This is a genomic window from Kitasatospora sp. NPDC093679 (assembly GCF_040683455.1).
GTDB classification, from domain to species: domain Bacteria; phylum Actinomycetota; class Actinomycetes; order Streptomycetales; family Streptomycetaceae; genus Kitasatospora; species Kitasatospora arboriphila.
The window spans coordinates 396,648-452,068 of the sequence record NZ_JBFBDW010000001.1 but is presented as its reverse complement, the minus strand read 5'-3'; the positions used below and the strand labels follow the sequence as shown (position 1 = coordinate 452,068).

The 55,421-nt window shown below is 72.6% G+C and carries 55 protein-coding genes and 1 pseudogene (2 of these 56 cut by a window edge); 24 read left to right on the top strand and 32 right to left on the bottom strand.

Annotated elements, in window-relative coordinates:
- The 4 genes from kdpA to AB0O09_RS01995 all read right to left on the bottom strand — a co-directional run.
- Nucleotides 1-483, bottom strand: partial view of a potassium-transporting ATPase subunit KdpA gene (gene kdpA / locus AB0O09_RS02010; RefSeq protein WP_363539221.1) — the start only. It extends 1,179 nt beyond the left edge of the window; 483 of the gene's 1,662 nt are visible here — the first part of the coding sequence; its start codon is at nt 481-483; its stop codon lies off the left edge, out of view.
- A gap of 2 nt (nt 484-485) precedes the next feature.
- Entirely contained in the window at nt 486-575 is a 90-nt protein-coding gene (kdpF, locus tag AB0O09_RS02005) for a K(+)-transporting ATPase subunit F (protein ID WP_363539219.1), read from the bottom strand.
- A 410-nt stretch (nt 576-985) separates the two neighbouring features.
- Nucleotides 986-2,971 carry an APC family permease gene (locus tag AB0O09_RS02000; protein WP_363539271.1) on the bottom strand — a complete coding sequence of 662 codons (1,986 nt, stop codon included), beginning with the start codon at nt 2,969-2,971 and terminating at the stop codon, nt 986-988.
- Nucleotides 2,972-3,215: 244 nt separating this feature from the next.
- Entirely contained in the window at nt 3,216-3,347 is a 132-nt protein-coding gene (locus AB0O09_RS01995) for a hypothetical protein (RefSeq protein ID WP_363539217.1), read from the bottom strand.
- Nucleotides 3,348-3,636: 289 nt separating this feature from the next.
- Here AB0O09_RS01995 and AB0O09_RS01990 point away from each other — a divergent pair, with 289 nt between their 5' ends.
- The 4 genes from AB0O09_RS01990 (at nt 3,637) to AB0O09_RS01975 (ending at nt 7,348) form a co-directional block, all read left to right on the top strand.
- Nucleotides 3,637-4,392, top strand: coding sequence for a DUF4118 domain-containing protein (locus tag AB0O09_RS01990; protein WP_363539215.1), 756 nt, complete (start codon nt 3,637-3,639; stop codon nt 4,390-4,392).
- 329 nt (nt 4,393-4,721) lie between these two features.
- Nucleotides 4,722-6,266: a Na+/H+ antiporter gene (locus AB0O09_RS01985; protein WP_363539213.1), complete on the top strand. Its 1,545-nt coding sequence runs from the start codon at nt 4,722-4,724 to the stop codon at nt 6,264-6,266.
- Between the two features lie 51 nt (nt 6,267-6,317).
- Nucleotides 6,318-6,890, top strand: coding sequence for a KUP/HAK/KT family potassium transporter (locus AB0O09_RS01980; RefSeq protein ID WP_363539211.1), 573 nt, complete (start codon nt 6,318-6,320; stop codon nt 6,888-6,890).
- A gap of 368 nt (nt 6,891-7,258) precedes the next feature.
- Nucleotides 7,259-7,348, top strand: coding sequence for a K(+)-transporting ATPase subunit F (locus AB0O09_RS01975; RefSeq protein WP_363539209.1), 90 nt, complete (start codon nt 7,259-7,261; stop codon nt 7,346-7,348).
- Here the strand turns inward: AB0O09_RS01975 and AB0O09_RS01970 are convergent.
- Entirely contained in the window at nt 7,309-7,971 is a 663-nt protein-coding gene (locus AB0O09_RS01970) for a hypothetical protein (protein ID WP_363539207.1), read from the bottom strand. The two genes, AB0O09_RS01975 and AB0O09_RS01970, sit on opposite strands and share 40 nt — an antisense overlap.
- A 675-nt stretch (nt 7,972-8,646) precedes the next feature.
- Here AB0O09_RS01970 and AB0O09_RS01965 point away from each other — a divergent pair.
- The 3 genes from AB0O09_RS01965 to AB0O09_RS01955 are packed head-to-tail and all read left to right on the top strand — an operon-like array spanning nt 8,647 to nt 10,766.
- Entirely contained in the window at nt 8,647-9,009 is a 363-nt protein-coding gene (locus tag AB0O09_RS01965) for a MarR family transcriptional regulator (protein WP_363539269.1), read from the top strand.
- The gene (locus tag AB0O09_RS01960; protein ID WP_363539205.1) at nt 9,006-10,439 is read left to right on the top strand and encodes an MFS transporter; all 1,434 of its coding nucleotides are present in this window, start codon (nt 9,006-9,008) and stop codon (nt 10,437-10,439) included. The genes AB0O09_RS01965 and AB0O09_RS01960 overlap by 4 nt, the downstream gene beginning before the upstream one ends.
- Nucleotides 10,440-10,472: 33 nt before the next feature.
- Nucleotides 10,473-10,766: a DUF1330 domain-containing protein gene (locus AB0O09_RS01955; protein WP_363539203.1), complete on the top strand. Its 294-nt coding sequence runs from the start codon at nt 10,473-10,475 to the stop codon at nt 10,764-10,766.
- A gap of 412 nt (nt 10,767-11,178) precedes the next feature.
- Here AB0O09_RS01955 and AB0O09_RS01950 read toward each other — a convergent pair whose 3' ends face one another.
- Entirely contained in the window at nt 11,179-12,108 is a 930-nt protein-coding gene (locus tag AB0O09_RS01950; protein WP_363539201.1) for an alpha/beta hydrolase, read from the bottom strand.
- A gap of 108 nt (nt 12,109-12,216) precedes the next feature.
- On the opposite strand from AB0O09_RS01950, the gene AB0O09_RS01945 reads away from it, so the two are divergent.
- The 4 genes from AB0O09_RS01945 (at nt 12,217) to AB0O09_RS01930 (ending at nt 17,325) form a co-directional block, all read left to right on the top strand.
- A complete protein-coding gene (locus AB0O09_RS01945) occupies nt 12,217-12,675 on the top strand; it encodes a MarR family winged helix-turn-helix transcriptional regulator (protein WP_363539199.1) in 459 nt (152 codons plus the stop codon).
- Between the two features lie 850 nt (nt 12,676-13,525).
- Entirely contained in the window at nt 13,526-14,107 is a 582-nt protein-coding gene (locus AB0O09_RS01940) for a TetR/AcrR family transcriptional regulator (protein WP_363539197.1), read from the top strand.
- Nucleotides 14,108-14,186: 79 nt separating this feature from the next.
- The gene (locus tag AB0O09_RS01935; RefSeq protein ID WP_363539195.1) at nt 14,187-15,278 is read left to right on the top strand and encodes an SDR family oxidoreductase; all 1,092 of its coding nucleotides are present in this window, start codon (nt 14,187-14,189) and stop codon (nt 15,276-15,278) included.
- 1,000 nt (nt 15,279-16,278) lie between these two features.
- Nucleotides 16,279-17,325, top strand: a complete 1,047-nt coding sequence (locus tag AB0O09_RS01930; RefSeq protein WP_363539193.1) for a Ku protein — start codon at nt 16,279-16,281, stop codon at nt 17,323-17,325.
- A gap of 497 nt (nt 17,326-17,822) precedes the next feature.
- Here AB0O09_RS01930 and AB0O09_RS01925 read toward each other — a convergent pair whose 3' ends face one another.
- Nucleotides 17,823-18,008, bottom strand: a complete 186-nt coding sequence (locus tag AB0O09_RS01925) for a hypothetical protein (RefSeq protein ID WP_363539191.1) — start codon at nt 18,006-18,008, stop codon at nt 17,823-17,825.
- A 765-nt stretch (nt 18,009-18,773) separates the two neighbouring features.
- Between AB0O09_RS01925 and AB0O09_RS01920 the strand changes: the two genes are divergently transcribed.
- A complete protein-coding gene (locus AB0O09_RS01920; RefSeq protein WP_363539189.1) occupies nt 18,774-19,895 on the top strand; it encodes a hypothetical protein in 1,122 nt (373 codons plus the stop codon).
- Nucleotides 19,896-20,523: 628 nt separating this feature from the next.
- Here AB0O09_RS01920 and AB0O09_RS01915 read toward each other — a convergent pair.
- Together AB0O09_RS01915 and AB0O09_RS01910 are read right to left on the bottom strand one after the other, a co-directional pair.
- Nucleotides 20,524-21,264 carry an alpha/beta hydrolase gene (locus tag AB0O09_RS01915; protein ID WP_363539187.1) on the bottom strand — a complete coding sequence of 247 codons (741 nt, stop codon included), beginning with the start codon at nt 21,262-21,264 and terminating at the stop codon, nt 20,524-20,526.
- Nucleotides 21,265-21,700: 436 nt separating this feature from the next.
- A complete protein-coding gene (locus AB0O09_RS01910) occupies nt 21,701-22,429 on the bottom strand; it encodes a TetR/AcrR family transcriptional regulator (RefSeq protein WP_363539185.1) in 729 nt (242 codons plus the stop codon).
- 91 nt (nt 22,430-22,520) lie between these two features.
- Between AB0O09_RS01910 and AB0O09_RS01905 the strand changes: the two genes are divergently transcribed.
- Nucleotides 22,521-23,381, top strand: a complete 861-nt coding sequence (locus tag AB0O09_RS01905; protein WP_363539183.1) for an SDR family oxidoreductase — start codon at nt 22,521-22,523, stop codon at nt 23,379-23,381.
- A 579-nt stretch (nt 23,382-23,960) separates the two neighbouring features.
- Here the strand turns inward: AB0O09_RS01905 and AB0O09_RS01900 are convergent.
- The 10 genes from AB0O09_RS01900 to AB0O09_RS01855 all read right to left on the bottom strand — a co-directional run bounded on the left by AB0O09_RS01900 (nt 23,961) and on the right by AB0O09_RS01855 (nt 32,711).
- Nucleotides 23,961-24,173: a hypothetical protein gene (locus AB0O09_RS01900; protein WP_363539181.1), complete on the bottom strand. Its 213-nt coding sequence runs from the start codon at nt 24,171-24,173 to the stop codon at nt 23,961-23,963.
- A 594-nt stretch (nt 24,174-24,767) separates the two neighbouring features.
- Nucleotides 24,768-25,211, bottom strand: coding sequence for a CBS domain-containing protein (locus AB0O09_RS01895; RefSeq protein WP_363539179.1), 444 nt, complete (start codon nt 25,209-25,211; stop codon nt 24,768-24,770).
- A 254-nt stretch (nt 25,212-25,465) separates the two neighbouring features.
- Nucleotides 25,466-26,206 (bottom strand): GvpL/GvpF family gas vesicle protein, encoded by a 741-nt coding sequence (locus AB0O09_RS01890; protein ID WP_363539177.1) that lies wholly within the window; start codon nt 26,204-26,206, stop codon nt 25,466-25,468.
- A 3-nt stretch (nt 26,207-26,209) separates the two neighbouring features.
- Nucleotides 26,210-26,629, bottom strand: a complete 420-nt coding sequence (gene gvpJ, locus AB0O09_RS01885; RefSeq protein WP_363539175.1) for a gas vesicle protein GvpJ — start codon at nt 26,627-26,629, stop codon at nt 26,210-26,212.
- Between the two features lie 390 nt (nt 26,630-27,019).
- Nucleotides 27,020-27,472, bottom strand: coding sequence for a gas vesicle protein GvpJ (gene gvpJ, locus AB0O09_RS01880; RefSeq protein ID WP_363539173.1), 453 nt, complete (start codon nt 27,470-27,472; stop codon nt 27,020-27,022).
- An 876-nt stretch (nt 27,473-28,348) separates the two neighbouring features.
- Nucleotides 28,349-28,687, bottom strand: a complete 339-nt coding sequence (locus tag AB0O09_RS01875) for an RNA polymerase-binding protein RbpA (RefSeq protein ID WP_363539171.1) — start codon at nt 28,685-28,687, stop codon at nt 28,349-28,351.
- A gap of 217 nt (nt 28,688-28,904) precedes the next feature.
- A complete protein-coding gene (locus AB0O09_RS01870; protein WP_363539169.1) occupies nt 28,905-29,174 on the bottom strand; it encodes a helix-turn-helix transcriptional regulator in 270 nt (89 codons plus the stop codon).
- Nucleotides 29,175-29,447: 273 nt separating this feature from the next.
- The gene (locus AB0O09_RS01865) at nt 29,448-30,992 is read right to left on the bottom strand and encodes an FMN-binding glutamate synthase family protein (RefSeq protein ID WP_363539167.1); all 1,545 of its coding nucleotides are present in this window, start codon (nt 30,990-30,992) and stop codon (nt 29,448-29,450) included.
- A gap of 215 nt (nt 30,993-31,207) precedes the next feature.
- Entirely contained in the window at nt 31,208-31,852 is a 645-nt protein-coding gene (locus AB0O09_RS01860; protein ID WP_363539165.1) for an NAD(P)-binding domain-containing protein, read from the bottom strand.
- A 46-nt stretch (nt 31,853-31,898) separates the two neighbouring features.
- Nucleotides 31,899-32,711 (bottom strand): inositol monophosphatase family protein, encoded by an 813-nt coding sequence (locus AB0O09_RS01855; protein WP_363539163.1) that lies wholly within the window; start codon nt 32,709-32,711, stop codon nt 31,899-31,901.
- Between the two features lie 115 nt (nt 32,712-32,826).
- Between AB0O09_RS01855 and AB0O09_RS01850 the strand changes: the two genes are divergently transcribed.
- Entirely contained in the window at nt 32,827-33,771 is a 945-nt protein-coding gene (locus AB0O09_RS01850) for a LysR family transcriptional regulator (protein ID WP_363539161.1), read from the top strand.
- A 114-nt stretch (nt 33,772-33,885) separates the two neighbouring features.
- Here AB0O09_RS01850 and AB0O09_RS01845 read toward each other — a convergent pair whose 3' ends face one another.
- A complete protein-coding gene (locus tag AB0O09_RS01845) occupies nt 33,886-34,845 on the bottom strand; it encodes a transcriptional regulator (RefSeq protein ID WP_363539159.1) in 960 nt (319 codons plus the stop codon).
- A gap of 104 nt (nt 34,846-34,949) precedes the next feature.
- On the opposite strand from AB0O09_RS01845, the gene AB0O09_RS01840 reads away from it, so the two are divergent.
- The 3 genes from AB0O09_RS01840 (at nt 34,950) to AB0O09_RS01830 (ending at nt 38,023) form a co-directional block, all read left to right on the top strand.
- A complete protein-coding gene (locus AB0O09_RS01840; RefSeq protein ID WP_363539157.1) occupies nt 34,950-36,182 on the top strand; it encodes an alpha/beta hydrolase in 1,233 nt (410 codons plus the stop codon).
- Nucleotides 36,183-36,476: 294 nt separating this feature from the next.
- Complete coding sequence (locus AB0O09_RS01835) at nt 36,477-37,367, top strand: SDR family NAD(P)-dependent oxidoreductase (protein WP_363539155.1); 891 nt, start codon at nt 36,477-36,479, stop codon at nt 37,365-37,367.
- A 62-nt stretch (nt 37,368-37,429) separates the two neighbouring features.
- Complete coding sequence (locus AB0O09_RS01830) at nt 37,430-38,023, top strand: helix-turn-helix domain-containing protein (protein ID WP_363539153.1); 594 nt, start codon at nt 37,430-37,432, stop codon at nt 38,021-38,023.
- Nucleotides 38,024-38,177: 154 nt separating this feature from the next.
- Here AB0O09_RS01830 and AB0O09_RS01825 read toward each other — a convergent pair whose 3' ends face one another.
- The 3 genes from AB0O09_RS01825 to AB0O09_RS01815 form a co-directional block, all read right to left on the bottom strand.
- A complete protein-coding gene (locus AB0O09_RS01825; protein WP_363539151.1) occupies nt 38,178-38,315 on the bottom strand; it encodes a hypothetical protein in 138 nt (45 codons plus the stop codon).
- Between the two features lie 114 nt (nt 38,316-38,429).
- Nucleotides 38,430-39,149 carry a hypothetical protein gene (locus AB0O09_RS01820; protein ID WP_363539149.1) on the bottom strand — a complete coding sequence of 240 codons (720 nt, stop codon included), beginning with the start codon at nt 39,147-39,149 and terminating at the stop codon, nt 38,430-38,432.
- Nucleotides 39,150-39,346: 197 nt separating this feature from the next.
- Nucleotides 39,347-40,096: a hypothetical protein gene (locus tag AB0O09_RS01815; protein ID WP_363539147.1), complete on the bottom strand. Its 750-nt coding sequence runs from the start codon at nt 40,094-40,096 to the stop codon at nt 39,347-39,349.
- A gap of 540 nt (nt 40,097-40,636) precedes the next feature.
- Here AB0O09_RS01815 and AB0O09_RS01810 point away from each other — a divergent pair.
- The 4 genes from AB0O09_RS01810 (at nt 40,637) to AB0O09_RS01795 (ending at nt 44,520) form a co-directional block, all read left to right on the top strand.
- Entirely contained in the window at nt 40,637-40,999 is a 363-nt protein-coding gene (locus tag AB0O09_RS01810) for a hypothetical protein (RefSeq protein WP_363539145.1), read from the top strand.
- 219 nt (nt 41,000-41,218) lie between these two features.
- Nucleotides 41,219-41,683, top strand: coding sequence for a hypothetical protein (locus tag AB0O09_RS01805; protein WP_363539143.1), 465 nt, complete (start codon nt 41,219-41,221; stop codon nt 41,681-41,683).
- Between the two features lie 310 nt (nt 41,684-41,993).
- Nucleotides 41,994-43,421, top strand: coding sequence for a DUF4190 domain-containing protein (locus AB0O09_RS01800; RefSeq protein ID WP_363539141.1), 1,428 nt, complete (start codon nt 41,994-41,996; stop codon nt 43,419-43,421).
- A gap of 112 nt (nt 43,422-43,533) precedes the next feature.
- Complete coding sequence (locus tag AB0O09_RS01795; RefSeq protein WP_363539139.1) at nt 43,534-44,520, top strand: hypothetical protein; 987 nt, start codon at nt 43,534-43,536, stop codon at nt 44,518-44,520.
- Nucleotides 44,521-44,638: 118 nt separating this feature from the next.
- Here AB0O09_RS01795 and AB0O09_RS01790 read toward each other — a convergent pair whose 3' ends face one another.
- A complete protein-coding gene (locus tag AB0O09_RS01790; protein ID WP_363539137.1) occupies nt 44,639-45,487 on the bottom strand; it encodes an SDR family NAD(P)-dependent oxidoreductase in 849 nt (282 codons plus the stop codon).
- 103 nt (nt 45,488-45,590) lie between these two features.
- Here AB0O09_RS01790 and AB0O09_RS01785 point away from each other — a divergent pair, with 103 nt between their 5' ends.
- Together AB0O09_RS01785 and AB0O09_RS01780 are read left to right on the top strand one after the other, a co-directional pair.
- The gene (locus AB0O09_RS01785) at nt 45,591-46,202 is read left to right on the top strand and encodes a CGNR zinc finger domain-containing protein (protein WP_363539135.1); all 612 of its coding nucleotides are present in this window, start codon (nt 45,591-45,593) and stop codon (nt 46,200-46,202) included.
- 639 nt (nt 46,203-46,841) lie between these two features.
- Entirely contained in the window at nt 46,842-47,603 is a 762-nt protein-coding gene (locus AB0O09_RS01780; protein WP_363539133.1) for an SDR family NAD(P)-dependent oxidoreductase, read from the top strand.
- Between the two features lie 61 nt (nt 47,604-47,664).
- Here AB0O09_RS01780 and AB0O09_RS01775 read toward each other — a convergent pair whose 3' ends face one another.
- From AB0O09_RS01775 to lexA, 3 genes and pseudogenes are all read right to left on the bottom strand, one after another.
- Entirely contained in the window at nt 47,665-48,141 is a 477-nt protein-coding gene (locus tag AB0O09_RS01775; protein ID WP_363539131.1) for a hypothetical protein, read from the bottom strand.
- A gap of 37 nt (nt 48,142-48,178) precedes the next feature.
- Nucleotides 48,179-48,600: pseudogene (locus AB0O09_RS01770) on the bottom strand (FAD-dependent monooxygenase); the annotation flags it as partial.
- 278 nt (nt 48,601-48,878) lie between these two features.
- Nucleotides 48,879-49,544 carry a transcriptional repressor LexA gene (lexA, locus tag AB0O09_RS01765; protein WP_363539129.1) on the bottom strand — a complete coding sequence of 222 codons (666 nt, stop codon included), beginning with the start codon at nt 49,542-49,544 and terminating at the stop codon, nt 48,879-48,881.
- Between the two features lie 400 nt (nt 49,545-49,944).
- Between lexA and AB0O09_RS01760 the strand changes: the two genes are divergently transcribed.
- The gene (locus AB0O09_RS01760; protein WP_363539267.1) at nt 49,945-50,877 is read left to right on the top strand and encodes a DNA-3-methyladenine glycosylase 2 family protein; all 933 of its coding nucleotides are present in this window, start codon (nt 49,945-49,947) and stop codon (nt 50,875-50,877) included.
- A 157-nt stretch (nt 50,878-51,034) separates the two neighbouring features.
- Here AB0O09_RS01760 and AB0O09_RS01755 read toward each other — a convergent pair whose 3' ends face one another.
- From AB0O09_RS01755 to AB0O09_RS01735, 5 genes are all read right to left on the bottom strand, one after another.
- Nucleotides 51,035-52,672: a hypothetical protein gene (locus tag AB0O09_RS01755; RefSeq protein WP_363539127.1), complete on the bottom strand. Its 1,638-nt coding sequence runs from the start codon at nt 52,670-52,672 to the stop codon at nt 51,035-51,037.
- A 203-nt stretch (nt 52,673-52,875) separates the two neighbouring features.
- Nucleotides 52,876-53,505, bottom strand: a complete 630-nt coding sequence (locus tag AB0O09_RS01750; RefSeq protein ID WP_363539125.1) for a nucleoside monophosphate kinase — start codon at nt 53,503-53,505, stop codon at nt 52,876-52,878.
- 157 nt (nt 53,506-53,662) lie between these two features.
- Nucleotides 53,663-54,421 carry a carbon-nitrogen hydrolase family protein gene (locus tag AB0O09_RS01745; protein ID WP_363539123.1) on the bottom strand — a complete coding sequence of 253 codons (759 nt, stop codon included), beginning with the start codon at nt 54,419-54,421 and terminating at the stop codon, nt 53,663-53,665.
- An 18-nt stretch (nt 54,422-54,439) separates the two neighbouring features.
- A complete protein-coding gene (locus AB0O09_RS01740) occupies nt 54,440-55,021 on the bottom strand; it encodes a GNAT family N-acetyltransferase (protein ID WP_363539121.1) in 582 nt (193 codons plus the stop codon).
- Between the two features lie 254 nt (nt 55,022-55,275).
- On the bottom strand, nt 55,276-55,421 hold the end of the coding sequence (locus AB0O09_RS01735) for an ATP-binding protein (RefSeq protein ID WP_363539119.1). The gene runs 304 nt beyond the window's last position; the window shows 146 of its 450 coding nt (coding positions 305-450); the start codon falls outside the window, past its right edge — the gene reads right to left on this strand; it ends in the stop codon at nt 55,276-55,278.

The window sequence follows — 55,421 nt, the reverse complement described above, 5'->3', positions numbered from 1 at the left end:
CCGGTCGGTCCGGTTGCGGGTGAAGCCCCGGATCAGGGCGGCGACGATCGCGATGCCGACCGCGGCGGAGACGAAGTTCTGCACCGCCAGGCCCGCCATCTGCACCAGATGCCCCATCGCGGACTCGCCGCTGTAGGACTGCCAGTTGGTGTTGGTGGTGAATGACACCGCGGTGTTCCACGCCTGGTGCGCCTCCATCTCCGGCACGCCCAGGCTCAGCAGCAGGTGCGTCTGGAGACGGATCAGGCCGTACAGGAAGACGATCGACAGGGCGGAGAAGGCGAGCACCGAGCGCAGGTACACCGGCCACCGCTGGTCGGCGTCGCCGTCGACGCCCACCAGCTTGTAGAGGCCGCGCTCGATTCTCAGGTGCTTGGCGGAGGTCAGCAGCTTGGCGATGTAGTCGCCGAGGGGGCGGTAGCACAGGGCCAGGGCGCCCACCAGGGCCAGGGCCTGCAGCCAGCCGGCAGGAGTGGAGCTCATGGTCAGAACTTCTCCGGGTAGATCAGCGCGACGACGAGGTAGCCGACGAGCGCGACGGTGACGATGAGACCTGCGATGTTCTCGGCGCTCATGCGACCCGCCTCGCTTCGCTCGTCGGGCGCGAGCGCAACGCGCGCCTCTCGATGGTTCGTTCGCTGCGCTCACTCACAGCTTCTCGACCCCCTTCGCTATCAGGGCGATGGCGGCGAACACGGCGACCGTGACACCGACGAAGACGAGATCCGGCATGACTTCCACCAACTGGTCGGGGGACGTGGCCGCGGGCCCTGGAAAACCTGCTCACGGCACCGGCGGCGAGCCGGCGAGAGCAGCAAATCAGCTGGTCGTGCGCCTTTCGCGATCCCTGACACCCTCCATACGGGTGGGCCGGAATTATTGACACCGCCTTGACGGCGGCGTCATCCGGCCGAGACCGCACATCGTCCGAAACGAGTCCGGGCCCGGGGCAGCCAGGCTGCGCCGGGCCCGGACACCGCCGGTCTCAGAGCTTCTCGGGTTCGGGGACGTCCCGCACCGGGGCCGGCTCGCCGCGCCGCATCGCCCCCGGCGCCCGTCGCGCGGGCCGGTCGGCACGGGGAGCGGAGGAGAGCTGCCACGGCACGCTGATCACCATCACACCCGGGGTGAACAGCAGCCGGGACTTGAGCCACAGCGCCGACTGGTTGTGCAGCAGGTGCTCCCACCAGTGCCCGACCACGTACTCCGGGATGAACACCGCGATGGCCTCGCTGGGGTGGGTGCGCCGGTAGTCGCGGACGTACTGGACGACCGGCTTGGTGATCTCCCGGTACGGGGAGTCGAGCACCTTCAGCGGCACCTGCACGTCGTAGGCGCTCCACTGTGAACCGAGCTCCTCGGTGGCGTCCTTCTCCACCGCCACCGTCAGGGCCTCCAGGCTGTCCGGCCGGAACGCCTGGGCGTAGCCGAGGGCCCGCAGGGTGGCCTTGTGCAGCTTGGAGACCAGCACGACCCCGTGCACCCTGGCCGGCTGCACCGACTCGGCGCGGGCGTCCTCGACGGCCAGTTCGTCGGACACGGCGTCGTAGTGGCGGCGGATGCCGCGCATCATCAGCCACAGCACCGCGGCGGCCAGGACCGCGAGCCACGCCCCCTGGGTGAACTTGGTGGCCAGCACGATCACCAGCACCAGGGCGGTGAACACGCCGCCGAAGGCGTTGATCACCCGGGAGCGGCGGGCCGAGGAGCGCACCGTCGGGTCGGTCCCGGTGCGCAGCACGTCGTTCCAGTGCCGGACCATGCCGAACTGCGAGAGGGTGAAGGAGGTGAACACGCCGAGGATGTACAGGTGGATCAGGCTGGTGACGTTCGCCTGGTAGAACCACAGCAGGGCGCCGGCCACCACCGCCAGGGCGATGATGCCGTTGGAGTACGCGAGGCGGTCGCCGCGGGTGTGGAGCTGCCGGGGCAGGTAGCGGTGCTGGGCGAGGATCGACGCCAGCAGCGGGAAGCCGTTGAACGCGGTGTTGGCCGCGAGGATCAGCACGAGCGCGGTGGCGGCCTGGACCACGTAGAACAGGATGCTGTCGCTGCCGCCGAAGACGGAGGCGGCGAGCTGGGCGATCACGGTGGGCTGGGTGTAGTTCGCGCAGTCACCCGAGAGGCCGGTCAGCTGGCAGGGGTCGTCCACGTAGTGGACCTTGGCGATCATGGCGAGCCAGGTGACGCCCACGAACATCACGACCGCGGTCAGGCCCATCGCCGCCATGGTGGTGGCGGCGTTCTTCGACTTCGGTCTGCGGAAGGCCGGCACCCCGTTGGAGATGGCCTCCACACCGGTCAGCGCCGTACAGCCGGAGGCGAACGCCCGCAGCGCGAGGAGCAGCAGCGCCAGTCCGGCCAGGTTCGCCTTGCCCGGCTCCGGTTCGATTCCGTACGCCGCGCTCTCGGCCACCGGGGTCTCGCCGAACACCACCCGGATCACGCCGGTGACGATCATCAGCAGGATCGCGGTGATGAACAGGTACGTCGGTGCGGCGAACGCCCGCCCGGACTCGCGGACGCCCCGCAGGTTCATCGCCGTGAGCAGGACGACGAAGCCGAGCGCGAAGCCGACCCGGTAGTCCGCCAGGCTGGGGAAAGCGGAGATGATGTTGTCCACGCCGGAGGCCACCGACACGGCAACGGTCATCACGTAGTCGACCAGCAGTGACGCCGCCACCACCAGGCCGGCGCTCGCCCCGAGGTTCTTCGACACCACCTCGTAGGAGCCGCCGCCGCTCGGGTATGCGTGCACGACCTGGCGGTAGGACATCACCACGACGGCCATCAGCACGACGACCGCCGCGGCGACCCACGGCGTGAGGTAGAGGAAGGCGGTACCGCCGACCGTGAGGACGAGCAGGATCTCGCCGGTGGCGTAGGCGACGGAGGACAGCGGGTCGGAGGCGAAGATCGGCAGCGCCAGTCGCTTGGGCAGCAGCGTCTCGCCGAGCTCCTCGCTGCGCATCGCCCGGCCGATCACGAGACGCTTCAGCGTCTGGGGCAGGTTGAACACAAATCGAGCGTATGACTTGCGCACACGGCTGCAATGTTGTCGTACAGCCCCCTCCATTGCTCCATCTACTCAACATTTCCGCAGGTGGGAGGGGTAGAAGGTTTCATTTGGCGCCGTTTCGAGTGCGGTAATGACGCCGTTAAGGAATCGTCAATATCCGCACACGGAAAACGCTATAAGGGGCATACCGGGCGCCTCACGTACGCAGGCGGAGGCGGCAGACGACGGCGTCGGTGCGGCGGCGCAGGGCGCGGTCGATGACGGCGCCGCGCTGGTTCTGCAGGGCGCGCTGACAGCCGGGCGGGTTCGACCTCGGGGAGCGTGCCACCCGCCCGGTGCCGCCGACCCGGGGGCCGCCCCACGGAACTGAGCAGTCCGGCCGCCTCCTGCCGCGCGGTCGAGGGCGTGCCGGGCCCGGCGCTGGTGCGCACCGCGTGCCGGCACCGAGGACCGCGTCGTGCCCGCCACCCCGCGAGCCGGCCCGCGGGCACCACCCGCCCGCGACCGGCGCCGAACGGCCGGGAGCGGGAACCGAGCGCAAGGATCCCGTCAACGAGGCCGCGCCGGGGGCCGACTTCCCCGCCGCGCCTGTTACACCGGAGAACAGGAGGTGCACCATGCGCCGATACCTCGCCCTGCGGGGGCCGCTCTCCCTGCTCGTGGCGGCTGTTGCCCCGCTGGTCCTCAGCCTGGTCCTGCTGCCGTTCCGCGACAGCACGGCCAACACCAACGTGGCCCTGCTGCTCGTCGTCGTGGTCGTCGCGGTGGCCGCGCTCGGCCACCGGTTGGCCGGCGCCGTCGCGGCGCTCAGCGCGGCCGTCTGGTTCGACTTCTTCTTCACCCAGCCCTACCAGCGGTTCGCCATCGACGCCGGCACCGACATCACCACGGCCGTGCTCCTGCTCGCCGTGGGCCTCGCGGTCTCCCAACTCGCCGCCCGCGCCCGGCGCTTCCGGGTGACAGCGATCACCGACGCGGGCTACCTCGCCCGCATCCACGACACCGCCGTCCTGGCCCGCAACGCCAACTCCGCACTCACCGTGGTGGACCACGTCCGCGACGAGCTGGTGGACCTCCTCCAGCTGCGCAACTGCCGTTTCGAGTACGGCTCGCTGATCGGCCACCCGCCGAGCCTGCAGCACGACGGCTCCGTCACCGTGGGGCGCCGCACCTGGGACGCCGACACCCTCGGCCTGCCCGAGGAGGGCGTCGAACTGCGGATGTTCGGCAACGGCATCTACGTCGGCCGGTTCATGCTCGAACCCACCCCCGGAACCGTGCCGTCCCGCCAGGCGCGGCTGGTCGCCGTGACCCTGGCCGACCACGCCGGTGCCGCGCTCGAGAGTCTCACCCGACCCGTCAAAGCCGCCTGACCGACGCCGGACGCACTGCATGGCGACGGGCCGTCGAGGTCGGTTCCGGTGGGCCCGGCGCCATGTCGCGAACGGCGGCTTTCCGGGCGTCCCCTACGCGTTCCTGCCGTCCGCCCGAGCCGTCCTGACGAGTCACTGACGGCGCGGCATCCGTGCGCGAACGCTGCCACCGGGCCACGCCGACACCGACCCGCGAATCGGACGTTCTTTCGCATCGATGTGAGCTTGGTAAAATGAGCGCCAACGGTGTGCCGGGAAGTCTGGTCGGCCGGGGGACGGACCGCGGCGACCGCCGTGGCGCCCCCGCGAACTGAGCTGGAGTTTCGGCGATGCGCGCGGTCGGGGCAGTCCTTCTTCTCGTGGTCCTGGCCACCGCGGTGGCCACCGGCGCCCGCCGCTGGCGCATCCCGGCACCCTCCCTCCTGGTACTCGCCGGGATCGCGGTCGCCCTGACACCCGGGGCACCCGCCCTGCACATCGCGCCCGAGACCATCGGCCTGGTCGTCCTGCCCCCGCTGCTCTACGCCTCCGCCGAGGAACTGTCCCTGCGCGATCTGCGCTCGGTGTGGCGGCCGGTCACGATCCTCGCCTTCGGCCTCGTCCTCGCCTCCGCCGCCCTCGTCGGCGTACTCGCCGCCGCCCTGACCCCGTTGCCGGCCTCGATGGCATTCGTTCTCGGCGCGGTCCTGGCCAGCACCGATCCGGTCGCGGTGACCGCACTCGGTCGGCGGCTCGCCCTGCCCGGCCGGGTGCAGGTCCTGGTCCAGGCGGAGAGCCTGTTCAACGACGCCACCTCCCTGGTGCTGTTCCGGGTCGCCGTCACCGTCGCCGTCGCCACCGGCGCGGTCGGCTGGCAGGCGGCGGGCGGGCAGTTCGTCCTGCTGGCCGGTGGAGGCAGCGCGATCGGCGCCGCCGTCGCCGGCGGAGTCACCCTGATCCGCCGCCGCACCACCGACCCGGTGTTGGAGACGGTCATCGCGCTGGTCACCCCGTACGGCGCCTACGTGCTCGCCGAGTCCGCCCACACCTCCGGCGTCACCGCCGTGGTCGTCGCCGGCGTGCTGCTGGGCCGCTCCGGACACCGCCTGACCGACGCCCGGATCCGGCTCCAACTGCACGCCGTGTACGCGGTCGTGGTCTTCCTGCTCGAAAGCGTGGTCTTCAGCATCGTCGGCCTGGAGCTGCCCACGCTGGTCCGGGAACTCCCCGGCGGAAGCGGAATGTGGCCGCTGCAGGCCCTCGCCATCGCCACCGTGCTGATCGCACTGCGCGTCTTCTGGATGCTCCCGCTCTCCGCAGCGGTCGGGCCGAGCCGCGGACGACCCTCTTGGCGGATCGCCGCCGTGGTCAGCTGGGCCGGCACCCGCGGGGTGATGCCGCTCGCCGCCGCGCTGTCGATCCCGCTCGCCGCCGAGGACGGCACCCGGCTGCCCGGGCGGCCCCTGGTGCTCGTTCTCACCACCGCCGTCGTGGTCTTCACCCTCGTCGTCCAGGGGCTGAGCCTGGCACCCGTCGTCAACCGCTCCGGGCTGGCGCTCGAACCGGAACACACCGCCCGTGAGGAAGAGGACGCCCGTGGCGCACTCACCCGGGCGGGCCTCACCCACCTCGACCAGCTCGCCGACCTGGAGACCATCCCCGGGCACGTCGTCGACCGCGTCCGCCGGGGCCTGGAGGCCAGGCTCGAACCCCACGACGAACCGGCCGCCGGAACACCCGCGCTGGTGGTCTACCGCGAACTGCGCCGTGAGGTCATCGCCGTCCAGGGCGACGAGCTGCGCCGTCTCTACGACGACCACCGGATCAGCGACACCACTCGGCGCACCCTGCAGCGCGACCTCGACCTCGAGGAGACCGGCCTCGGCACCGCCTGACGGCCGCCGTGGGCGGCGCAGTCTCCCCTGCAGCCGACTACGCCCCTGGCGATGCGCGCCAACGTCGAGCACAACCACGTGCGGCACGACCAGGTCGTGATCCTCTCCGTCCGGACCGAGACCGTGCCCCGCGTACCCGCCGACCGGCGGATCGTCGTCGACGACCTCGGCTACGCCGAGGACGGGATCATCCACGTCACCGCCCGGGTCGGCTACATGGAGACTCCCGACGTGCCCGGCACGCCGGCGCTGCTCGAACCGGCCGACACCGAGGGCGAGCTGCAACTCGACCAGGCGACCTACTTCCTGTCGAAGATCGAACTCCGGCGCGGCAAGGAACCGACCATGGCGCCGTGGCGCAAACGGCTGTTCGTCGCCACCTCCTACATCACGGCCCGACGCCGCCGAGTACTTCGGCCTCCCGCGCGACCGCACCGTCATCATGGGCTCCCACATCGAGGTGGAGCGACCGCCGGACGACGCGCGGGTGAGAATCTCCGGCGCCCCGGCGCGGCATCCCGCGGCCCTGCCGCTGGCGCGCGATTCCGACCGGACAGCGCGCCCGTGCGGGCGTCCGACTGCGGCAGAGGAGCCTGGCGACGGCCGAGTCGTTCCTCCACGTAGACGGGCGACCGCGCACCACCCTCACGGCACCCTGCGGCTCCGGGAAACGAGCGCCGTCGCAGGCACGGGCTCCGGCGGCGATCACGTGACGGGCCCGTCCGCGCCGCACGTGGGTGGCCCGAGCATGGAGCCCGTCAGCCCGTCGGCAGCCCAGGGCGTGACCGTACGCGCGGTTCTGTCAACGTTCCGTCAAGGTGGATGCCGCCGGGATCAAGGAGCCGTCAGGATCGGACCAGCTGCCCGGCGGGCGGGAATAGCCTCTCCGGCACGGGCTTCCTCTGCGCCCGCACCACCGCTCGGGGATTCCGGTCCCCCGGCCCCCCTCTGCCTGCTCCACCGTAAGCCTGACACCTCATGAGGAGTGGCACATGAGTGCCGACACCGCCGCCGGTCTCCTGGTCGCCGCCGCGCTCGTCGTCTATCCGATCCTGGCCCTGAAGTACCCGGACAAGTTCTGAAGCGGGCCGCCGACACCGGGGCCGGCTGCGAGGTCGTCGACATCGGGGGCACCGGGGAAGCGGTGCTTCGAACGGTCCGCCGCGGGCAGGAGGCGCTGACGGAGCAGGTCGGTGGCCTGCCGGTAGGTCTCCAGTGCCTGCGCGGACGGTCGGCCGGCGGGGGCCTGGGCCTGGTCCTCCAGCAGCTGGGTACGGGCCACCAGCGCCTCGTAGCGGCCGAGTTCGCCGATCACGGTCTGCACCGCGCGCTGCCCGGCCGGGTCTCCGACGGCGGCCTCGGCGGCGCGCTGGAGGTCCTCGCCGGCCTCGGTGCGGCGCTGCTCGTAGGTGTCCAGGGTCTGCCTGCGCAGGGCGAGGTAGTCGGGGTCCGCGCCGATGAGCAGGAGGTTGGCCGCCTGGGCGTCCATGTCGCTGAGGGCGAAGTAGAGGTCGGCGGCGCGGACGGCTTGCGGGGCGGCCCGGTGGCCGATGGCGTCGATGCCGTCCCGCGCACCGGCGAGCACCGAAGCGACGGCCCCGCCGAGGCCGAGCACACAGACCAGGCAGGCCGCGGTGAGCGCCCGGACCAGTCTCGGGGTGGTCCAGGAGGACCGACCGACACGCCTGCGGGCAGCCGGGACCACGGCAAGGGGAGCGCGCGATCCGGGCAGCCCGGCTGCTGCCCCGGGGCCCGCCACCGCCGGCGAGCCCGTCCTCTTGGTACCGGTCGTCGTATCCAGCGCACCCGGTGCCATGACCGCGCGTCCCCCTCCCCCTGCCGGTGGGCCGCCGAACGCCCTCCTCGGTGTGTCCGTCCGGAGAGCCGGACTCCGGCACGGCCCCGCACTCCTTCCTCACGAAGGACGGGGGCCGTTCGGCGCAGCTCACGCTAGGGGCCACCCGACCGCGGCCGACCGCTCCCTGACGCTCCCTTGACGCCTGCGACGGTTTTCCTGACGGATCATTGACGTGGGCTCGTCCCGTACGGGTTCGGGCGGGTCCGGAATGCGAAGCTCCAGTTCAAGGTCGCCGAGGCACAGGCCCGGATCAAGCAGCAGCGCTCCTCAGGACGAAGCCGAGCAGCAGTGCCGCGGGGGCTGCGGTGCCCGCCACCACGGTGACGAACCCGAGGGTGACGGCGATCAGTGACGGGCTTGAGCGAGGCCGCCCGCACCGGGCGACATTTACATAAACTATGAATATAAAAGCGCTATGCTTCGGCCATGAGTCGTCAAGACACCGTTCCTGGCCCGTCCGCCGCCATCGGGGCAGCCCTCTACGGCCTGGCCACCAGGGCCGCGAGACGCCTGCCCCGGGACATGAGCCTGACGTCCGCCGCCACCCTGGCCACCCTGGACCGGACGGGCCCGCGGCGCATCACCGATCTGGCCGCGGTCGAGGGCGTCACCCAGCCCGCGATGACCGCCCTGGTCCGGGTGATGGAGGAGTCCGGCCTGGTCGAGCGGCGGGGCGACGCGTCCGACAAGCGGGTCACGCTGGTGTGCCTGACCGAGGCCGGTGCCTCCTACGTCCGGGCGCGGCGCCAGGCGGGCGTCCAGGCGTTCGAACGGTTGATCGGCGAGCTCGCCGGCGACGAGGTCGAGGCGCTGGTGGCGGCCCTTCCGGCGCTGAAGCATCTGGCAGAGCTCGAAAGCCAGGACCGCGAAGGGCCGAAGCGGTGACCGGGCAGCCGGTCGACGGGGTCGCGGTGAAGGCGTTCCCGGCGGCGCGTTCCGAGGCGCGGCTGCTGGTCCCCGCCCTGATGTTCATCGCCCTGGTCGTGGCGGCGGTCGCCAGCCTCGGGACGCCGCTCATCACCAGTGTGGCGACCTCGTTCCACGTCTCGCTCGGCAGCGCGCAGTGGACGCTGACCGTCGCGCTGCTCAGCGGCGCCGTCGCCACGCCGGTCCTGGGCCGGCTCGGATCCGGCCCGCACCGGCGGGCCACGATCCTCGCCACGCTGGCGGTCGTCGTCGCCGGCAGCGCGCTCACCGTGCTGCCGCTGCCGTTCGCCTGGCTGCTGGCCGGCAGAGCGGCCCAGGGCGTCGGGCTCGGGCTGACGGCGCTGATGATGGGCGTGGCCCGGGACCACCTCCCCGAGGAGCGCAGCGCGGCCGTGATCGCCCTGATCTCGGTGGTCTCGATCATCGGGGCCGGCGTCGGCTACCCGCTGGCCGCACTGCTCGCCGAGCTCGGCGGGGTACGGGCCGCCTACGGCCTCGGCCTGGTCGTCACCGCCGCCGCCCTCCTGACCGCGTGGCGCTCCATGCCCGAAGCCCCCGAAGGCCGCTCCGCCCACGTGGACGTGGCAGGCGCGGTCGTCCTGGCCGCTGCGCTGCTCCTGGTGCTGTTCCTCGCCGGCGAACGGAATCTGTGGAGCCGGCACCTCGCCGTGGCGGCGGGCCTCGCCGTCGTCGCGGTGGTGCTGCTCTGCGTCTGGGCCGTCGTCGAGCTGCGCAGCACGACGCCCCTGGTCGATGTGCGGGCGGTGCGGCACCCTGCGGTCGCCGGGGCGAACCTCGCCATGTTCGTCGGCGGGATCGGTATGTACCTCCTGCTCACGCTGATCACCCGGTACGCGCAGACGCCGCACGGCGCCGGCTACGGCTTCGGGCTGACGACCTTCGTCGCCGGGTTGGTCCTCGTCCCGTTCTCGGTGCTGGGGTTCGTCGCCGGCAGGCTCACACCGCGGGTCCGGACGCGGATCGCCGACCCCCTGCTCCTGGCCGGAAGCGCCGTCGTGGTCGGCGCCGGATTCGCCCTGTTCGCGGCGGCCCGGTCGGACCTGGCCGAACTGTTCGCGGCGATGGGCGTGCTCGGCTTCGGCGTCGGCGGCTTCTCGGCCGCGATGCCCGGCGTCATCCTGGCCGTCACCCCCAGGAGCGAGACGTCGAGCGCCATGAGCTTCAACTACGTCGTCCGCAGCGTCGGGTACTCCCTGGGCAGCGCCGTCGGCGGCCTGATCCTCGCCGCGGGCACCGGCCCCGGCCACCTCTTCCCCGACGACGGCGCCTACACCACCGCGGCGCTGGTCGGCATCGGCGCCATGGCGATCACGACGCTGACGGGCCTCGCCCTCGCCCACCGACGCCCGTCCGGGGCCAACTCGTAAGCTAGGTGCACGCGTTACAACACTGGAGGTGTCATGCCCAAGGGCTACTGGGTCAGCGTCTACCGCACCGTTTCGGACCCCGAGAAGCTGGCTGCTTACAACAAGCTGGCCGCTCAGGCCGTCAAGGCCGCAGGCGGCCGGACCTTCGTCCGCGGCGGTCGGGTCGTGGCGCATGACGCCGGAATCGCCGAGCGCACCGTCCTGGTCGAGTTCGACAGCTTCGAGCAGGCCGTCGCGGCGCACGAGAGTGCGGCCTACCAGGAGGCGCTGGTCGCCCTCTCCGACGGCGTCGAGCGCGACTTCCGCATCGTCGAAGGCATCGACTGACCGAGGTCCGGTCGGATCTTCATTGAAGATCCGACCGTCTTGGTTTTCGCTGCTGCGACTGCTGGTGCGGCGGGGTTCGCGGGTGCTCGTGCCGGTCGTGGGCGGCTGTCTTCGGCCTTGATCGTCTGTCAGCGGTCGAGTTCGAGGTTCGTCAGGACGAACAGGGCCCGGAGCAGGTTGGTGGCACGGGTGATGCGTGAGGTGCCGGGGCCGGGATCAGGCCGCGGCTGCCGAGAGGTCTCACGGCGCCGAGCGGCACAGGCCCCTCGGCGCCGTGATCACCGCCTGCCGGACGGGTCACCCGTGCGGGCCGGGGCCACCGTGGTGGGCACCGGCAGCGACCTCGCTCGACCTCGACCGCACGACCGAGGAGGCGGCGCCCACCCGACCGTCCCGGCCACCGGGGTCCGTGTCAGTGGACCGGTTCGAGACGCTCGGCGCCCGGGCGCCCGGCGCTCACACGGGCGGCGAGGAAACGGGCGGCGCGGTCGAGTGCGGCGTCCGCCTCGTCGAGGCGGCCGTAGTGGTGCTGGTAGACGTGGGGAAGGCCGGGGCCGATTTCGAGCGTGACCTCGACCTCGTCGGCGCCCGCGCGGCCGGCCAGCCGGACCGCGTCGTCGAGGAGCACCTCGTTCGCCCCGACCTGCACGAGGAGCGGGGGGAGTCCGGTGAGGTCGGCGAACACCGGACTGGCCAGGGGATGCGCCCTGTCGCCTGCGCCGACGTAGAGATCGGCGTAGTCGCGCACATCGGCCTCGGTGAAGATGGGGTCGGCACTCTCCTTGGAGCGGATGCTTCCTCCGGAGAGGGTGAGGTCGACCCAGGGGGAGAAGACGACCACGGCGGCCGGCTGCGGCAGCCCGGCCTCCCGGGCGGCGAGCAGCGTGGCGATGCTCAGTCCGCCACCGGCGGAGTCACCGGCCAGGACGAGGTCCCGTGGGTCGGTGCCCGACGCCAGCAGTTCGCGGTAGGCCGCGAGCCCGTCGTCGACGGCCGCGGGGAAGGGGTGCTCGGGCGCCAGCCGGTAGTCCACCGACGTCGCGCGGAGCCCGGCTCGGCGGGCCAGTTCACCGGCCAGCCCTGCATGGGTGTCCGGTGAGCCGACGACGTAGCCGCCGCCGTGCAGGTAGAGCAGTCGACCGCGGCCGGAGGCTTCGGCCGGCTCCAGCTCCAGGGCCGGCCGGCCCCCCAGGACGGTCCTGCGGGTGACCACGCCCTCCGGAGCGGGTCGGGTGAGGGCCCCGGCGAAACCGCTGCGCTGCTCCTCGGGAGTGGGCCGGGTCTCGCTGCGAGGGGAGGAGCGGAGTACGGCGTCCAGGGCGTCGCGCTGCTGTCGGGACATGCGGGCCTCCATGGGTCGGGGTGCGAGGATGGATTCCTGGGAATCCACCTGCCCGACCCAACCGGATTCCGAGGAAGATGATTCCCGGGAATCCACTGGAAGGCCAATGTGAGCCACATCACCCCGATCTTCACCGATCTGGTCCGCGTCGAGACTCGGCTCTACAACGCGGCGAGCGCCCGGTTGCGCGCCGAACAAGGCCTGGGACTGGGGCAGTTCGAGCTTCTGGAGATCATCGACCGCGTGCCGGAGTGCCGCGTGCTCGACATCGTCGGCGAACTGGCGATCACCGTGGGAGCCGTCAGCAAGGCCGTCGACCGGCTGGTGGCCGCAGGCTGGTGCCAGAGGGTCGCACACCCCCAGGACCGCCGCTCGTCCGTCCTGCGCCTCACACCCGCGGGTGAGAAGCAGCTGTCCGCCTCCCGTCCCGTCGTCGAGGGCGAGCTCGCCTCGCTGACCTCGACGGTTCCCCCCGACGACCTGGCCCGCATCGCCTCAACCCTGGCCGCCCTCCGCGCGGCCCTCGAGGCGAGCCCCCACGGGGCCGGCCGGGGGGAGGGGAAATGACCCGCGAACGGCATCCGACCCCGGGTTGGGTGACACCGCCCGGACGGCCTGCACCGCGCCGGCGCCGGCCGCCGGCCTCGCACTCGGCCCACCGCCGTTCCACTGGTGGCCGGGGTCCTCCCCCGTGACGGGTTGACCCGCGCTCCACTCGGCGGTCTTTCGTCAGTCATCGCGCTCGGTCTCGGCCGAGGCGCCTCGGGGCCGGTGCGCCAGCGCGCCAGCGTGCCAGCGGCCGACCGATGAGCCCGCCGGCTCGCCGGTGGAACCACCCCGACCCGGCGAGAAGGTCGGGCCCCGAAACGCGGAGCGAGATGCCGAGTCAGAGCACGAGCGTGCGCCGGCCCCGGGTGATCTGATCCCGCAGAATCCCTCAGAGTGTCTGTGAACTCAGGCGGATCCGCCTGCGCGGCCGTCAGGAGCCCGACCAGTGCCGCGCCGTCCGCCGGACGCGCCGCCGGGTCGGCGGTCAGCGCCCGTCCCACGACGGCCGCGAGCGCCGGGTCGAGAGCCTGCACCGCTTCCGGCGCGAGCGGTTCGGGCCCGGCGTTCCACGATCCTGCGGATCACCGCACTCGCGCACGGGGCGAACGGGCTCGCCCCGTGCGCGGCACACACCACGCAGCACGCCCACGCCCACGCCCAGACATCAGCGGCCGGCCCGACCGCACCGTCGTCCGACTGCCCGGGCGCCATGTACGTGAGGGTTCCCGGGCCGCCACCGGTCCGCGTCAGCCGGGTGCCGTACTGAGCCGTCGACAAGGGCGCCTTCCGCGTCCGTTCCCCCGGAGCGCAGGCGACTGGGCGACCGGGCGACTGGACAGAAATATGACGACCGGTCTACTTTGGCGGCATGGGAGTCAAGGGCGAGGAGACGCGGGCGCGACTGGTACGGGCGACCCGGGACCTCATCGAGGAGCGGGGCTACTACGGCACCGGGCTCAACGACGTCCTGGCCGCCAGCGGCGCACCCCGCGGGTCGATGTACTTCCACTTCCCCGCGGGCAAGGACGAGATGGTCGCGCTCGCGCTCACCGAGGCCGGCCAGGACATCGGAGCACTCATCGCGGGCGCCGCCGAATCCGGGGAGCCCCCCGCCGACGTCGTCCGTCGTCTGCTGGGGGCGCTCGGCGACCGGATGGAGGAGTCCGGCTACGCCAAGGGGTGCCCGGTGGCGACCGTCGCCCTCGAAACCGCGGCGGGCCACGAGCAACTGCGCCGGGCGTGTGCCGACACCTACCAGGCGTGGCAGGACGCGCTCGCCGGCATGCTGGTCCACCACGGCCGCGACACTGCCGGGGCCGAGGCCGCGGCGTGCGCCGTCCTCGCCCTGGTGGAGGGGGCGCTGCTGCTGTCCCGTGTCGCGCACAGCCGAACCCCGCTCGACCGGGCCGCCCGCGCCGCCGAACTGCTGATCCGCGCCGACGCCGCCTGATCCCGGCCCGCGCGGTCGACCCCGCGCGGCCATGCCATGACCAAAAAATATGTAGACCGGTCCGTTTGAAAGGATCCCCATGTCCAGTCCCGGCACCCTCGTCCTCGGCGCCACCGGCTTCATCGGCCGCTGGTACGTCCTCGAGCTGCTCACCCGCGGCGAACACGTCGCCGTCGGCCTGCGCGGTGGCGCCGCCCGCGACGGCGAGCTGCGCAGCTGGCTGACCGCCCGCGGCGCCGCACCGGACGCGGTCGCCGAGCGGCTCACCACGGTCGCCACCGACATCACCCGACCCGGCCTCGCCCTCCCGGCGGCCGACGAACACCGGCTGGAGGGCGTCCGCGACGTCGTCAACCTGGCGGCCCGCTACGCCTTCGGCCTCACCCGCGACGAGGCCCGCGCAGCCAACGTGGACGGTGCGATCCACCCCCTGCACTGGGCCGCCGGCCGCCCGGAGCTGCGGCGGCTGGTCCACCTCTCCGGCTACCGGGTCGGCCGCAACACCGGACAGCACCATCCCCTGCCCGCCGCCGACGCCGACCGCCTCTACCGCGAGCTCGGCGCCTACGAGGCGTCCAAGACGGAGGGCGACATCGCCGTGCGCACCCTCGCACCACGGCTGGGCGTACCGCTGACGGTGGTCAACCCCGGCGCCGTGATCGGGCACTCCCGCACCGGTGAGGCCGGTCAGTACCTCGGCCTGGCCACCCTCGTCGAACAGCTCTGGGAGCGACGCCTGCCCGCCCTCGCGGGCACCCGGCGCACCGTCGTTCCGGTGGTCGCCGTGGACCACCTCGCCACCTTCCTCGCCGAGGTCCCGCACCACGACAGGGAACCGCTGCACCTGCACACCGTGCTCGACCCGGCCACGCCGCCGCTGCCCGAACTCGTCGCCCTGGCCGCCGAACGCCTCGGCCTGCGCCCACCCCGGGTGGTGCTGCCCGTCGGCCTGGTCCGCAGGCTGCCGCGCGCACTGACCGGCGTCGACCCCGAGACACTCTCCTTCCTCGCGGAGGACACTTACGACACCGCCTCCGCGGCCGCCCTGGCGCGCGCCGCCGGGCTGACCCACCCGCCGGTGCAAAGGCTCATCCAGGACTGGGCCGCCCGCCTGGTCGCCGACCGGTTCCCCGGCGCCGCCGTGCCACCCGCGCCCGCCACGCGCCCGTGAGAGCCGCCGGTCCGGTCGCCGCACACTGCGCGGCCTGCCGCAGACACCGGGCGATCGGACGGCGGCCTAAATCCTCATGCGAAGCGTGAAGGCCGTTGCTGCCGTGGAGGGGTGAGGCCGTACAGATGGGCGATGCCCTGGCCGGGAGCGTCCAGCAGCGCCTCGGCTCCGGCCGGTCCGTCGCCGGTGCGCAGGGACCAGCCGGCCGGGCGCGGAACGGGATCGGCGTCGCGTGTGCCGGGTTCCCGGTCCACCAGGTGGGGCCGATGTCACGGTGCCGGTAGTGCTGCCCCATCAGCGGGGTGAAACCGGCAGCGTGCAGGGCCTTCGCGGTGGCCGGCCGGAAAGCGCAGGGCAGGCCTGCGACCGCAGGCCCGGCGGCCGGACAGACCTGCCGTCGCGGGCTTACCGAGGCGGATCGCCCGACGCCGGCGCTCGGGGATGCTGCAATGGGCGGTCCGGCCCGCGCGCCGTGCCTACGCCGGGGGCCGGACCGCAGCCCCTTGCACGCTGGGCTGGGATCGCAAGGGGCAGTCCGCGCCAGACCCTCCGCAGGGGGGCGAGGCTGGGCCTGTAACCGCGGCAACCCGCCCATTTCCACGGGGAGCCGCGAATGAGACTGTAAAAACCGCCGCAGCAGCCGGCCCCGGAAGACGCGCCGCACATCACCCGGGTGGCCCGCAGCGGAGCCCGAAAGTTCAGCCTTCCTCGCACAGCCCCGCCCAGCCGGATCCCCGCACGCCTCGACTCCGTCGCAGGTCCGCGGGCGGCGCCGAATGCTCGGAGCAGGCCGCCCGGTCCCCGCGCCCGGACGGGGTGACGCGCCCGCCCTCAGCGGGGAACCGCCCGAAGCTGCGCGGCCGTCGGCGCCGATGCCGGCCTCGGTGCCGGCGGAGACTCCGGAGCGCGTCAAGGTCTGACAATTCCCGCCCGTCGAGCGAGGACCTCGGCAAGTGGTTGCACCCCGTCGCCCAAAGCGCCGGGCCGGGGCCCGGGAATTATGATCGATCCGACGCCGAGCAAGTGCCTCCGCCACCGGGACACCGGCGGATACGGAAAGGCCGTCATGTCTGGACCAGTGTGGACCGGCGCTCTGACTATTGGTCTCATCACTCTGCCAATAGCCTTGTACAAGGTGGTGGAAACACACGACATCAGCTTCCACCGAATCGAACGCGGCACGTCCGACCGGGTTCGCGTTCAATGGGTGAACGAGCGAACCGGCGCCGAGGTGAGCTTCCAGGATCTCGAAAGGGGATTCGACGCCGGAGGCGGGGAATATCTGACGATCGAACCGAGTGAATTCGAAGAAGTCCCGCTCGGGAGATCGAAAAATATCGAAGTGCTGGAATTCGTAAACCTCTCCGAGATTCCCCCGGCCCATTTTCGCACGCCCTACTACCTCGGCCCGCGAGGAAAAGAGCACGCGAAGACATACCAGTTGCTGGCCTCCGCAATGGAGCATTCGCGGCGCGCGGGAATCGCCCCGTTCTCGATACGCGACAGGACGCACCTCGGCGCCATATGCAGCGGAGGTGGAGTGCTGACGCTGCACACCCTCTACTTCGCCGACGAGATACGGGATCCGCATCGCGAAGTCGACCACCTGCCCACGGGCGGAAGAGAATTCGGCGATGCCGAACTCCGGATGGCCGAGCGGCTGATCGACCTTCTCACCACCACGTGGAACCCGCAGAAGTATACCGATGCCCGCCAGGAGCAGATCCGTCGGATCGTCGAGGAAAAACTGGCGGACCGTGAGATGGACGCGCTGCGCCAGAGCCTGGCATCCCTCGGCGAGGACGCGGAAGACGGGCATGACGAGGACCATCCGCAACCGGATGAGGCCGGCGCCACCCCCAGGAGGGAAACCGACAGGAATTTCCCCAGAAAGCCTGGCCGACAGCGAGAAAAGGCAAGGAAGGAAATTTCCGCCCTGCCAAGAAATGAGCTGTACAGACGCGCCCGGGAGCTGGACATCCCGCATCGATCCACCATGAATCGCAAACAGCTCATCGCCGCATTGCTGAGGGCGACCGATAGCTGACACTTTCCGGAACCCTCCGCCCGCGGCGCTGGGTCGCCGGCGTCCTTCTTGCCGGTCGCGGGCGCAGCTCAAGAAACTTCAGCAACGGGGTGCTCGGGACGACCGCGGACAGCCGGAAGGTGTGCAGAACAAGGGGAGCAGGGTGCTCAGCCCGCGCCCTGCCCACCGTACCGCCAACGCGCTACGCCACGGCCGCGGCGAAGAGCACTGCAACGGCCCGCAGCAGCCGGGCCCGCTGTGAGTGTCCCGGCTTCAACGGTCTTGCTCACCCATCGCCGCGGCGTCAGCACTGCCCGCCGTGGAGGGTCGGCCGCCTCCGGTCCCCCACACCCCGGAGTCGGCGACCAGTGCATCCCACTCCGGGTCGGGCTGGCCGGGGACACTTCGACCGGCTTCACGCCACAAAAGGCTTAGGTAGGCGTAGATCGGCATATCCGGGAAGTGCAGGACTGTTTCGGCGCTTCCCCGGCGCGGTCCCGGCACCGCTTTCGGCATCGTCACACACGAAGAACGACGCCTCCTGCTGTGAGGCACGCCCTGCCAGCGGCATCCGGGCGGATGCCGGCCGAGACACCGCCGGTGGGCAGCGTGCCGAAGTCGGTGGGCAGCACGCCGAGGTCGGTGGGCAGCGTGCCGAGCCGCCGACGTGAGCCCGGCGATTCCATGGTGAACATGATCCACATCTGGCTTCGGGCCTTCCGAAGCAACCCTGCCGGACCGGGGTCGGAAAAGCAGGTTGGAGGGCAGGAAGCCGGAGTCCAGAACGAGCAGCATCCCGGTGGCCGGGCTTCCTCGAGCACGGTCACCCGCCACGGCAGCGCTGCCCGCAATGGAAGGAGAACACGCGGCTCCGGTCGGCTTGCACAGGACCCCGGGCCGTCGGGCATCCGGGGCTTCCGCAGATCGGACAGGCGTGCGGTACTCGCTCTGATCACTGCGCACCCGCCGCCGGGCGCACCCGGCCCACCACGAGCGCCCCTGTGGCGGTCCGGGCCGCAGGCCCGGACAGACGGGCCCCGTTCAGGCTTCTCACACAGGCCGGGTTCATCCCCCGTCCACCACCGCCCAGGACGTCCACCACGTCCGAGCAACCCCTGACCGCCGGGCTCACCGAGCTCGCCGCCCGGACCGGAATCCCGCCGTCCGGCCCGCCGACCGCGGAGACCTTCGGCGGCAGCCGCCTTGCCCACGCACAAGGTACGCCACCTAATAAGTATCCGAAGGAAACTAGCGGATCATCACATCGCCCGAATGCACGAAAATCTTTCGGGCCGTTCGATATCCATTACCGGCCGCAAAGAATCGATACACCCTGCGGCCCACTGCGCCATATGGCGGGGAGAGCCGGTTCGTGAGCGTGTCAGAGCCTCCGGGTACCAGAGATGACCGAGAATCTCTGAAACCATCCGAGCAACAGCCAAACTCTGCCCAGACACCGAGGAGCGTGCATGCCTAACCAGGAGTGGCTCCCCGACCAACCCGTCCGCGTCGGCCGCATCGACTGGCCCGAGCACCAATCGGACGAGGTCTTCCTGCGCCTGCAGACAGGTCAAACCGTTGTTCTGGACCGTCAGCCGTGGCAAGTCCTGGAAATCAGCGAATACCCGTACTCTCAATGGCCGAGGACCTACCAGGAATCTTGGTACGAACACGTAGAGCTGTGGAGTCATTCCGAAAATCTCCATGGTGCCCACAGGACCACGATGCCCCCCGACCGGGCCAGCTTCTACAAGCGCCCCGTGATCCTGGTTCTGCGCAATGAGAACATCCCCAGGTCCACGCCGAAGCACTGGTGCGCACCGGCCAGCCATGACTGGCACGTCCTCCCGGAGCACTACGCGGTGTGCCGGACCTGCGGCGAACTCCCACCTTGCCGCAACGGGGAACACCGATGGAACGGCGGCCCGCGGCGGGCCGAGCACACCGGCTCCGCCCGCCTCATCGTCCCACCAGGATGCTGCATGGGATGCGCCGAGCCCATCAAACCCCGGATGCGAAGCGTCACCTTCCCCGGTGCCAACCTGTGGTATCCCGAGCTCGGCGAAGGAAGCGCGGTCTTCCACGCCCGCACCCACTGCGTCGACCACGTCGAGGACTACCGCAGGGAATGGGAGACTTCATACATCCAAAAACCACGCTATTCATCCAGCCCGTTGTTCCAGGAAGCCCGGGAAGAAAATTCCCTTCCACCGAGGGCACGCCCGGTGGAGGATCAGTTCAGGCTCGCCGAAGGATCTCCCCAGGTCGGCGGTTTTCCTCTCGCGGGAGATTCGCCGGAAATCCTGCGCCGAGCACATGCAGGGCCGGCGGACATCCTTCCAACACCCTCCCTCCCCGCCCTTCACTCGCAATCCCGCGTCGCCTCTTCGCACTCCCTGCCCGGAGCGCGCCTCGAATCCAGCCCTCTCACACAAGCCTCAGGAACAACCGAGCACACCGGGCACCTCCCGGATCTGCGCAATCCGGAACAGGCCGCACGGGTGATCGAAGAACTCACCACAGCTGTACGCAATATCGCCGCCTACCTGAACAACGGAACCGGCGCGCAAACCTACACAAGAATTCCATGACCTCGTTCGCACCTCCGACGTCCTGCCGGAGCAGCCTCTGGCGCCGGCACGGTCACTGCATCTGCCACGGGAACAGAGCAGAAGCCGACGAAGGAACTGCGCGGCACCCGGCCCGGATCCACCGCCATGCCGGCATCCGGGCCGGTCCGGGCGCTTCTTGGCGCCGGCATGCCGCACATGCACGGGGCAGATGACGAACCGGGCGCATCGGGCGCCGCCGATGCGGCGGCCACCACCCCCCGGCCGCAGCCGGGATCCGCGGTTGAGCCGGGGCCCGAGTCCAGGCAGCACTCGAAGCTCTTCAGAAATCGGACAGTTCATGACTTCAGGCAGCACGGGCCCCTGCCTAGTGCCGCGTCAGGCAACCTTCGCCCCGTCGCGACGCCCGGCACGCACTCTCGCCGCACCGGACGGAAGTCCGAGTACGTCCAGTACGAGGACTTCCGGCCGGCACGCCGACAGCACGCACCGGACGCCGCTCCTTGACGGGCAAAGGCTGCCTGACGCGGCACTAGAGTTCAGCAGGGGCCCACGGTGCAGCGAGTTGCAGAAGGCCGGGGCCCGTCCTCGATGAACGGCGTGCCGGCCGACATCAACTACCGTCTGCTGCCGGTTTGACGGCCCGCCCTCACTTCAGGTGCCGTGTGAGGAACCGGGCTGCGACGTCCCCCGCGAACTGTGGGACACCGGTGTGCCCGCCCATGTTGGCGTGCAGGGACTTCTCCTCGGAGCCGAAGGCGTCGAACAGGTCCAGGGCCGCCTGCCGGTCGTTCCCTTCGTCGTCCCACTGCAGCATGACATGCAGCGGAACGGTGACCTGCCTGGCCTCCTCGAACATGGCGCGGGGCACGAAACTCCCGGCGAACAGCACGGCGGCCGCAATGCGCGGCTCGACCACCGCCAGCCGGATGCCGATGGAGATCACTCCCCCCGAGTAGGCGACCGGACCACCGATCTCGGGCAGCGCAAGGAGGGCGTCCAGGGCGGCCTGCCACTCCGGGACCGCCCTGTCGACCAGCGGAAGGACGAGGGCGTCGACGATCTCTTCGCTGACCGGCTCGCCGGCCTGCATCGCCCGGCGCAGGTCGGCGCGGGCCCGTTCGACGGCGGGCCAACGGGGCCGGTCGCCGCTGCCGGGGAGCTCGATGGTGGCCGTGGCGAAGCCCTCCGCCGCGGAGTGCCGGGCCCGGTCCACCAGCCGGGGGTACATCGTGCGCAGCCCGAGGGGCGGGTGGCCGAGCAGGATCAGCGGCGCCGGTGCGGATGTGGAGGCGGATGCGGGCGTCCACAGGATGCCGGGGATCTCGCCGAGGGTGAATTCGCGTTCGACGACGGAGTCGTCGAGGTGCTGCTCAGAGGTGAAGTGCACGGTCGTGCCTTTCGGGAGGGCTCAGAAACGGCGCTCCCGGACGACCTGTCGTCCGACCGTGACCCCGGAGGAGAGCACCCATGTCGATACTGCGTTCACGGGTACCACCTCCTCGTTCTCTCGCACGGCCTCCGGAAACCTAGCAGTGGTCGCCACGTCCGCCAAACGGTTTTTGCGCGCCCCCGCCCGCTCGGTGCTGCCCGTCTCGGCAGCACCGAGCGGGCGACGGTCAGACGGAGAAGTCGGCCTGCCGGTTGCGCCGGACAGGCCCTGCCGGCGGACGCTCCTACGGCGGCCAGGTCCGGGTTCTTCGATGTTCCTCGATCGGGGCCACGGTCTGCGCGCACGCGAGCCGGCCGCTGTCCCGGTGGCCGCCGCCTCGTCGAACGACCTCTCCTCGGGAGGTTCGACCCGCACGAGGAAGCCTGGCGGGGGATCAGGCCTGCGGCGCGCCGCCGTCTGCCGCCAGGCGGGTGAGCCACTCGCGCAACAGGCGCTGCTCGGCGTCGCTCAGGACGTCCGCGTCGTCGGGGAGGGCGGCGCGCAGCGCGCGGGCCGCCGGGGCGGGGCCGGCCTCCGCGGCGGGAACCGTCGGTTCGGTGCGGGTGACGGCGGCGACCATGGACTCGCGCAGGATGGTCAGCAGTGCCGGATTGCGGCGTTCCGCAGGGGTGGAGTGCCAGGTGATGACCGCGCCTCGGCCGGTGGCCTGGATGATCTGGGCGGCCAGTTCCTCGTCGACCCGCAGCCACCCTCCGGCCGCCAGCCGGCGCACCCGCCCGTGGAGGATCTCCAGGCCCGCGCGGTGCGCTGCGTCCGACCCCCGGCCGGTGGCCCGGTTCATCACCGCGAACAGCTCCGGGCGCGAGACCCCGAACTCCACCACCAGGTCCCAACCACGGCGCAGTTCCTCCACCGGGTCCTGCGGGGCGGGGTCGAGCTGCGCGCGCTTGCTCTCCAGGAACTGTGCGTAGCCGTGCTCGGCGACCGCCTCCAGCAGCCCCTCCTTGTCGCCGAAGAGGCGGTAGATCGCGGGCGCTTGCATCCCGGCCGCGGCGGCGACCGCGCGGGTGCTCACCGCGTCCGGGCCGCCGTTCTCCAGGAGCTCGACGGCCGCCGCGACGATGCGGTGGCGAGGACTGTCGGCGGTGTCGCGCGTAGGCATGAATCGATGATATCGGAGGCTTGCTTCCATCGTTAGTTCCGGTGTTAACATCAACATGATTCCATTGGAAACAGCATGGGGGAGAACATCCATGATCGTCGTGACCGGAGCCACCGGAAAGCTCGGCCGCCGCACCGTCGAGCGCCTCCTGGAGCGCGTCCCCGCCGACCACCTCGGCGTCAGCGTCCGCGACCCCCGCAGGGCCCAGGACCTCGCCGACCGCGGCGTCCGCGTCCGGCAGGGCGACTTCGACGACCCCACCTCGCTCGTGCACTCCTTCGAGGGCGCCGAACAGCTGCTCCTCGTCTCCCTCGACCGCACGGGCGAGGAGTGCGTCGCCGGCCACCGCGCCGCCATCGACGCCGCCGTGAAGGCCGGCGTCGGCCGCATCCTCTACACCAGCCAGATGGGCGCCGCCCACGACTCCCGCTTCCAGGCATGCCGCGACCACGCCCGGACGGAGGACCTGCTGCGCGCCACCGGCCTGCCCTGGACCGCACTGCGCAACGGCTTCTACACGGCCAGTGCCTTGCTGTTCCTGGAGTCCGCCCGCCGCACCGGCGACATCGCCCTCCCCGCCGACGGTCCCGTCGCCTGGACAGGCCACGACGACCTCGCCGAGGCGACCGCGGCGATCCTCGCCGACGAGGGCCGCTTCGAGGGGCCCACCCCGCCGCTCACCGGCGCGGCGGCGCTCGACTTCGACGCCGTCGCCGAGATCGCGACCCGGGCCGCCGGGCGGCCCTTCACCCGCACCGTCGTCCCCGACGACGCCTTCCGCGAGCAGGCCCTGGCGCACGGCGCCCCGGCCCCGATCGCCGACCTGATGCTGAGCATCTTCGCGGCGGCGCGGAACGGCGAGTTCACCACAACCGACCCGACCCTGGCCGAACTGATCGGCCGAGAGCCCGCCACCTTCCGCACCCTGCTGGAGCACGCCTGGGCCGCATAGACCCGGCGGGCGCGCACCCACAGAGACACACCGGGAGAACCCACCGTCATCTTCCCTGGAAGCCCGCGTCCCTGACGCCCGGAACCTTCACCCGGGCGTCAGGGGCTCGCTCGTTCGCGCCGCCGCCGAGCAATGACCTGCTACGACGCCAGCCCCGCCGGGCCCACGGCCCTGGTGGTCAGGTCGAGCAGGCGCAACGGGCCCGTCGGGTGGGCGCGGCCGGGCACCACTCTGTCTGCTACGCCGGAGCGAGAGGCCTGTTGCTCGCTCGTGGGTGAAGAGCCTCCGCCGGGACGCATGAATGTCGTCGAGGCCCTTGTTCCGCCCCGACCACAGGTGCTTCCCCGCGAAGAGGCGCAGGCTGGGTATGCCGCACTGCCATGCGCGCCAAAGGCCCGGGCCACCTCGAAACCCGGGCACTCGTCGAACGCGAACGTGATCCCCACGGCCGCGCCGAACGGTACGCCGTCGACGACGTAGCGTTCCAACCCGTCATGGCCGGGTGGTACCAGAAGCCGAGCGCCAGGAAATCCAGCCGCGGCCGATCTGCCCGTACGTGAAAACGCGGATCGCGGATTCTCAGTGCCGGCCGGTGTACCCGTCCTGGCCTCCGGGCCCGGGGTCTCCGTTGAACAGGAGGCCGATCAGGCCGCAGACCACCACGATCAGCACGAGCAGGACCAGCCGGAAGGTGTCCTCGGGCCCGGGACGGTACGGGCGCGAGGGGCGGCCGGCCCGGTCACCGCCTTCGTCGTCGCTGCGGCCTTCGGTGTCGTCGTCCTCATCGAGCACCTTGCCCTCCCTCCCCCGCAGGTCCATGGCCGTGGGGCACGGCCGGCGTCAAGCCCCTTGTCCGTGGACTCCGGCCTGCGGAACGTCACTTGTAGGGCGGCATGTTGTAGGCCGGGCTTCCGGGGCTCCAATCCATGTGGGACACGAGGACGGCCAGGAGGAGAACCACGACGATCACAACGAGCACCCCCACCCAGAAACTGTCCGCGGGTCCGGGACGGTGCGGCTGCGGTGGGCTGCCCGACCGGTCGCCGTCGCCTTCACCCGCACGGTCCTCGGCATCACTGTCCCCATCGGGTGCCACGGCCCCTCCTTCGCGCCCAGGGCCATGGCACCGCCCCGCACGGCAGTCGTCAAGACCGCCCGCAACGGCCGGCCTCACCCGCACGCCCGGTACCGGCCGGCCGGCGCTCCACGCTGACGCACCGTCAGACCGGCCTCGCCGGTGTGGATGCCGAGTCCGGCGCCGTGACCGGGCGACGCACAAGCACCTCGTGCCGCAGACGGCCTGCGGAATCCGGAGTCCGACCCCGTCCGGAGCCGGTGGACCGTCTGGCAGCGTTCGGCAGCGGGGCCCGGGGCCACGGCGTCCGTTCAGGCGTCGGGGGCATCGGGGGCGGCAAGGAGGGCGGTGACGCGGGTGCGGGTGAGGATGCCGAGGAGATGTCCGTCCTCGTCGACGACGGGCCACGGGTCGAGGCCTCTGACCCGCATGGTCACCGCTGCGCGGGGTAGTGCCAGGGTCGGCCAGGCGAACGGGTCGCACCGGTGCATCGCGTCCTGGACCTGGGAGTGGTCGCTGTACCAGGCGCAGGCGAGGAACGGGGCGATCGAGGCGGAAGTGACCACGCCCTGGCAGCGGCCGTCGTCCGTGCACACCAGCAGGCAGGTGGCACCGGTGTCGGCGAGGAGGCGCCCGGCCTGTTCGATGCCGGCGCCGGGGGTGATGCGCGGTCCGCACGGCTCCATCGCGTCCGCGACCCTCAGCCCGCGCCCGGCGGCGGCAGCCGGGACGGTCGGGCGGTTCCGGGCAGTCATGGCGTCACGAATCCTGCCCCGGCGCCGCGCCCGTCGCCGGTACCTGCGTGTCCGGGACGAGGCCGGCGTGGCAGCCGGGATCGACAAGCCTCGAACACTGCTTTCAGCCTACGCCGCCCACCGGATCCGGCCTGCACCGTTCACCGCCTCGAACGTCGACGCCGGCAGGGAGCAGGCGCCGCATGCCGCGCGAAGGCGCGGACGGTGCCGCTCGTGGCCTCGGCCCCGGGGCCGACGGGTCGGCACGGCGGTGGTCAGCCGGTGCTGTCCGCCGGCGCGGGTTCCTGGACGAAGGTGTAGGGCGGCAGTGGTCCGTGGAACCTGAGGTGGCAGTCCTCGCCCAGCTGCTCGGCGAGTTCCTGCCCGGCTGCGGTGAATTCCTCGCTGCGGTCGTCCTCGACCAGGAAGGAGGCGCTGACGAAGTCGTCGCCGCGGGCCTCGTTCTCGTGGACCTCCCGTGCGAGTGGGCGCAGTGCCGCGACGGCTTCGGCGGCGGCGGCGATGTGGCGGGCCTGGATTTCGCGGGTGGCGAGTTCGCCCAGGCGGATCTTGACGTTGGGGTCGCCGGTGCGTCGGCTCTCCTCGTTCAGCTGCCGGGCTTCGGCGGAGTCGTTGAGGATCTGCCGGAGCAGGGCCTCCTCGTCGTACTGGCCCTTGAGGAGGTACTCGGTGCAGCCGGCCAGGGCTTCGAGGCGCTGGTGGTAGGTGTCGGTGCGCTCCTGGAGGGCGTCCCGGACCTGTTGTTCGTCGGTGGCGGTGGCGCCGAACTGGAGCGGCAGGACGGGGCCGTCCGCCATCAGGTGGCGCAGGACCTCCTGGTGGGCGAGGACGTCGCGGCGTCGGGCTCGCAAGCCGTCAGGAACGGTGCTGACGATCGCGGTCAGGTCGGCGGCGGTGATGGTGGAGAGTTCCTCGGGCGGGTCACCGACGCCTGTGACGCCCTGCAGGCGTGCGGGGTGGCTGTGTGAGGTGATCGCGTAGACGTAGAGGGCCATGTCTCATTCCTTCGACCGGGTTCGGCGCGGCCTGGCGGCGGGTTCTTCGTCGCGGTCCTGGGTGTACTGGCGGATCGTGTCGGTCACGGCCTCGACCGCGCCGGTGAGCGCGCCCTTGGTCTTCCCGTGGGCGGCGCCCTGGCTCATTTCGCCGGGCAGGTCGGTCAGCCGGGAGGGGGCCTTGCGGCCGGATTCCAGATCGAGGCGGTTGCAGGCCTCCGCGAACCGCAGATAGGTGTCCACACTGGCCACCACGACCCGCACGTCGATCTTCAGGATCTCGATCCCCAACAGGGAGACCCGCACGAACACGTCGATGACCAGGCCCCGGTCCAGGATCAGTTCCACGACGTCGTACAGCGTGCCGGTGCTGGCGCCTCCCGTCGCGGGCGGGCCTCCACCGCTCTGCGGCACCACGGTCATGACGCTTCTCCTCTCATCGGGCGTCCCGGCGGCGCGCACGCGATCCGCGGCGGCGCTGCGCTGCGGGGAACGGCCGGGTGGGCTTCCCGACCGGGCCGGGCGCCCGGGCACGGCCCGTCGGCCGCCCGGAGCGGTGCCCGCCGCCGTCGCTGCGGTGAGGGGGGTCTCCTCGTACCTCGCGTCTACCCGGCCCGGCCCCGCCGAACAGCGGGGCCCGGGCTCGTTCGGGCGGTAGGACGGACATTCGTCGGGGCCCTCGGCTGCTACGACCCGACCGGCGGTGGCCCGGCCGGCTCCGGCACGGTGCGCGGCGGCGTTCGTCGGAGACGAGCCCCGGAGTCCGGTCGCCTCGCCGTCGCCGCGGGTCGTGCGGTGCTGCGCGCTGCTCGTTCACTCGTCGCGGTGCCGGGGTGCGGGCCGCGACGAGCGCCGCCGGGTGGGTGCGGGCTCGGTTTCGCGCTCCTCGTCGTCGCGTCCGCCGATGGCGTCGGTGATCGACTCCACGGCGCTGGCGATGGCCCCTTTGCTCTTCTTCTGGGCCACGCCTTCCACGGCCTTGTCGGTGCCGCTGCTGATCATGTCGGTGAGTTTGGTCGGAGCCTTGCGGCCGGATTCCAGGTCGAGGCGGTTGCAGGCCTCGGCGAAGCGCAGGTAGGTGTCCACGCTGGCCACCACCACCCGTGCGTCGATCTTCAGGATCTCGATCCCGACCAGGGAGACCCGCACGAACACGTCGATGACCAGTCCCCGGTCCAGGATCAGTTCCACGACGTCGTACAGCGTGCCGGTACTCGCGCCCCCGGTCGCGGGCACGCCTCCGCTGCTTTGCGGTACCACGGTCATGCTGGGTCTCCTTGTCGTCGGACGCCTCCGCCGGTGCCGTCGCGCCGGAAGGCGGTGTCGTCGTCGCCGGCCGGTCCCTGCCTCGTGGTCGAGCGGCACCCGGCGCGTGGCCGCCTGCCGGCTCCGCCTGGGCACGGCTCGTCCTCACCGGCCCGCAGGCCCGGGACGCAGCGCGCACCGTCTCGGCGGGCTCCGGCCGGCCTGTGCGGTGCGGTGCGCACGGCACGTGAAGACGGTCGTGCCCGTGAAGACGGTCGTGCGCCTCGGCATCTTTGGGGGCGCGGTCACCGCCACGAGGGTGTTCGGCGCCCTGACACGCGCGTATACCCGGTCCGGTCCCGTCAAACAGCGGGCCGCCGATGGGGCTGTGCGTGCTTCGCCGGCTCGTCCTGCAACCGATGGACGTCCGTTGCGTGTGTTGCACGCCTGAGCCTGTGCCGGGATGAAGCCGTGGTGATCGACGTCCGGGAGGACCGGCGCCCGAGCAGACCGGCCGAGGACGTCGAGGAGGTCCGGCTGAACCGGCCGGCGGACGAGGCGGAGGCCGAGGGCCTGGACGGGTCGGTGTCGGACGCCCTGCGCATCCCGCGCCGCCTCACCGAACTGCAGCAGGCGCTGGACGACGGGGACACCGTCGCCTTCGACGTCAAGGCCCTGCGGAGCCACGGTGTGCGCCGGCGCCCACGGGTCGGGGAGCACCGGATCGTCCACACGGCCGACGACGGCCGCCCGATCGTCCGGGTCCTCGCCGCAGGCAACCGCCGCGACACCTCCTGCAACCGGCCGGCGCTACGGCGACGTGTCCTGCCCCCCCCCCCCCCCCCGGGCGGGCCGGGAAGACGGCGCCGTGGCCGGTCGCGGCGCCGTTCCGGGAGCTCAGATGGTTCCGCGCAGCTTGGCCAGTGCCTCGTTGAGCAGGATCTCGCCGTCTTCCTGGGTGCGACGTTGCCGGACGTAGCCCAGGTGCGTCTTGTAGGGGGCGTGGCCCGGGGCGACGGGCACGTCGTCGGGGTCGGGGCCGGCGGGCAGACCGCAGCTGCGGCAGTCCCACTCCTGCGGGATCGCCGCCTCGATCGCGAAGCTGATCTGGGTCCGGTGGCCGTTGCCGCACCAGAAGGACACCGTTGTACGAGGGGCGAGATCGCCGCGCTCGGACTCCCCCATGGGCCCCGAACCGATCCGCGCACCCCTGATGCCGCCACGTCCCTGTGCCACGATCGCGCTCCTCGGCCATGATGTCCACGCCTCGGATGTGCATGGAGACGCCCAGCGTACGGCCATCTCGGCGAACCCGTGCGACGGCCCCCTGCATTGGCGCCGAGCACCGCGGTTCCTGCGTCGACAGGGCGCCCCGCCCTTGGCTGCCGAACTGATCTGCTCGCGTTCGTGGAAGGCTCCTCCGTCACGTCGCCGCCCTTCGGGGCCGCGGGTCTCAGGTCCGGAGGGTGTGGCTGGGGGTGGCGCCGTAGGCGTGGTGGTGGAGGGCCGCGAAGTTGCCGGGGTTGGCGAAGCCCCAGCGGGCCGCGATCTGCTTCACGGTGGTCCCGGTGGCGGGATCGGCGACGACGAGTTCCCGGTGGGCGCGTTCCAGGCGGACCCTGCGCAGGTACCCGGTGGGGGTGGTGTCCAGGTGCCGGTGGAAGGCGTACTGGACCGCCCGCGGTGTGGTGCCGGCCGCCTCCGCGATGTCGGCGATGGTCACCGGGCGAAGCCGGCGGTTGCCGCGGGCTGGTCGGCGTCCGGCGTCGCCCGGGGCCGGCAGGCCGGTGCCGCCCGCGACGGCTTCTGCCGAAGGCTTGCGGTGCCGACGGACACCCGGCTCCGGGCGAGGCGGGAACGTGCGGGGATCCGCCGAACCGGATCGCAGGAGGGGCGGTGAGCACCCCTCGACAGGTCCGGATCGATCGCCGGGGTGCGGCCCGCACGAGCGAGGGCGCGGGCCGCACACCGGGCGCTGACCGTACCGGTCGACGCGTCAGACAGCGGGCTTCCGGGCCGGGTTCGGCCCGGCGGTGAGAAGCGCCGTGATCTCCGCGGCGAGCTCCGGACCGAGCGATCCCCAGCCGTCCTTGTAGCCGTAGACGCCGGCCAGCGTGCGGGCCTCGTAGTCGCCGTTCATGATCTCGACGTCGTCGGCCGTGATCAGCGCCGGGTGCGCGACGCCGACCGCCGCCGAGACCTTCATCAACTCCCGGCGCAGGGTGCGCAGGTACAGCGCGGCCCGGGTCGACTTCGAAGCCGGGTCGAGGCCACGGGCCAGCCACGGGTTCTGGGTCGCGATGCCCGTCGGGCACTTGTCGGTGTGGCACTTCTGCGCCTGGATGCAGCCGATCGACAGCATGGCCTCACGGGCCACGTTGATCATGTCGACACCCAGCGCGAAGGCGACCGTGGCGTTCTCCGGCAGACCGAGCTTGCCCGAGCCGATGAAGGTCAGCCCGTCGGTCAGCCCCAGCTCGGCGAAGGTGCCGTACACCCTGGAGAAGCCCATCCGGAACGGCAGCGACACCGAGTCCGCGAACATCCGCGGAGCCGCCCCCGTCCCGCCCTCGCCGCCGTCCACGGTCACGAAGTCCACTCCGCGGTCGCCGCGCGCCATCAGCGCGGCCAGCTCCTGCCAGAAGCCCGTGTCCCCCACCGCGCTCTTCACCCCGACGGGCAGCCCGGTCTCGGCCGCGAGCAGCTCGACGAAGTCCAGCATCGAGTCCACGTCGCCGAACGCGCTGTGCCGCGACGGAGAGGCGCAGTCCTGCCCGGCCGGGATGCCGCGGATGGCGGCGATCTCCGGGGTCACCTTCGCCCCCGGCAGCATGCCGCCCAGACCGGGCTTGGCGCCCTGCGAGAGCTTGATCTCGATCGCCTTCACCGGCGCGCCGGCGACCACGTCCTTGAGCTTGTCGAGGTTGAAGCCGCCGTCCGCGTCGCGGCAGCCGAAGTACGAGGTGCCGAGCTGGAGGACCAGGTCACCGCCGTTGCGGTGGTACGGCGACAGGCCGCCCTCGCCCGTGTTGTGCATCGCGCCGGCCAGCGCCGCGCCCTGGTTGAGCGCCGTGATCGCCGGGCCCGACAGCGACCCGAAGCTCATCGCGGATATGTTCACCACGCTCGCCGGCCGGAACGCCTTCGCCCGCCCGCGCGGTCCGCCCAGCACCTTCGCCGAGGGCAGCGGGGCCTGCGGGTCGTGCAGGTCGGGCAGCGGGCCGGCGAAGGTGCGCTGCTTGACGTACGCGTGCCCCTGGACGTGCTCCACGTCCACCTCGGTGCCGAACCCGAAGTAGTTGTTCTCCTCCTTCGCCGAGGCGTAGATCCAGGTCCGCTGGTCACGGCTGAACGGGCGCTCCTCCCCGTTGGAGGCCACGATGTACTGCCGCAGCTCCGGCCCGATCCGCTCCAGCAGGTACCGGGCGTGCCCGACGACCGGGAAGTTCCGCTGCAGCGCGTGCCTCTTCTGCACGAGGTCACGGACGGCCAAGGCCGCCACCGCCGTCGCAGCGGCCGCGCCGATCTTCCGGGCGTTCATGGACGTTCCCCCCTCGCCGTGCACAGCTCCGTCGCGGTGCGATGGTGCTGATGCTAGGGGGCTGCGCGCATCGGCATGCAGTCAGGGGCCGGGCCCGCCCGACGACCGCCATCGCTCCGTACCCGAGAACGGGAGCCGTGCGTCGACGACTTCGGGAGTCGCCCCGCGTGGAGTCGGCGTGGTCGATGTCGCCGGGTTCGGGCGTCACCGGCGGATCAGCGGGCGAGGGAGACGGCGAAGGGCTTGAAGCCGTGTCGGCGCAGGACGTGGGGAACCACGAGGATCATGGCCTCGGTGGCGCGGGCCGTGGTGATGCCGCCGAGGTCCTCGATCCATGCGGGCTGCCAGCCCAGGTCGCCGAGCAGGCCGGTGACGGTCTTCTTCGCGTTCGGGTCGTCGCCCGAGAGGTAGGCGGTCGGTGGGGTGGCCAGGGTTTCGGGAGCGGTCATGACCGTGAACAGCATGGTGTTGAGGGTCTTGACCACCCGGGTGTCGGGGAGGGCGGCCTGGAGCTTCTCGGCGAGGCTGCTGCCGGGGTAGCACAGGTCGCCGGGCAGGCCGTCGTCGGCGTCGCGGGTGGCGTTGGAGACGTCGACGAGGAGCTTTCCGGAGAGCTCGGTGCGCAGGCCGGCCAGGCGCTCCAGGGAGGTGTCGCCGGGCGTCGCGTTGATCACGATGTCCGCGGTTCGGGCGGTGGTGCGCTGGTCGGCGAAGACGATCCGCGGGGCGGTGCCGGCGGCGAGCGCTGCGGTCCCTTCCGGGTTCCGGACACCGAGGGTGACGCGGTGTCCGGCTGCGGAGAGCCCGCCGGCGAGGTTGGCGCCGACGCGGCCGGCGCCCAGGATTCCGATGCTGGTCATGTGGTGACGTTCCTTGCGGTGTGGGTGGGTGGACAGGGGGTCTCGGTCAGGCGATCGGCGTCAGGACCTCGAGGGCGGCAGTGTGGATGCCGGGGGCGGCGGCCAGGAAGTCGCGGCTGCCCGTGTTCCAGGGCTCCCCCGCCAGGTCGGTGACGGTGCCTCCGGCCTCGGAGACCAGCAGCGCACCGGCGACCAGACCGGAGCGGACGTCGGAGAACTGCCAGAAGGCGTCCGTGCGTCCGGCGGCGACGTGGATGAGCTGCATCGTGGCGGGGACGGACACGCGCACGACCAGGCCGTTGACGAGCATGGCGGTGACCGAGTCGCCGATCCGCCGGAAGGTGCGCTCGTCCTCGCCGGGCCTGGCCTGGCCGGTGCCGACGAGCGCGGCACCCAGATCGGTCTTGGCGGACACCTTCAGGGGCCGGTCGTTGAGGTGGGCGCCGCCACCGGCGACGGCGGTGTAGGTGTCGCCGGTCAGCGGCAGGTGGACGACGGTGAGCACCGGCCGGTTGTCGCGGACCAGGGTGGCGGTCACGGCCCAGTCCTCCATGCCGTGAACGTGGTTGATGTTGCCCTCGGCGGGGTCGACGACCCACCACTCCCCCGAGGGGAGCGCGCCGCCGGCCAGTTCGTCCTCGGCCCACTGCGACCCCGGCCGGGCCCGCAGCAGCGGCTCCCGCAGCACGTCCAGCACCGCGTCGTCGTTGGCGTGGATCTCGGCGACGACCTCCTCCAGGCTCACGCCCCGGGCGTGCGGGGTGTGGCGGTCGCGCAGGGTGAGGCCCGCGGTCCTCACCGCGGCGGTCACCTCGGGCAGGAGCGTCGCGTCGGCGGCGAAAGGCATGGCTGTGCTCATGGTGGGCTCCCTGGATTCGATGGGTGCGGGCGGCTTGTCCCGCGCCCGCACTTCGAAGGTAGGCGCCCCGACCATTAACAACAAGTGCATGCTATTCAGTTGTAGATTGACTCCCATGCAACTGGATCTGAACCTGCTCACGGCCCTGGACGCACTGCTGGAGGAGGGCAGCGTGGCCGGCGCCGCCGAGCGCCTCCACGTCACCGCGCCGGCGATGAGCCGCTCCCTGGGCCGCATCCGCAAGGCCACCGGCGACCAGATCCTGGTCCGCACCGGCCGCAGCATGGTCCCCACCAGCCGTGCACTGGCCATGCGCGCCCAGGTCCACGCCCTCGTGCAGCAGGCCCACCACCTCCTGTCCGCACAGCAGGAACTCGAACTGACATCCCTGGACCGGGTGTTCACCGTGCGCTGGCACGACGCCCTGACCGCCGCCTGCGGCACCGCCCTGATCACCGCCGTCCACCGCCGGGCCCCCGGCGTGCGGCTCCGCCTGTCCGCCGAACCCGGCACGGACGACGCCGAACTGCGCCGAGGCGAGGTCGACCTCGAATCGAGCTCCGGCCCTCCGGCGCTCCCCGACGTCCGCCACCGCCTCGTCGGCAGCGACCGGCTGGTCGTCGCCGTCCGACCGGGTCACCCCCTCACCGAGGGCCCGCTGAGCATCGAGCGCTACGCGGCCGCCGAACACCTCACCGTGTCGCGACGCGGAAGCCTGCGCGACCCGATCGACGACGCCCTGACCACCCGCGGTCTGGAGCGACGCGTCGTCGCCGCCGGGCCCACCGCCGCCTTCGCACTGCAACTCGCCCACGACACCGACCTGGTCGTCACCGTCCCGGACGCGGTCACCCGCGCAGCCCGGGACCAACTCGGCCTCGCCACCCTGCCACTGCCACTCCCGCTGCCCGAGGTCCCGCTGTACCTGCTGTGGCACCAGCGCTACGACGACGACCGCGCCCACGCCTGGCTGCGGGACCTGGCCACCGAAACCGTCCGGGCGCTGTTCGCACCGCCGGCCGCCTCTCAACAGCCCCTCACCGACCCGACCGGGCAGTGACGGACACGCCGAGGGCCTTGCGCCCCTCGTCCACGAGTGCCGTGACCGCACACGTTCGCCGGGTCGGCGCTGGTGGTGCGAACCGGAAGATCCGGCCGTGGCCTGCGGCCGACCCTATGCCTCCTGCCGTAGCAACAGGCTGCCGAGCGCGGTGCGCCGGTGCAGGACCGCCTTGCCGGCACGCGAAGTGGAGATCAGTCCGGCGCCGCGAAGAGCTCCGGTGTGAGCCGAGACCGTGGCGGCGCTGACGCGGAGCTGTCGGGCGAGCCCGGTCGTGGTGCGTTCCTCGGCCAGCAGGTGCAGCAGCTCGACGCGCGTGCTCCCGATCACCTTGGCCAGCGCCTCTCCACCGGCGGAACCGTCGGGCTGCGGCGGAAAGCCGGCACCCGCCGGGTAGGTGACGGCAACCGGGCGATCGGGAAGGTCGGACAACAGCGGCCCGCCGGTCCAGTGGAAGCTGGGCAGGAGGAGCAGCCCGCGCCCGCCGAGGTGGACCTCCCGCGGCCTGCCCGGGAGCTCCCATACGCCTGCGTGCAGGCGGGCTCCGGGCAGCAGCCCGGCCAGCACCGAGCCGACGCCGCCTTCGGCGAGTTGCACGGCCCGACGCACGAACTCGGCGTGGTGCAGGTCCTGCACCTGCGCCCAGACCGGACCGAGCAGCGCCGTGAACGCCGCGTGCTGCGCACGGCGGACCGAGCCCCGTGCCTCGGGGGAACCCCGGTGCAGTTCGTGGATCCACGCCGGGACGGGCGTGCGCGCAGGTGCGTAGACCCGTTCCAGTTCGGCACCGACCAGCTCGGCCGGGGCCGAGCGGACCTGTTCCAGGGCGTCGGGGAGGGAGTCCGCCAGCACGTCCAGAAAGCTCGGCGCCCGCCCGGCCGGGACGAGGTCCGCGAGCGGGAGGGCGGCGTTCGGCAGGACGCGCAGCGCCCTGCGTCGCCATGAGCCGTGGAGGAGCTCGCCGTCCCGGCGGCACATCATCGTCAGCGCCACGTTGAGCTCCTGGAGCGGCGCCGGCCGGGGCGCGAGGCTGACCCGCGCGAAGTCGTCCGGCGTGAAGTGGATCCGGAGCACGCCTCCCCCTGCGTGTCGGCCCCGGCAGCGTCCCGGGGCGCCATCCTTGAGCCTCCAACCTAAACGATCGCGGGCGCCGGGACGGGCGGGACAGCCTGCACGGCATGACTCACGACTCCTCGATCAGCCGACGCGCCGTCACCAGGTCCGCACTGCTCGGCGCCGCCGCCCTGTTGCTCGGCGCCGGTGGCCGTGCCCACGCCGACTCCCGGACCATCACCGGGGGACCGGTCCCGGGCGGTGCCGTACTCACCCTGCCCGCGCCCACGGGCCGCCACCCCGTGGGGTGCTGGCCCGTGCACCTCGTCGACGGCTCCCGGCGCGACCCGTGGGACCCGACGATCCCCGTGAGGGAGCTCGTGCTGACGGTCCACTACCCGGCCCGCGACGTCACCGGCCTCACCCCGGCTCCCCAGATGCCGCCGCAGGCCGCGACCTGGTTCGGACGGATCGCGCCGCTCACGCCGCTCCACCTGCCCGCCGCGGGCGTGGACTGGGGCGCGACCCGGTCCCACTCGTTCGAGGGAGCGTCACCGCTACCGGGCCGACGGCCGGTGCTGGTGCACAGCCCGGGCGGCGGCGACCCGCGCGGCCTGGGGACGTCCCTGGCGGAAGACCTGGCCAGTCACGGCTCCGTCGTCCTCTCGGTCGACCATCCCGGCGACGCCGCAGCGGTCGAGTTCCCGGATGCCCGGCCGTACCGGGAGGACACCGTGCGGACGACCGTCTTCCGCGGCGACCCGCGGGACCGGCCGGCCGTGGCCCGCACGATGATCGACGCACGGATCGCCGACCTGCACCACGTCCTCGACCGGCTCGGGCACGCGTCCGACCTGCCGCTGCCGCGCGGGCTCGCCGAGACGCTGGACCTGCGCCGCCTCGGCGTGTACGGGCACTCCGCCGGCGGCAGCGCCGTGACCGAGGTGATGTACGAGGACCGACGGGTGCGTGCCGGGATCAACCTGGAGGGCCACCTGGACCACCCGCCCTCCGCACCCGGTGCCGCTGCCGAACCGTTCCCGGTCACGGCACACGGGATGGACCGGCCACTGCTCCTGCTCGGCAGCGAGGGGTTCGACCGCCGGCAGGAACTGGACCGCTCCTGGCGGGCCCTGGCCGCGCTCTCCGGCCGACGGGTCCGCAGCGCACGTGTCGCCGACGCCAACCACTGGATCTTCACCGACTACGCCGCGATGCTCCCCCGGCTCCAGGCAGCCGGCTTGATCACGGCGGCGGAGAGGAACGCGCTGATCGGCACCGTCAACCCGACCGCATCGGTCCCCACGGTCCACCGCACGATCCGCAGGTTCTTCGCACGGCACCTGGCCGGCCGCTGATCCGAGGGCGAACGGCCGATGACCTCACGGCTTCGCCAGGTCGCTCGATCACGCGGGGAGGGCCGGCCGGCCCTCCCCGGCGGACACCTCTCCCGCCGCGGACGCGGGGCACGCTCCCTGCGCCGGGCCGGGAGGACGTCGGAGTGGCGGGCGTCGGCACTGCGTCAGCGAAGGCGGGCCTGCAGTGCGCGAGCGTGCGGTCGGGAAACCGCACAGCAAGCGGATAGTTCATCCGCATGTGCTAGCGTCCAGCACTAAGCGGATGACCTATCCGAATTTCGAGTGGAGGCGCACATGCGGAAGACAGCCGTGGTCACGGCCGGGACGGCCGGCATCGGACTGGAGACGGCCGTGGGACTGGCGACAGCCGGGTACGCGGTCACCGTGGTCGGCCGCAACCCCGATCGGGGCGCCCGGGCGGTCGAGCGGATCAATGCGGCGAACCCGGCGCGTCCCGGCCGATTCCTCGCCGCCGACCTCGGCTCGCTCGACGAAGTACGCGTGCTCGCCGACCGGATCGCCTCCGACCACGCCGCCTCCGGAGACCCGCTGACCGTGCTGGTCAACAACGTCGGGGCGATGTTCCCCCGGCGCGTGGTTCTGGGCGGCATCGAGGCGTCGTTCGTCGTCAACCACCTCTCGCCGTACCTGCTGACGGAGTTGTTGCTGCCCACGCTGACCGCCGGCGCCCCGAGCAGGATCGTGAACGTCACCTCGGGCGCGGTCGGACTCGCCAAGCGCACGTTCGACGCCGTCGAGCCGCCCGGCGGCTACTACGGCTTCCACTGGTACGGCCGGGCCAAGCTCGCCAACCTCGCCCACACGCTCGACCTGGCCGCGCGACTGGACGGCACCGGCGTGTCGGTCTTCGCGGCCGACCCCGGAGGCGCCGCGACGGACATGACGAAGGGCACCATGACCGACCCCGGGATCGTCTCACCGGGCCTGCGGCTGCTGTGGCCGCTGGTGCGCCGCAAGTTCGAACGTTCCACCTCCGGTCCGGCGTCCACGGCCGCCAGGCCCTCGATCACCGCCGCCACCGATGAGAGCCTGACCGGCCGGACCGGTGTCGTCATCGGCGCCGACGCCCGACCCACGGCACCGCTCCGCGCCGCGACCGACCCCCGCGTCGTCGAAGCCGTGCGCCGACTCAGCGAACGGCACGCGCCCCTGCCGGCCGCCTGACCGCCGGCACGGCGCGGGCGGCGGAGACCGTTCCGGATGGGCCATCCGATTAGCATGTCCCCATGACGACGCCCCTGCGCAAGGACGCGGCCCGCAACTGGGACCGGATCGTCTCCGTCGCCCGCACCCTGGTCGACCGGGGCGAGCCCCTGCAGCTCAACGACGTCGCCCGCCGCACCGGAGTGGGGGTCGGCACCGTCTACCGGCACTTCCCCACTCCCGAGGCGCTGTTGGAAACGGTGGCCGCCCCCTGCCTGGAGGACCTGGCCGCGCACGGCGAGCAGGCCATGGCCGACACCGACCCCCGACGCGCACTCGAGGGCTTCCTGCTCCGCACCGTCGAGGCACAGGTCACCGACGCCTCCCTGGCCCCCGTCACCGCCGCGGTCACCGACGCACTCCCGCGCACCACGGAACTCAAGCACTCGCTCCGGTCGGCCGGCACCCGACTCCTCGACCGGGCCCGCGACGCCGGAACCGTCCGCCTCGACCTCGACGCCGCCGACCTCGTCCCGCTCATGTGCGGTATCGCCCACGCCGTCGACGTCCACGGCGGCACGCCCGCCGACCGCATCGACACCGCCCGCCGCTACCTCGCGGCGTTCCTGGGCGGCCTGCGAACCACGCCACCGGACACCACACCACCGAACACCTAGAACACCTATAACACCGTCCGCACCACCGCGACAGGGTGGCGAACGCCGCAGGCCGGCCGCCGCTCCCGACCACACCGGCAGCCGCCCCGTGCCGGGGGGGCGGCTGCCGGCGCGAGCGGAGCGGGCAGTCGACCGCCTCGGGTCAGTCACCGCGTCAGTCGTCGTCCAGAACGGACCATTCGGTCACGAAGAAGTACTGCCGTTCGACTTCACCCTGCGCTTCCACGAGATGGCCGGCCAGGTGGTTCAGGCCGGTCGCCTCGAAGGAGCCCTCCCCGGGCCTGCGCACCACGTAGTCGTGTTCGCCGTGGTACAGGAGGCGGCGGCCGCTGATGTCGACGTGGAGCTACTGGACGTCGACGGGCGCCGGTCGCCCGAGGCGCTGCACGTCCGAGCCGGACGCGGATCAGCCCGGATGGAAGGCGATCCGCACACCCGCGTCCACTGGGAGGATCAGTACGTTGCCGTCCTCCCAGGTCCAGTCACGCGGGATCAGGAACATCCGGTCGTCGGCCTGCGCGAGCAGCCGCATGCCGCGGTAACGGTAGCGGTAGCGCTGGCTCGCCCCGGCGTCCGGCAGCGTCCGCTCCTCCACACCGGGCCACTGGAGATACAGCCGTTCCGTGGTGTCGAGCACCACCGCGGGACGCAGCACGAGGTTGCCGGCCAGCCACCGCGCGTCGGCCGTTCCCTTCTGGTGGGCGAAGCCGCCGGCGGCCCAGAACGAGCAGAGCACGATGAGCGCCGCACTGATGCCGAGCGCCGCCCGCTCCCCGGCCAGCGGATACGGCGCTCCCCCCACCCGGACGGCCAGGAGCCGGGCCAGCACCACCACGAGCAGGGCTCCGCCGAGCAACAGCGGGGTACCCATCGGGCCGGCGTCGATCACCTCGAACCCGGCGAGGAAGCCCAGCACCAACAGCGGTACGGCCACCACCACCGTCAGGCGGGCCCGGCGCACGATCCGGCCGCCGTCCGCACTGCGGCGCATCGTCCGCGTCGCCAGGTGATAGCCCAGGGCGGCCAGCAGGCCGACGCCCAGCAGCACGCCGGCAGGCAGGTACAGCGCGGGCGAACTGCGCAGCAGCAGGTCCTGCGTGGAGAAGTTGAGGGTCGCGGCGTCCACACCGAAGTAGTGGTACAGCGAGTCGGTGTAGGCGTAGCCGAAGAAGAAGAGCAGGGCCGTGATGAAGGTGGTCGGCGCGATCCAGGAGGCGAGCAGGCCGATCCAGCTGCTCCACGACCGGCCCGGCGGTGGTGGTGATTGCGCCTGGGTGCCTGCGGAGCTTTCGCCGTCGCCGGGATCCTGCCCGCCGTCAGCGGTCAGCGGGGACTCGCAGGCCGGGGGGCGGGTGCGGGCTCGCCGGACGACTGGTTTCCAGGGTTCTCGTCTCCGGGGTTCTCACCGCCCGGATTCGGATTGTTCGGATTCGGATTGTCCGGGGTGTTACCGCCGGGGGTGTCCGGGTTCTCGTCGGGGTTGTCGGGGTTGCCGCCGCCCGCAGGTTTGCCGGGGACGTCGACCGTGGTCGCGGCGGTGACGGTGTGCGTCTCGCCGTCGATGGTGACGCTGATGCAGAGGGTCGGGTTGCTGTTGGGCGGAGGGTTGCCGCTCAGCGTGAAGCCGGCGGGCACCGCGCTGTTCCCGTCCACCACCTCGACCTGCCGCGTTTCCGAGGAGGTGAACTTGCCGGTGGCGCAGTCCCGGACATTGCTGATGGTCGCCGTGAAGCTCGCATTCGTCGAACTCGACAGACCGATCTGCACGATGGGCCACTGCCCGCTGGCGTTGGCCGAGACCTGGCCCGCCGTCTTGAAGCTGCCCTGGTTGCCGCCGCCCTTGGCCCGCTGGTCCTGGGGCTGCTGACCCGAGCCCTCCGCCAGCGGCGTCGCGCCGAGGTCGGTCGTCGTCTGCGTCGCGCCGGCCGCGGCGCCCGGCCCCGGGCCGGTGTCACCACCGCCCCCGCAACCTGCAAGGACCGGCACCAGGAGCACCACGCCCAGCCTGCGGAGCGGCCCGCCGACGAAGGTGCGGAGCGTGGCGCAAGGCGTCCCGGACATGAGTTCTCCCATCCGCGGGGATGCGACGAGAAGACGGACTGGACCGACCTTGCGAACCTTAACCGTTCGCACACTTTCTGACTGTCCGCCGGTCGTGTGGAACCAGCCGGTCCTCCCGTCGGAGTACGAGCGCTGCAACAGCGCTTGCCGTGACGGGGGCTTCAGCTCCTGGGCTGTGAGGACGGCTGCTCGGGCACGACGAACTCGGCCGGGCGGGCGGGCGATGCAAGGTCCGGCGTTGCCCAGTCAGGCGGCGCTATTCGACGGCTACACCGGATCGTCCGTTACGAGAAGCCGGCCGCTCGATCCAGCAGGCGTATCAGCACCTCGGAGGGCGCCGCCGGGTTGAAGGCGATGCCGCGCAGCCACGGTTCGTGAAGGGGGTCGGACACCACGTCATCCTGCCACCCCGTCACAACCGGGCCGGGCTGACCGGACGTCACCCGCTGCGCATCCGTGGCGGGGCGTGATGAGTATTCCTACTCAGGACCGGGCCCGCGACGGTGATCCACTCTTGGTGCAACAGCAACCGCCCACCGAGGGAACAAAGCCATGACCCGCGACGCCGCCCCCCGACCTCGCCGCATCCCCGCTCTGCTGGCCCCCGCGTTCGACAACATGCTCTCGCGGGCCTACCTGGTCCTGGTCGCAGCCGCGGTCGGTCTCGACGTCCACGCCACGTACGTCATCCACGACCCCTCGTTCGCCGGTCTGTGGCTCGCCCTCGCCACCGCACCTTTCGGCCTCCTCACCATGCCCCTGCCCGCGGTCTTCTGGGACACTCCGGTCGAATGGATCGGCCCCCCGCTCCAGCTCGCCATCGCCGTCACGGCCGGCCTCGTCAACGCCGTCCACCTCGGTCGGATGGTCGCCGGCAACCGCGCCACGGCGCGAAACGGCCGCACCGCCGCGTAGCGGGCTGCGACACCACCTCGAGTGCGGCCGACGGTCGCGGTGCCCTCGGGCCGCACCGCCGAGGACAACGCCCGGGAACGGCCGGTGACTACTGTCCGTCAACGCGTTTGACGGTTCCAACTGGCAGGCGCAGATTGGACGTAGGGGCATGCTGCCTCTCCTGCCGTGTGCTCCTTGCTGTCCACGGCCACCACGTGGTGGCGGAGGAAGGAGCCGGCCATGAACGTCGTACTGACCTGCCTCGGATCCGTCTCGGGTCCACGTCTGCTGGACGGGCGGACGGGGAACGGGACGGTCGGTCTCGCGCCGCATTCCGGTGAACCGTTCAGCGGGACCCGCTGGGAGATGCACGGCGGCCCGGAGGGTGTCGTCACGCTGGTCTGCCAGGGCGACGTGCCGGGCAACCGGTTCCTGGACGGCCGCACCGCGGACGGCACGGTGGGCCTCGCACCCAACACGAACCCGCCGTTCAGCGGCACCAGGTGGCTCGCCACCCGGCTGAGCGACGGCTCGACCACCTTTAAGTGCCTCGGCACCGTCGAGGGCAACCGGTTCCTGGACGGCCGTACCGGGGACGGCACGGTGGGCCTCGCGCCCAACACGGACCCGCCGTTCAGCGGCACCCGGTGGCAGGTCGGTGTCCCGTTCGGCGACGACAACGTGGGTGTCCCGGCTGACGGCTGACGGCTGACAGGACAGAGCGCGGCCTGTTCGCGATGCCCTGGACGGACATGCCGCGACGGACCAGCCCGTGCGACTTCGCCCTGGTGCGGGGCTCGTCGTCGTCTTCCTGATGCTCCGCCGCTGGGCCATCGCGGCCGACCGGCACCGCCAGGGCTGAGGGGATCCTCTGCCAGGTCCGCGAGTTCGTCGGCCGGGGTGCGCCGGGGCGGCGTCAGGTCGCCCGTCGGACGGGCGTCCGGGTGATCCGCTATATTCGCGCCGCCGTCGAACGATCCCGTCCGGCGCGCACCACGCCCAGGGAGCCCACCTCATGCCGTCCGACCAGGACGTCCCCTCGCCGGACGGTTCGGCCGCCGAGAACGACGCCTTCGCCCGAGCCTTCGCCCCGCCGTCCGCAGACGCGCCGCCGCCGGTCCCGTCCTACGGATACGGTCCGCCGCCGGCCGGCGACCCGTGGGGTGCGCCCGGGCCGTACCCGCAGCCCGGTGCGGTGCCGCCCGGCGGCTTCGCCTCCTACGGCGCCCAGGGCTGGGGCACCGGTGCGCCGTACGCGGTACCCGGCCCGCTCGGCTGGCAGCCGCCGCCCGGTCCGCCGACCCGCTGGAACGGCTTCGCCGTCACCTCCTTCGTCCTCGGCATCGTCGGCGGCGCCTGCCTGCTGTGGATCGGTGCGATCGCCTTCGGCGTCGCCGCGCTGCGCGAGGTGCGCCGGCGCAACGAGCGCGGACGCGGGCTTGCGGTCGCCGGCATCGCGCTGGGCGGTGTCTGGGCGGTCGCCCTGGCGGTGGTGATGGTCGTCGCGCTGATGACGACGACCCCCGACCTGCCGACCTCGTACCCGGGTTCCGACTCCGGCACCGGTACCGGCTCCGGCTCCGGCTCCGGCAGCCCCCACTCCGGCCCCTGGAACGTCTTCGAACTCGTCGCGGGCCAGTGCTTCGTCAAGCCCGCGGGGGCGGGCACGGACGGCGTCACCGACGTCCGGCCGGTCGACTGTACCGAGCCGCACTACGGCGAGGTCTTCGGCAGGGCGCCCTCCGACGAGAAGTCCTACCCGGGCAGGGCCGCGGTGATCGCCGACGCGACGAAGGGCTGCAACGACGCGCTGCTCGGCTTCGCCCCCGACGGCTGGAAGCTCCCGGTCGCCGTCGAGGTGCACTTCTTCTACCCCGACGAGCACGCCTGGGCGCTGCAGGGCACCGGCCGCCGCTCGACCTGCTTCCTCACCGACACCACCGATCGTCTGACCGGGTCGCTCCAGCAGGACCTCGCACGGTTCGACGCCGACCAGATGGCCTACCTCGGTGCCGAGCACCGCGTGGACCAGGCCTTCGCGATGCAGCCGCGGGCCGAGCCCGCCGACGACCCGGCCGCCTTCCGGGCCTGGGCCGACACCCTCGCCGGCGGGGTGCGCCTGGAAATCGGCGAGCTGAGCGCCCACGCCTGGGGCGGCGCCGCGTCCCGGCCGGTCGTGGCCCTGGCAGAGGAGCTGCACAAGGCCCTGCCGCACCTGGCCGCGGCCAAGGACGCGAAGGACACGAAGACGCTGCAGGACGAGCTCGCCGCCGCCACCGGGTACCTGGGCTACGACCGGCCGAAGGCGGTGCGGGCGGCCCTGCGGCTGGGCACCGACGACAGCCGGGTGAACCGCTCGGACGGCTCCGGCGGCACCCGGACGGACGGCCCGGCGCCGGTGCTGGCGCCGGACACCGGTCGCCGTGCGGCCGTGCGGATCTGAGCACACGCCACCGGGGCGCCGCCCGGAGGTGGCGATGAGCCATCATGGGTCCTCGACCACGACGACGGTGCCGCCCGGCCGTCGGCCCGGGCATCGGAGGGGGTGCAGCCCGATGGGACTGGCCGGCCGAGCCCGTATGCCGATCGACGGCCGCGCCGTCGCCCGCAGCCGTCGCCGCCGGACACCGGCGGCGGAACTCTTCCGCGGCAGCTTCACGGCGGAGGAGGAGATCGTCCGGAGACTGCTGCGGGAGCTGCCGCCCGAGGCGCGGTGCGTCTCGTTCAACAGCCACCACGGGAGGGCCACCGGCGCCGATCTGCTCTGGTGGTGGGTGGAACCGGACGGGCGGGGGTTCGGCTGTCTGATCCAGTCGCGGACTCTCACCCACCACGCGGGTGTCTGGCGGATCGGCTCGGACCGCCGGGCGGACGCCGACTTGCAGCTGACCCGATTGCTGTACACCGCACAGCACTTCGACGTGCCCGCCGCACTGCTGCTCCACCCCGGGCGCGACGAGGCCGCGGACGCCGACGCCGAGGAGGGCGCCGAGGAGGGCGCCACGGCCGATCCCGTCGCGGACGACCGCCGGCCCTGCACCGAGGCCGCCGCCCTGCTGCCCGCCTTCGCCGTCCGCGCCAACCTCCGGCTCCGGGCGGCAGAGGCCGAGACCGCCGGTCTCCGGTTCGGCGGCCTCGACGGGCCCGGGTTGTCGGGGTCCGCCGTGCCGTTCGCCCCGCTCCTCGCCCCCGGCGCCGAGCCGCGTCCACCCTTGGCGACGGATGCGGACCTCGCCCGGCAGGGTGTGCACCGCCGGCTGCGCCCCCTGCTGACCGAACCTCAGTCCGGCGCGGGCGCGGTGGCCCGGAGCGTTCTCGACTCCTTGAGCCGCTACCGTCCGTGTGCGGCCCGGTCCGCCGACGGCACCACCCTGCTCGACTCCCCCGGGCGGCTGCCGCAGTTCGACCACGGCGCCCTCCTTCGCCATGTCACCGCCGGTCTGCGGCCCGCGGTGCCCGGCTACGTCGACCGGGCGCTCGCCGGGCACGGCCCGGCGCGGCTGGCCCGGTACGTCGCGGGCCTGGTCGTCGTCCCGGTGTGAGGTCCGGCCCGGCCCCGGCCGCGGCAGGCCGCACGACCAAGTCCGGGCCGGGCGTTTCCGGGCGTGACCCCCGCGCCCCTCGACAGGTTCTCGATCGGCTGCCTGCCGACGGGACGGGCTACCCGTCGACGGCGTCCGTCACCCGCTGCCAGCTGTCCAGGTCCGCGATCCGTGCCTCCAGAGCGGGGCGCATGCCCGTCGCGCTGGAGGCGCCGAGCGCCAGGCGCAGCGGCGGGTTGGGGCTGTCGACCGCGGTCCGGATGCCCGCGGCAATCCGCGCCGCGTCGGAGAACGCGGACGCCGGCAGCTCTCCGATGCCCTTCTGGACCTCGCGGACGGTCGGGTCGTAGTCGGCCAGGCCGGCTGCGACGTCGAGGTTGGCGAGGAAGGGGGTCGCGGTCAGGCCGGGCTGGATCAGCGTGACCTTGATGCCGAGCGGTGCGACCTCGGCCGCGAGCGCGTCCGACAGCCCCTCGACCGCGTGCTTGGTGGCGGCGAGCAGGCCCACGCCGGGGTGGGCGGACTGCCCGTAGACCGAGGAGCCCTGGAGGACGTGCCCGGACCGCTGGGCCCGGAGCACCGGCAGCGTCGCGCGGAGCACGTTGAGCACGCCGAAGACATTGGTGTCGAACACGGCGCGGACCTGGGTGTCGGAGGCCTCCTCGACGGCTCCGAACAGTCCGTATCCCGCGTTGTTGGCCACGACGTCGATGCGGCCGAACCGCGCGAGCGTGCTGTCCACGGCGTCCCGGACGGCTCGCTCGTCCCGGACGTCCGCCCGGAGGAGGAGCAGGCGCTCACCGTGCGCCTGCGCCAGTTCGTCCAGGGGGGAGGTGTCGCGGGCGAGGGCCGAGACGGCTTCGCCGTTCTGCAGTGCCTGGAGCGTCAGTTCACGGCCGATGCCGGACGTCGCGCCGGTGATCAGCCAGGTACGGAGGTGGGCCTGGTGGTTGAATGTCCCATTCATGTTGCGACCGTAAAGCTTTAGCTCGCAACGCGTCAACCTGGATCGGTCGCCAGGTTGCCCACTAGACGGATTAGAACCGATCACGCTGGTGTAGTGTGGGGGCATGACCACTGCGGCAGCCGGATCCCCCGCACCAAGCCCGCGCACCCTCACGCCGACGGTGGAGACCGTGCTCGCGTTCGTGAACACGCGCGCGGACGGATCGGGTCGCCGGGAGCTGTTCGCGGACGGGGACTCGTTCGCGGCGTGGCTGGCGGAGCGCCAGGAGTACGGCGGCGAAACCGTGGTGACCGACGCCGACGCCGCGGTCGCGCGCGAGCTGCGCGACGCCCTGGTGACCGTGCTCCTCGCACACTCGGGCGACGAGGACGGCCAGGGCGAGCAACTGCTGCGCGCCGAACGGCACCTGCGACGCGTGGGCCCGCTCTACCCGCTGGCGACGGTGGTCACGGCCGGCGGTGCCGAGCTCGCCTCACCGCAGACGGGGGTGCCGCGCGTGTTCGGAACCGTCCTGGCCGCGGTGACGACGCTTGCGCAGAGCAGTGACTGGGGGCGCATCAAGGCGTGCCGGAACCCCCCGTGCCACTTCGGCTTCCTCGACCGCACCCGCAACGGGGGCGGGCTCTACTGCAGTACCGGCTGCGGCTCCCAGGTGTCCATGCGCAAACACCGACGGCGACAGCGGAACGGTGGCGCTGCGCCCTCCGAGGCGTGAGACCGCCCCTCCGGCGGGGAAGGGCGGCGATCGCGGCACGACGCGGCCCCCGAGCACGCCTCCCCTCCCAGCACCCGGGCCGGGAAGACCGTTCATCGAATCGCCGTCGAACCGGTGGGCGCACCACCGGAGGTGCGTTCGACCCAATCGTCAACGACGCCGCGTCGGTGACCGTCAACGACTCGGTCACGCCCGGCTGCCGGCAGGCCGCCGGCACCTTCGCCCTGGCGGCCGGAACCAGCCGCGCGGTCCACTGCGACTCCCTGCTGCCGGCACTGCCGTTGAAGAACACCGCCTCCGCGAGCTTCGTCCCCGCGAACTCGCCGCCCGGCACCGCCCCACCACCACCGCGCCCTCCTCGGCGGTGGCCTGCTCCCTGCCCTGCATCCTCGGGGCACCCGGCAGTGACTGACGGGTGGCCTTTCCGCCCTTACGGGGCTGCCCCGGTGCGGCCGGCCCGCACCGCCGTACGGCGGACCGCGCCCCGGACCGACGGCGGGTCAGGCCCTCGCAGCACGGCCGGGCCGACCCCGGCCCCTATGATCCGAAGCACCAGAAGCAGCCATTGCAGCACCGAGAGTGACGCACGGTGCAGGTGCCGGGCATCGTCGGCGGCACTCGGACGGGAGACCTGTGGACGTGAGCACGGACCGGAACGGGTTGGACGGCGCGGTCGTCGCCGTGGCGGGCGCGGCCGGCCCCGCGGGGCGGGCGGCCCTGCTGCGGCTCGCCGCGGCGGGTGCCACGGTCGTCGCGGCCGACGCGGACGCCGCACGGCTCGCGGACGCGGTGGACGCCGCCCGCTCCGCGCACGGCGGCGCCACCGTGACCGGTGACACGGTCGACCTGCTCGACCCGGACGCGACCCGCGCCTGGGCGCACCGCATCGAGAAGGATTCGGGGCGCATCGACGGCCTGGTCCACCTCGTCGGCGGCTGGCGCGGCTCGGCGACGTTCGCCGAGACGAACCTCGGGGACTGGACCGTCCTGGAGGACCTGCTGGTGCGCACCGTCCAGCACACCTCGCTCGCCTTCCACGACGCCCTCCTGCGCAGCGGGCGAGGCCGGTTCGTACTGATCAGCGCGGAGGGTGCCAGTCGGCCCACCGCCGGGAACGCCGCCTACGCGGCCGCGAAGGCCGCCGCCGAGGCATGGACGCTCGCCCTCGCCGACGACTTCCGCAAGGCCGGAGGGGACGACGGCCCGCAGGCCGCGGCCACGATCCTGGTGGTGAAGGCGCTGGTCCACGACGCCATGCGCGCCGAACGCCCGAACGCGAAGTTCGCCGGCTTCACCGACGTCAAGGACCTCGCGGACGCCGTCGCCGGCCTCTGGGAGAAGCCCGCCCTGGAGATCAACGCGGCCCGCCTGTGGCTGGCCGCCCAGCCCCCCAAGCCCTGATCGAGGCCGAGCGTCGGCGGCGGCCGCGCGGCCCGGGTCCCGGGCCGGGCGAGCGGGGCGGTCAGTCCTCGCGGCGGGTCATGTGCATGTGCCAGTTGGTGATCCAGGTCAGGCCCTCGTCCACGGAGAAGGCCTGCTCCCAGTGGGCGGTGGTCCCGGTGATCTCCGACCAGACGAAGCGGACGTGCACCGTGCGGCCCCGGTACTCGTCGTCGCCGTGGAAGAGACCGGTGCCGTCCGGCTGGAAGGAGCCGACGACGGGCGGGCAGAGGATGCCGGTGCGCTCGTTCGCCCAGTACAGGGACCAGGCGTCGGCGGCCGGGTCGTACAGGCGCAGGGTCAGGCCCCTGAAGCCCTTGGTCGGGAACTCGATCTCGTCGAAGCTGGCCCGCCCGTCGAAGTGTGCGGTGGCGCGGGTGATGCCGGGGAACTCCTCCCAGCGGTCGTCGCCCTCGGTCGGATCGAGGAAGTCCTTGCGCCAACGGTTGACGACGTCGTAGGTGCCGGTGAAGAAGCCGAAGCCGGTGCTGTTGTCCATGGACCGCAGGCTAGGAGCACTCCCCTGACATCTCCTGTCAGGGGAGTTCGACAGCACCGCTCGGGGCTCGCGGGGTTCGTTGCCCCTGTCCGGTGATCATCCGGAGCACGGCCCGGACCGTGTCGTCCTCGGAGTCGATCCCCTGGACGACCTCGGCGCCTTCGAAGACCACGGCCTCGGTGCCGCGGGCGAACACGGCCTGCTCGTAGTCGCCGAGCGCGGCCTCGACGTCGTCGGGGTGCGCGGCGAGTGCCGTGCCGAGTTCGGCGCCGTCGAGCACGGCCAGGTTGGCGCCTTCGCCGTTCGGGGCCGCGAGGTGGGCGGCGTCCCCGAGCAGGCCCCCCGGTACCCGGGGTCCCACCGGTGGCCGGTCGGCAGGCTGTGGTGGGGACGCAGGACCGGTGCGGCGTCGGTGTCCGTGATCAGTGCGGTGAGTTCACGCGCCCGTCCGTCGAACTCCCCCCGATCCGGGTGGGCGCGGGCAGCGTTGCGGGTCGTCCGGGACGCACGTCGTGCCGGGCGGGCCGGCGACGTGGGCGCCGGCCGGTGGTCAGGGCCGGCCGCGCTCGGGGTTCGCGGCCAGCCCTTGTCGGACCAGGGTCGCGCAACGGTCTGCGGGTGCGCGGCCGGACTGCGCCGCTCGGGGTGTTCGGTCGCCCTGACGTGCGACGGGGCTGCGCTGCACGGACCAGTCCGCAGCCGGTCGTGCAGCCGGGCCGCCGGTCGTCCCGGTGGTGCTACACGGTGTGCAGGACGGCGACGACCTTGCCGAGGACGGTGGCGCGGTCTGCGGGGACGGGCCGGTGGGCGGCGAGGTGCGGGAGGAGCCAGGTGCGTTCGCCGTCCCGGTGGTAGCGGCTGACGGTGGCCTCTCCGTCGATCATCGCGGCGACGAGGTCGTCGTCGTCCGCGACGCCCTGGCGGCGGACCATGACGAGGTCGCCGTCGCGCATCGTGCCGTCGGTCGTGGCGGCGCCGCGGACGGTGAGTGCGATCAGTTCGCCGTCGCCGACGATCCGGCGGGGCAGGTGCAGCACGTCCTCGTCGTGCACGGCGGCGAGCGGGCCTCCGGCGTGACCCGGGCTGACCAGGGGAACGGCCACCGAGCCTCGCTCCGGGCCGCCGGGGGCGGTGGGGCGGGTGGCGGTGAGGCGGTAGGTGCGGGTGCGCTGGGGGTCGGCCTCGACGTGGCCGAGGTCCTGGAGGCGGTTGATCTGGTGGGCGACCGAGGAGCTGCTGGACAGGCCCACGGCCCGCCCGATCTCGCGCAGGGTGGGCGGGTAGCCGCGGGCGGCGGTGTGGTCGGCGATCACCGCGAGGATGGCCCGTTGCCGGTCCGTCAGGCCGTCGCGGCCCACCGCGCGGCGCCGGCCGTGCACGAGCGTGCCGGGGCTGTCTGCCATGGCTGCTGTCCCCTCCTGCTGGTCGTGGCCGTGACCTCGACGGTAGCCCGCGCCACTGACAGCGCCCGGTCGGCCGGCGGACCCGCACCTGTGCACCGGCGGGTGGTCAGCGGAAGTCCCGGCCGGTGGTGCCGGGGGCGAGGGTGAGCGGGGCGAGGCGGGTGGCCCGGAGGTGGGATCGAACAAATTTTCGTAGAACCCTAGTTCGAATTCAGCGTGTCGCCGAATCGTCGCGCAACCAGCAGGACACAGCCGACCCGGGCCACCGCGGTCCGGCAGGCCGATCGCCGGCGGCACCGGAACCTCGACGGCTCGGCGGACACTGTCAGACTGGTCGCGTACGGTGCCCCGGTGCCGCCGGACCACGGCGGCGTCGAACGACACGGGCATGGCGGTGAGGATGAGAGTGGTGGACGGCGCAGCACGATCGCGCACCTGGCGCCCGCCGTACCCGCTCGACCTGCCCGCGGTGGTCGCGCCGCTGCGCCGCGGAGCCGGCGATCCGACGATCCTCGTGCAGGCGGGCACCGTGTGGCGGGCGTCGCGCACCCCGGCGGGCCCGGGGACGCTGCGGATCGCGGCCCGGCCGACCGAGGGCGCCGTCGCCGCGACCGCGTGGGGGCCGGGCGCGGACTGGCTGCTGGAGCGCCTCCCGGCGATGCTCGGCGCGAACGACCGGCCGGACGGACTGGTGCTGCCGCCGGGGAAGCTGCGGGACGTCCAGCGCCGCAACCCCGGGCTGCGCCTGGGCGCCAGCGGGCTGGTGATGGACTCGCTCGTGCCGTCCGTCCTGGAGCAGAAGGTCACCGTGACCGAGGCGCACCGCGCCTGGCGGTACCTGCTGCGCCGCCACGGAACCCCGGCACCCGGGCCCGGCGCCGAACTCGGGCTCGCGGTCCCGCCGTCGGCACGGGAATGGGCACTCGTGCCCTCCTGGTCCTGGCACCGCGCCGGGGTCGATGCGAAGCGCACCGGGACGATCCTCCGCGCGGTACGGCTCGCGCCCCGCCTGGAGGAGGCCTCCGCCATGCCCGGCACCGAGGCGGCGGCCCGGCTGATGCACGTACCGGGCATCGGCCCGTGGACCGCCGCCGAGACCCTGCAGCGCTGCAACGGCGACCCGGACGCGGTCTCCGTCGGCGACCTCCACCTGCCCAACACCGTCGCCTGGGCCCTCGCCGGGAAGGCCCGCGGCACCGACGAGGAGATGCTCGAACTCCTCGCCCCCTACGCCGGCCACCGCCACCGCGTCTGCCGCCTCATCCGCACCCTCGGCGTCCGCGCACCGCGGTTCGGGCCGCGCCTGGCACCCAACGACCACCGCCGCCGGTAGGCCCGGCCTCGTTCCGATCGTGTGTGGAGCGAGGAAGGGCACCCCGTCAGCACGCGAGTGCGCCGGACGGCCGACCGGGCGCACGCGGTTCGGCGGAGGCCGGACACGCCGATGCGCCCCGGGAGGTCCGGGGGGCGCATCGGCTGCCGTCGCGGGATCAGTGGGAGAGGGTGCTGTTCACCCGGGTGAGGCCGGCCGGTCCGGTGGCGGACAGGCCGTGGAACAGGTTCGCGGTGACCTGGCCGCCCGCACCGACCGTCCACAGGTCCGGGGTGCCGTCCGAGTCGATGTCCGCGGCCCGGAGCTGCACGTCGGCGCCGGTGTTCCAGCCGGTGGCCACCGGGAACGCGTGGTAGGTCAGGGCGCCGGTGTTCGGGTCGGCGGCCAGGTCCTTCCACACGTCCAGCTCGCCGGTGGACTTCTTCCACAGGAACAGCGCGGTGCTGGTGGTGCCGCCCGGCGCGGCGACCTCGGTCGAGGCGATCGTCCAGTCGTTCCAGTCGGTGCCGTCGGGGGTACGGACGTTCAGCGCCGTCGGCATGTCGAACATGCCGGTGACCCAGCCCGCCGGGTACAGGCTGAGCGCGGTGCCGCCGGAGCCGTCCGGCGCTATGCCCAGCAGGTCCGGGAACCCGGTGGCGCGGCCGGAGACCGTACCGGCCTCGGCGACCTGCGAGGGGTAGCTGCCCACCCAGTCGGTGAGGTCACCGTTCGGCCCGCCCGTGGGCAGCGCACCTCCACCGCCGTCGCCGGCGCGCACCCCGAAGCGGCCGGCCCGGATGCCGCCCGGGTAGTAGAACAGCAGGTCCTGGAAGGAACCGCCGGTGAACCGTCCGGTGAGCGGCACCGCGCCGTCCCAGTCGGACGGGGTGGGCTCGGTGCTGAAGCCCGGGCCCGCCGCGCCGATGTTCACGGCGGGGCCGACGTGGCCGTCGCCGGTGCCGGGAGCCAGCCAGATGCCCGACGGCAGCCCGTCGCGTCCACCGACCGTCACCAGGTCGGGCACACCGTCACCGGTCAGATCGGCGGTCGTGAGGTTCGGCGGCGGCGCCGCGGCGGAGAACGTCAGCTGCACCCTGCCGCCGGAGTTCCCACCGGGGGAAAGGCTGGTGACCGTGAGGGTGTTGACGGCCCGGTCGGGCTTCAGCGTGATCACCGCGCGGCCGCCGTCGGCCGGGACCTCCACCGGAGCACCCACGTTCAGCTGGTACGAGTAGCCGGCCGGCACCGAACCGTCCGCCGGAGGCGCCACCGTCACGGTCACCGGCTTGCCGATCACCGCGCCGCTCGGCCCCGCGACGACCGGCGCACCCTGCCGGGTCGGGTCGAAGGCGAACCGGCACTGCGGCGACCACTGGCTCTTGAGACCGTCGGCGTCCGCCCGGAACTGCCACACGAAGTCGGTGATCCGCCCACCCGCGGCGTTCTCGAACGTCGCGGCGGACACCTCCACCACCGCCTCCTGACCCGACGCCACGGTCAGCTTCCCCGGACCCACCGTCATGACCGCCGTCTCCGGCCGGTCCGCACGGACGAGCCGGAACTCGGCACTCAGCGCCGTACCCGCCGGATCCTGCAGCCGGGCACGGAAGGCCACCGACGTGTCGCCGAGCACCGTGCCACCCGCGCACGTGCTCGCGGGCGAGGTACCCGGAGAACCCACCGAGGGGCGGTCCTTGCCGGCGGCGTGCGCCGAGGCGGGCTGCACCGAACCCACGGCGATCAGCACCACTCCGACGGCCGCCGCGACGGCGGTGGAACGGCCGAGACGACGTGGGGAAGAAGAAGAGTGCACGGAGGCATCGCTCTCTACCGGGGGCCGGCAGGCCCCGAACGGCCCATACCGTAGCGCGGACGATTCGGCCCCGCACGAAATTTCGAGCCCTGGTCAGACCGCCTGCTGCAGACACTCGTTCGGAGCTCCCCGTGCAGTTGGGCCGGGCCAGCCCGGGCCGAGGCCCGTGAGCCGCGGTCCGAGCCGTCCACAGCCCGCCGAAGTCAGCGCCTCCGCTCCCGGAGCGCCCCGACCCCGCGGCTCGTCACCTCGGCGGACGTACCGCTCGCGTCGAGTTCGAGGAGGAGGTGCTGCTGGGCGTAGTACTGCGCCACGAGCTCCAGCCGCGCTTCGTGCTCGCCGACCAGCCGACGGACGTGTTCCTCGTCGTCGCGCTGGTACAACGCACCTCCGCAGATGATGCAGATGCCGTCGTCCGGAACGGTGTCAGTCTCCGGGTGGAAGCGGTGGGTCGGGTCGGCAGCGCAGAGGTGAAGTGCGGTCCGGTGGCGGAGGTAACGCACCCTCTCGGATTCGGACAGACGCAGGGTCAGCGCGCCGTCGAGGGGTGTCCCGAGTTCCCGCAGGACGTCGTCCAGCGCGAGCGCCTGGGCCGGGTTGCACGGGTATCCGTCGAGGAGGAAGCCGGTCGGCGCCGTCCGGGACATGCGGTCGCCGACGATCTCGGCGAGCAACCCGTCCGACAGCAGCATCCCGGAGCTGCTCATGTCGGCGGCCCGGATCCCCGGTTCGGTCCTCTGGGAGATGTGGGTGCGCACCAGGTCGCCGAGGTGGATGCGCGGCACGGCCAAGGCCTCGGCGAGGGCGCCGGCCAGGTTTTCCCGCTCGACCATCGGTGGCCGGTGGAAGACGACGCGCACAGTCGATGCTCCCTCACTTCGCCGTCGGGACGGAATGCCCCGGCCGGGTGCAGCTCCTCCATGAGACCACCGAGGTCCTGCGCTCCGGAATCCGGCTGCCGAGAGCTGCAGCCGTCACGGCGCCGGGAAGTCAGACCGGGCCGCCACCGGGGAGGGGTCTTGCCGTACCGGAACGGGCCGGCGTTCGGATCGTGAAGGCCACCGTCCGGCCGGCGCCGGTGTCGGCCTGCGCCGCCGGCTCTCCGTCCGGGGTCCAGATGCCCGAGCCGCCGGAGGTCTGCGGGAAGGTGCCGCTGCTACCGGCGGCCGTGGCGAGGACGACCCAGGTCCCGTGGGCGATGGCGCGCTCACGCATGTGGGAGTCGCGGCGGGCCGAAGAGGCGGGCCCGGGGCCGTAGATGGTGCTGGCGACATAGGCGTCGATGCCGAGCGCCGCCGTGTCCGCGGCGTGCTGGGGAACGGCGGCGTCGTAGCAGATGGCCAGCCCCGGCCTCCATCCGTCGACGGTGAGCACCGCCGGTTCCGCGCCGGGGGTGAAGCGGTCGGACTCGGGCCCGTGCAGGTGCATCTTCCGGTAGACCGGCGTCGTGTCCTCGCCGGTGACGGCCAGGGTGGCGATGCACTCCCGGCCGTCCGGGTCACGCACCGGTGCACCGACCGGTGCCACGGCGCCGGTCGAGCGGCAGGCCTCCGTGATCGGCTGCAGGCGGCTGTCGTCCACGGCGAGCGACTGGGCGTCCAGGTCGTATCCCGTGAGCGAGAGTTCGGGAAAGACCAGGAGTCGCGCCTCGGACTCCTCGATGGCCTGCGCGTGTCGCTCGGCGTTGGCGAGGACGTCGGGTCCTGCCCAGACGGGCTGCACCACAGCGACTGTCAGCGGGTTCCTCACGGTTCTCCTCCTGGGGGATCAGTTCGACCGGAGGCGTGCGTGCACGTGCGCGTCGTGCCGTCCGTCCGTCTGGAGCCAGGCGCTGCGGCGGACGCTCTCCAGCGGGAAGCCGGTCTTGTCGGCCACCCGGCACGACGCCGTGTTGCCCACCGCGTGTTCGAGGTCGAGTCGCTGGAAGCCGACCGTGTCGAACGCCCAGGCAGCCATGGCTTCGACGGCGCGTGGAGCGACGCCGCGCCCCCGTGCGGCCGGAACGGTCCAGTAGGCGACCTGTGCGGTGCCGTCCGCGAGGTCGAGTGCCTTGAGGGCGGCGCGGCCCAGCAGGGCGTCACTCGCGGAGTCGACCACTGCCCAGCTCGCCTCCGTCTCGGCTGCCCATCCGCCGCGCCATCCCTCGATCCACTCCTCCGCCTCGGCGACCGAATCCGCCCGGCGCACGTGCCAGCGCTCGATCTCGGCATCCTGATAAGCACCCATCACCGCCCGGGCGTCGCCGGGAACCCATGGCCGCAGGTGCGCACCGCCCCCGGCGTCCAAGGCGGGTTGGGGCCGCGCCGAGAGGAAGCCGATCGGAACGGTGGGCGGGACGAGAGAGGGCATGCCCCGGATTATTCAAGATCACCGGCCCGCAGCGCCATGGGTCCCGGTGCCGGCGTGGCCAGGATGCCGGGCAGAGCAGGTAACGGCCGGACCGCTTCGCGACGTGTGCGATGCGCTGCGGCCCCGCACGCGAGGAGGGACGCTCGTGAAGAACCCGCTGGGGGACGGCGGCCCACTGGGGAGATGGCGACGGATCGGCCTGCATCCCCCGCACCTCGCCGGGGCAGTCCGCCGACGGGTCGGCCGGCGGTGGTTCAGGCGGCGGGGATGTCGGCCCAATGGTCGATCAGCGTTCCGGTGCGGTCGGTGATTCCGGTGGTGTCGGCGAGCGCTGCGACGATCGAGGCACCGCGGCCGCGTTCGTCGACGGGCCGGTCGGCGGCCCAGCCGGCCGGGGCTC

What these genes read in the sequence shown, in the direction of transcription:
- AB0O09_RS01830 (WP_363539153.1), top strand. Translation starts at nt 37,430, where the DNA reads ATGACGACGCCCCTGCGCAAGGACGCGGCCCGCAACTGGGACCGGATC.
- AB0O09_RS01815 (WP_363539147.1), bottom strand. Translation starts at nt 40,096, where the DNA reads ATGGGAGAACTCATGTCCGGGACGCCTTGCGCCACGCTCCGCACCTTC.
- gvpJ (WP_363539173.1), bottom strand. Translation starts at nt 27,472, where the DNA reads ATGACCGTGGTACCGCAAAGCAGCGGAGGCGTGCCCGCGACCGGGGGC.
- AB0O09_RS01775 (WP_363539131.1), bottom strand. Translation starts at nt 48,141, where the DNA reads ATGGACAACAGCACCGGCTTCGGCTTCTTCACCGGCACCTACGACGTC.
- AB0O09_RS01920 (WP_363539189.1), top strand. Translation starts at nt 18,774, where the DNA reads ATGCCTAACCAGGAGTGGCTCCCCGACCAACCCGTCCGCGTCGGCCGC.
- AB0O09_RS01950 (WP_363539201.1), bottom strand. Translation starts at nt 12,108, where the DNA reads ATGTCCCGACAGCAGCGCGACGCCCTGGACGCCGTACTCCGCTCCTCC.
- AB0O09_RS01860 (WP_363539165.1), bottom strand. Translation starts at nt 31,852, where the DNA reads ATGACCAGCATCGGAATCCTGGGCGCCGGCCGCGTCGGCGCCAACCTC.
- kdpF (WP_363539219.1), bottom strand. Translation starts at nt 575, where the DNA reads ATGAGCGCCGAGAACATCGCAGGTCTCATCGTCACCGTCGCGCTCGTC.
- AB0O09_RS02000 (WP_363539271.1), bottom strand. Translation starts at nt 2,971, where the DNA reads ATGCGCAGCGAGGAGCTCGGCGAGACGCTGCTGCCCAAGCGACTGGCG.
- AB0O09_RS01980 (WP_363539211.1), top strand. Translation starts at nt 6,318, where the DNA reads ATGCGCGCCAACGTCGAGCACAACCACGTGCGGCACGACCAGGTCGTG.
- AB0O09_RS01975 (WP_363539209.1), top strand. Translation starts at nt 7,259, where the DNA reads ATGAGTGCCGACACCGCCGCCGGTCTCCTGGTCGCCGCCGCGCTCGTC.
- AB0O09_RS01990 (WP_363539215.1), top strand. Translation starts at nt 3,637, where the DNA reads ATGCGCCGATACCTCGCCCTGCGGGGGCCGCTCTCCCTGCTCGTGGCG.
- AB0O09_RS01890 (WP_363539177.1), bottom strand. Translation starts at nt 26,206, where the DNA reads ATGGCCCTCTACGTCTACGCGATCACCTCACACAGCCACCCCGCACGC.
- AB0O09_RS01760 (WP_363539267.1), top strand. Translation starts at nt 49,945, where the DNA reads ATGAGAGTGGTGGACGGCGCAGCACGATCGCGCACCTGGCGCCCGCCG.
- AB0O09_RS01855 (WP_363539163.1), bottom strand. Translation starts at nt 32,711, where the DNA reads ATGAGCACAGCCATGCCTTTCGCCGCCGACGCGACGCTCCTGCCCGAG.
- AB0O09_RS01895 (WP_363539179.1), bottom strand. Translation starts at nt 25,211, where the DNA reads ATGACTGCCCGGAACCGCCCGACCGTCCCGGCTGCCGCCGCCGGGCGC.
- AB0O09_RS01925 (WP_363539191.1), bottom strand. Translation starts at nt 18,008, where the DNA reads ATGTGGATCATGTTCACCATGGAATCGCCGGGCTCACGTCGGCGGCTC.
- AB0O09_RS01955 (WP_363539203.1), top strand. Translation starts at nt 10,473, where the DNA reads ATGCCCAAGGGCTACTGGGTCAGCGTCTACCGCACCGTTTCGGACCCC.
- AB0O09_RS01835 (WP_363539155.1), top strand. Translation starts at nt 36,477, where the DNA reads ATGCGGAAGACAGCCGTGGTCACGGCCGGGACGGCCGGCATCGGACTG.
- AB0O09_RS01940 (WP_363539197.1), top strand. Translation starts at nt 13,526, where the DNA reads ATGGGAGTCAAGGGCGAGGAGACGCGGGCGCGACTGGTACGGGCGACC.
- AB0O09_RS01985 (WP_363539213.1), top strand. Translation starts at nt 4,722, where the DNA reads ATGCGCGCGGTCGGGGCAGTCCTTCTTCTCGTGGTCCTGGCCACCGCG.
- AB0O09_RS01805 (WP_363539143.1), top strand. Translation starts at nt 41,219, where the DNA reads ATGAACGTCGTACTGACCTGCCTCGGATCCGTCTCGGGTCCACGTCTG.
- AB0O09_RS01795 (WP_363539139.1), top strand. Translation starts at nt 43,534, where the DNA reads ATGGGACTGGCCGGCCGAGCCCGTATGCCGATCGACGGCCGCGCCGTC.
- AB0O09_RS01935 (WP_363539195.1), top strand. Translation starts at nt 14,187, where the DNA reads ATGTCCAGTCCCGGCACCCTCGTCCTCGGCGCCACCGGCTTCATCGGC.
- AB0O09_RS01785 (WP_363539135.1), top strand. Translation starts at nt 45,591, where the DNA reads ATGACCACTGCGGCAGCCGGATCCCCCGCACCAAGCCCGCGCACCCTC.
- AB0O09_RS01865 (WP_363539167.1), bottom strand. Translation starts at nt 30,992, where the DNA reads ATGAACGCCCGGAAGATCGGCGCGGCCGCTGCGACGGCGGTGGCGGCC.
- AB0O09_RS01850 (WP_363539161.1), top strand. Translation starts at nt 32,827, where the DNA reads ATGCAACTGGATCTGAACCTGCTCACGGCCCTGGACGCACTGCTGGAG.
- AB0O09_RS01905 (WP_363539183.1), top strand. Translation starts at nt 22,521, where the DNA reads ATGATCGTCGTGACCGGAGCCACCGGAAAGCTCGGCCGCCGCACCGTC.
- gvpJ (WP_363539175.1), bottom strand. Translation starts at nt 26,629, where the DNA reads ATGACCGTGGTGCCGCAGAGCGGTGGAGGCCCGCCCGCGACGGGAGGC.
- AB0O09_RS01740 (WP_363539121.1), bottom strand. Translation starts at nt 55,021, where the DNA reads ATGCCCTCTCTCGTCCCGCCCACCGTTCCGATCGGCTTCCTCTCGGCG.
- AB0O09_RS01810 (WP_363539145.1), top strand. Translation starts at nt 40,637, where the DNA reads ATGACCCGCGACGCCGCCCCCCGACCTCGCCGCATCCCCGCTCTGCTG.
- AB0O09_RS01790 (WP_363539137.1), bottom strand. Translation starts at nt 45,487, where the DNA reads ATGAATGGGACATTCAACCACCAGGCCCACCTCCGTACCTGGCTGATC.
- lexA (WP_363539129.1), bottom strand. Translation starts at nt 49,544, where the DNA reads ATGGCAGACAGCCCCGGCACGCTCGTGCACGGCCGGCGCCGCGCGGTG.
- AB0O09_RS01910 (WP_363539185.1), bottom strand. Translation starts at nt 22,429, where the DNA reads ATGCCTACGCGCGACACCGCCGACAGTCCTCGCCACCGCATCGTCGCG.
- AB0O09_RS01750 (WP_363539125.1), bottom strand. Translation starts at nt 53,505, where the DNA reads ATGGTCGAGCGGGAAAACCTGGCCGGCGCCCTCGCCGAGGCCTTGGCC.
- AB0O09_RS01965 (WP_363539269.1), top strand. Translation starts at nt 8,647, where the DNA reads ATGAGCCTGACGTCCGCCGCCACCCTGGCCACCCTGGACCGGACGGGC.
- AB0O09_RS01840 (WP_363539157.1), top strand. Translation starts at nt 34,950, where the DNA reads ATGACTCACGACTCCTCGATCAGCCGACGCGCCGTCACCAGGTCCGCA.
- AB0O09_RS01930 (WP_363539193.1), top strand. Translation starts at nt 16,279, where the DNA reads ATGATCGATCCGACGCCGAGCAAGTGCCTCCGCCACCGGGACACCGGC.
- AB0O09_RS01800 (WP_363539141.1), top strand. Translation starts at nt 41,994, where the DNA reads ATGCCGTCCGACCAGGACGTCCCCTCGCCGGACGGTTCGGCCGCCGAG.